This is a genomic window from Paenibacillus doosanensis (assembly GCF_025060755.1).
Lineage (GTDB): Bacteria > Bacillota > Bacilli > Paenibacillales > NBRC-103111 > Paenibacillus_S > Paenibacillus_S doosanensis.
Window position 1 is genome coordinate 1 of the sequence record NZ_JANYUY010000054.1, and the last position, 48321, is coordinate 48321.

Sequence of the window (48321 nt, forward strand, 5' to 3'; positions counted from 1 at the left end):
TGTCCTCCTTGATTTGATGTTGCGGTTGGCAGACCGGCTATCATCTTATCATAAAGGTCAAGGGATTTTTACTCATAGCTATAAGCTTTCCTGAACCCCCAGTCGAACTGGGGGTTTTCTTAGACAAATAAAAAAGCAGACCACCTTTGGTGATCTGCTTTTTTCTATCGTTATGCTGCGTTTATATTCGCAATTATTGGATGGCTTTCTTCCAGTCTGCGGCGAATTTCTCCATGCCTTGATCCGTCAAAGGATGCTTCGCCAGTTGTTCGATGACTTGGAACGGAACCGTTGCAATATGCGCTCCTGCCATGGCCACGCGGGTTACGTGATCCGGGTGACGGACGGAAGCTGCGATAATTTGCGAGCTCAGGTTATGCGTACGGAACAGCTCTGCGATTTTGGATACGAGCAGGACGCCGTCTTCGGAAATATCGTCCAAACGTCCGAGGAACGGAGACACGTAAGTCGCGCCCGCGCGCGCCGCAAGCAAAGCTTGGTTAACGGTAAAGATCAGCGTTACGTTCGTTTTGACGCCTTTTTTCGTCAAATAGCGGCAAGCTTCGAGACCGGCCAGCGTCATAGGAAGCTTGATCGTAATGTTTTTGTCGCCGCCGTTAATTTTGATCAGCTCTTCGGCTTGCGCGATCATCTCTTCCGCTGTCAATGCGTCCGGAGTGACTTCCGCGGATACGGATTCCACTTCAGGAACGGCCTGCAAAATTTCGGCGATGCGATCTTCGAATTTGACTCCTTCTTTGGCAACGAGGGAAGGGTTCGTGGTCACGCCGGAAAGAACTCCGACCTTATAAGCTTTTTTAATATCCGCGAGATTGGCAGTATCGATAAAAAATTTCATGGTTCATTCCTCCAATTTGTAGTCGTTATATTATTTTAAATAGCGCCAGCTTCTATTATCCACTTCGCGAACGGACATGGCAAGTTCGTCTTTTTCCGCAAGCTGGAAATTCAGCCGGCTTCTATTCATTATACTAACGGTTTGTCGCTGCCTGTTCAACGGTTCGTCTGAACGGCAAATGGCTTGCCCTGTTCTTCCGCTACCGGTTCATCCTTGGCGTCAAACCACCAATGATACCCGTCCTGAGCCAATAGCGCATCGGACTCGGCCGGTCCGTAGGTGCCCGCCGGATAAAGTCGCAGCGGAACCAAATTTTCTTCAAATGCTTGCAAAATAGGCTCAACCCACTGCCAGGACAATTCCACTTCATCCCAATGCGCAAAGAACGTCGGATTGCCGAGCCAAGCGTCATGCAGCAAGTTCTCATAGGCCTCAGGCAAATCTTCGCGGCTCGAATGAAAATCGAGACGAATCGGTTTGAACTCTCCTTCACGCTGCGGGTCTCTCGTATTCAATTGCAATGTAATTCCTTCGTCGGGGCTCATTTCGAATACGAGAAGATTCGGCGCCGGATTATCTTCATGGGCTGCTGCGCGCTGCTCCAGCGGCGCTTTGAATTCGACGACAATGCGCGTCGATTTCTCTTTCATCCTTTTTCCTGTCCGGATATAGAAGGGAACTCCTCTCCAGAACGGTGCGTCGATCTGCAGCTTCGCCGCGATAAACGTATCGTTCACAGACAATGCGTCGATCCCCGGCTCGGAAGTATACCCGGGTACGGAGCTTCCCAGCACGGTGCCAGCCGCGTACTGCCCGCGAATCACATGGCCGCTCACCTCATGCTTGCTCATAGGCACAAGAGCTTCCATGACTCTCTTCTTCTTCAGCCGCACCTCTTCGGAGGTGCCGTTCTTCGGCAGATGAATCGCCAGCATCATCAGCAATTGCAGCATATGGTTCTGGAACATGTCTCTTACGGCGCCCGCGCGGTCATAATACGCGGCTCTCTCTTCCACGCCGACGGTTTCATTGGCCGTAATCTGCACGTTGGCGATATAGCGGCTCGTCCACAAGGCGTCGAGCACCGGATTGTTTTGCTGCAGCACGCCCAGCTTTTGAACCATCGGCTTGCCGAGATAATGATCGATGCGGAAAATTTCATCCTCGGAGAAAGCTTCGCTCAGCTGCCGGTTCAACTCCCGTGCGGATTGCAAGTTATGCCCGAAAGGCTTCTCGATCAACAGCCGCTTCCAGCCGGCCGCCGAGCCAAGACCGCTTTCTTTAATATTGGCAGCAATCGCGGCAAAAAATTCAGGAGCCACCGATAAATAGAACATCCGGTTCGGCTGGACGGCAAGCTCTTGCTCCCGCTGTTCAATCCGCTGCAGCAGCTTCGCGTAATCTTCTTTGCGCCCTACATCCAGCACGTTGTAGCGGAATGCGCTCAAGAAGCTGTTCAGCAATTCGGGATCGTTCGCTTCCCGCCTGGAAAACCGGGCGACCGATTGCGCAACGCTATCCTGAAACGCTTCATCCGACAGGCTTCTTCTTCCCAGACCGATGATGTGAAATGCTTGCGGCAGCTTCTGCTCGACGAACAAATTATATAAAGCAGGGTAAATTTTCCTCTTGGCCAAATCCCCTGTCGCCCCAAACAAAACAATTGTTGCAGTCTCCATGTTCTTCTCTCCTTCCGGCCCGATAAGACACCCTGATCGGCAAACACTGGTTTCTTTTTCTTCATTCCACTATAATACAAATCACAGTCATACAAGTAATTAATATATTTCAGAGGAGATATAGACGGTATCTATGATCAATTACGAACTGTACAAAGTGTTCTACTGGGCGGCCAAAACGGGCAGCTTGACGCAGGCGGCCAAAGCGCTGTTTCTGACGCAGCCGAGCGTCAGCCACGCCATCAAGCAGCTGGAAGACAGCTTCGGCGTCACCTTGTTTTACCGGAATTCCAAAGGCGTCGCATTGACCCATGAAGGCGCGGTTCTGTATTCATATATCGAGCAATCGCAGATTTTAATTTCGCTGGCGGAGAAGAAGATGGCCGAACTGAAAAATCTGGATAGCGGAGAGCTGAAAATCGGCGGCAGCGATTCGCTGTTTAAGCATTACTTGCTGCCCTTCTTGGAAGATTTTCATCGGCAGCATCCCGGAATCACCCTCTCCCTCATTCACGGGACGACTCCGGAAGTCATTACTTTCTTGAAGGAAGGACGGATTGACCTTGGCGTCGTCCGTATGCCGATCGTCGATCCTCAGCTGGAAGTCAGAGAAGGCATCCAGCTGCAGGACTGCTTTGTAGCGGGGGCGCATTACGCCGAGCTGAAAAATAAGACGATGTCGTTCAATATGCTGCTGCAGTATCCCATCATTTTATTTTCCCGGAACAGCCGGGCGCGAATGGCCGTTACGGAGCTGTTTCACGATTACGGCTACGAGCTGAAGCCGGAGATTGAAGTCGGCAGCGTGGACCTGCTTATCGAGCTTGCGCGCAAAGGGCTCGGCATCTCTTATGTGACCAGGGAATTCGTCTCCAAAGAGCTGGAAGAGGGCTCTTTGTTTGAAATCCGGCTGGACGTGCAGCTGCCGCCGTCTCAAGTCGGCATTATGATTATGCGCAATATGCCGCTCTCCAGCGCGGCGAAGACGTTTATCGAACGGGTCCGTTAGAAAACGTCAGTCTTGGGAATTCGCTTCTCCTCCGGGCAGAAGACACAGCAGTCCGAACGCGGCGAACGCAAGCCCTCCGGTCAACGTTAAGGATGCGGAAAATGCCCGCACATAATCGTTTGCCGCGGCTTCGGCAAGCGGATGCCCTAACGATGCGGTGAACAAAATGCCGGTCAGCGCTACGCCTAGCGAATTGGATAAATACAGGAAGGTCGTGAACAAGCCGGAACCGGTCCCCGCCTCCTCCGGCGTAACCGTACTGAGAACGACGTTCGCAAGCGGCGTCGTTACCATGCCGAGACCGCAGCCGTATACAAGCAAAATCAACACCGCTCGCGCATTCAGCAGCTGTCCCGAATCGCAATGCAGCGACGCGATCAGCAGGAAGGTGCTGCCTCCCATGACCAGAGCGCCCGCTTTCAGCCCGGTTATTCCCCAGCGGGATACGATACGGGAAGATAGCAAAGAAGTCAGGAAGAAGCCGCAGCCCAGCGGCAAAAAGACGAAGCTCGTAAGCTGCATGCTGTAGTGGAGGCCGAATTGCAAGTAGTAGCTGAGAATAAAAAAGAACGAAAACATACTAAAATATACGGTGATTACAGTCAATATACCGATGCGAAACGTGCGCCGCAGAAAGATCGAAAGATCGATCAGCGGCACCGACGGGCCGCCGCGCTTGCGGATTTGGACGGCGATAAAAGCAAGCAGCAGCAGGACCGACGCCGCGAGGCAGCCCCCCGTCCAAAGCGGCCAGCCCCGCTTCTGTCCTTCGGACAGAGGATAGATCAGCAGAAACAACCCGACCGTCAGCAGCAGGGTGCCCGTCCAATCAATGCTTTGTCCCCTTCCCCGCCGCCGGATCATTCCGGCTTCGGGCAGGAACGGCAGCAGCAGCAGGACGGCGCCTCCGAAGGGAACGTTGAAATAAAATACCGTCCGCCAGCCGAGACCGAACGGATTCCAGTGTACAAGAATACCTCCGAGAATGAGGCCGAATGCGAAGCCGAGCCCGATGAGCGCTCCGTATATCGCGAACACCAGGCCCTTCTCCCGCGGCAAAAATCCGACCTGCATCAAAGACAGCACCTGCGGCTGGATGCAGGCGGCGGCTATGCCCTGCACAATACGCAGCGCGATTAGAAGCGCCGGATCGGAAGCCATTCCGCCCAATGCCGCCATAAGCGTAAAGCCGCTCACCCCGATGAGCAGCATTCTTTTTTTGCCGTACAAGTCTCCGAGCTTTCCGCTGACGATTAACGCCACTGCCAAGCTAAGCGAAAACCCGCTCACCATCAGCTGCGCTTCGGAGAAGCTTGCTTGCAGGCTGCTCTGAATGGAAGGAAGCGCAACCTGGATCATGTACGTATTCAAGGATATGAGCAAAACGGGGAGCAGAAAGACCGCCAGCGCATACCAGCGGCGCGGGTCCGCCTGCCGTTCCTGAATCGCTTCGTCTGCCGTTGCCGCCGCAGCAGCGGTTTGAGTCGTATGACGCGACATCCCGGTTCCTCCTTTTTCGCCAAATTAGATCTCTCCCCGCTAACCCGAAGAGCCGCTTGGATCGAATGATCTTATGATAACGATTATCATTTACATCGAAAATTTTCTCTACCTGGAGAGGGAGGTTCTTGCCCTGTTAAGGGAGCCGGGGCCGCACCAAAAAACCTCAGAGCTGCAGATGCTGCGATTCCAACCGGAACCCATCCTTCTGCTTTCTGAGGTTTCATGCGCTGCTTTGCCGCAGCGGAGCATTTCGCATACTTCCGCCGCCTTATCATAAGCTTCTACTGCCGCTGCCGATCGCTGTCCATCCTGCGCTCCGCCAGCTCCTGCCGCCGGATGCGCTGAAGATAGTCGCTCGGATTGCAGCCGTAATGCTTGCGGAAATTGGCCGTGAAATTGCTGGCGTTGCTGTATCCGACCGACACTGCCGTCTCGCCTATGTTCAGCTGCTCCACTTCCAAATACCAGAGCGCCTTTTCCATCCGTTTCTGACGGACCAGCTCGAAGATCGTCATGCCGGACCATTCGCGAAACGCCTTTTTCAGCTTGAATTCGTTCATCCCTACCTGCCTGGCCAGCTCACGGATCGTCGGAGGCTGCTCATAGTGACGCTCGACGAGCAGCTCAACCTGCTTCAGCTTCTCCAAATCCTCTTTCTTCAGCACGATCCCGCCGCTTGAAGAATCGCCGCAATCGGCCTCGCCGAACAAGGCGATCCATTCGAGCGCCTTGCTCTCCAGATAGAGCCGTTTCATCGCTCCCTTATAGGTGCAATGGATCATATCGGAGACGCATTTGCGAATGGCCGGCGTATCCGGGTACCGGTCGATGCCGCCCCGGTGACGGCTCAGCCACGACTCCATCTGCCGCCGCTCCGCAGCATCGCCGGCGTAATGCAGCAGCTCGCTCGGGGTCAGCCTTACTTCCAGCAATTGATGGGGGATGCCCGCTTTTTTCTCCTCGTAGACAAGAACATCTTCAAGAAAAAGCACGCTGCCGGTTTCATGCCCCGTATACGCCCGCTTGCCGTCCCATTCGCTGTAGATTTCACCGCTCAGGCAATAGCTGATCTCGAACAATTGACAAGCTTCTTGAATATGAAGCCGTATATTTTGCTCAAATACCGCATCGGTATACATAATTTCCATGCCCGGACGAATGAGCGTCCGCGTCACGCTCCCCGTGCCGATACGGGAAGGGATGTCGAGCCGCTGCTCCCATGCGTGGCGCTGCTGCCGTACGCTGCCATCCATCAAGCCTGCCAATTGATCAAACAGATCATGCACTTGCGTTATATGAAACGTCATCGTCCCGTCACCCGCTTCGCCTCTCGTATATACGATGCATTGTACTCCATCCCGGGGTACGCTACAACCCTCAAAGCATTGGCAAACGCATGAGACGAAGAACGGCCGGCGTTCCGCTTACAAGTCTTGAGACAGACGGACCATATCGACGACCTGAATCCCGTTCTCGAAAATTTCTTCGTCATAATGACGCAAGAAAAAATCTCTATCGATTCCCGTCATCCGGAACCCGCACTTCTGGTAAAGCGCCAGCTGCCCGATACTTGAATTGCCGGTCCCGACCTCGATCGTTTTATAGCCTTGGCTGCGGGCTTGCTCGACGGCATGCTGCACGAGCTTCTTGCCGATGCCCCGGCCTTGGCAGCTCTCGTCGACGGCGACGTTGACCAGCTCGGCCGTATCCGGCCTTGTCGCGATCAGCACATAAACGCCGATTGTCCCCGATTCGTTCTCGGCAGCGAAGACTTGCCCTCTCGTCGTATACTCCTCAACCAGCCGCGTCGAAGGATCGGCTAACAATAGTAAATCCATCGGCAATTGTTCTGCCGCTTCCAGCTTTCTAATCTGCATATCCATCACTCCTAGCATCTCGCGTTACAAAGACTCTGAAATCGAGTCTATAACCCATCATACTAAAAAAAGGAAACTGCAGCCACGACAGAAACCGGAAAACCGCCTTAAGGCCATTTTCCGGTCCATATCTTCGCTATATTCAGATCGCCGGGATTGCGAAGCGCTAGCTCCTGCCCGGGTTTGCCGTTTGCATTAAGTCAAATCGCCAAGTGAGCGAAACTGAATCTCCTTCAGATTCATCAGCGTCTCTCCGGCAATGGATTCGGCACGAACCGTCAGCGTGTACTCGCCCGGCTGCTCCAGCCGCGCGATGCCGACGATGTCCCAGGCAAATTCGTAGCCGTCGCCCTTCGGCTTCACGCTGCCGCGCCATTGCTGCCCCGCGGTTTCTACGACGAACTCGCCTCCCGCGGCGCCTTCCTGAGCGCCGTATACGATCTTCACTTCATAGCTGCCGGGCTCCGCAGCCCGGTACGTCCAGCGGATGCAATCCTCCTTGCGGCTCCAGCCTGTCACGGTATCGCGGCCCGCTTTGCCCGTGTCATAATGCAGTTTCTCGCCGTCGATGTCGCCGTCGAAAGCGCCGAACACGTTCAAATGATCGGCCCGGTGCAGCAGCTTGAGCGGATTGGCGTCGACGGCGCCCTCGATCTCGGCGACGATCACGGTGGCTGCAGGGTCCAGCGGCGCGGACGGCACGGACAGCTCCACATCGTCCGCATTTAGCCTGCGGATGGCAAGCCTGGCCTGCTCCGGATCGGCGAGCAAATAAGCCTTCGCGATCCGGTTGCGCAGTCCGCCGACAACGAGTTTCCCGCTCCGCGGCCAATCGAATACGTGCAGATACAGCTTCTGCCCCTTCATCGTGCAGCGGCCCCATTGCGGCTTGCCGATCGGGCTGCCTGTCGTTGCGTAGACGCTCTCGCCGTTGACGCTCATCCACCGGCCGACGCCTTGCAGGATATCCAGTGACTTCTCGTCAAATTCGCCTTCGGGGGTCGGCCCCACATTCAGCAAATAATTGCCGTTCAGGCTGAATACGTCGATCATATTGCGCAGAATGCTTGTGACCGATTTCCAGTTATGATCGGTCTTCTTGTAGCCCCATGAGTTGTTCATCGTATGAATCGATTCCCAGTCCTTGCGGTTAATCCGGATATGCAGCTGGTTATCGCCCGAATTGCCGTAATCGCCGAAGCCGTCCCTTCTTACGCGGCGGTTGACCAAGCAATTCGGCTGCAGGCTGCGCACATAGTCGACGAAACGCTGCCCCTGCTCGTCCGTCACTTTATGGCCGCAATCGAACCAGATGACGGCCACTTCGCCGTATTGGGTCAGCAGCTCCTTCAGCTGCGGAAACGCTTTTTCGTTCAAATAACGCTCGTAGCGCGTCCGTTTGTCCTCGTCGTCCACCCACGACTCCAGCGGGTCCCAAGCGCCGATATTGTTCGGATAATCATGCGTGTTGCCCTGCGAATCGGGATGATGCCAATCCATCGAATGCGAGTAATAGAAGCACAGCTTCACGCCATGCTTATGACAGGCGTCCGCCAGATCTTTCATCGGATCGCGCGCGTACGGCGTACGCTTCACGATATTGAAATCCGACACTTTAGAGTCGTACAAGGCGAATCCGTCATGATGCTTAGCCGTAATGACCAAATATTTCATACCGGCGGCTTTGGCCGCCTTCACCCACTCTTCCGCGTTATAGCGGACCGGATTGAATTCCCCGGCGATTTGCTCATACTCCCGGACCGGAATTTGTCCTCTGAGCATAATATGCTCGCCGTAGGCGCCGGGAACCTCCTTGCCCTTCCATACGCCTCCGAGCAGCGAGTACAGTCCCCAGTGAATAAACATCCCGAACCGCGCTTCCCGCCACCAAGCCAATCTGCGGTCTTGAACCTCTTCCGTATATTCCACTAGAGCCGCAGGCTGCTGCTCCGCTTCCGCCTCCGCATTGTCCATGTACATATCCCTTTGCGTCATCCGCTTCCCCTCCGTCGTCTTGATCTCACTTCTATTGTACGACGGGTATGATATAATCCATATGGATGCGGTTAACCGGAATTTGTACCAAACTAACCTAATGATGCCGGGCGGCAGAACGATATAAGGTGGATGAACGTATGCAATCACAGGATTATTTGGCGATCAGTCATTTTTTGGCTGAAATTAAGGTAGAACTGATCATATCCCTGCTAAGCAAATGCAATCCGGATTGGATGCAAGGGCCGTTCACTCCGACCTACAGCAAAATTTATTATATTACCGAAGGCGAAGGCCGCATGATGATCGGCGATACGGAATTGTTCCCGAAACCGGGACAATGGGTGTTTGCGCCGGCGGGCTTATCGCAATTTTATTCCGTCACCGATGCCGACCGAACCTACCGCATGTATTGGTGCCATTTCACTTCCAATATCAGCTTCATTAATTTATTTTCCCTGTTCAAGCTGCCTTATTGTTTCGACGCCCGCCGAACGGACGACGTCGTCGCCAGCTTCGAGAGGCTTATCGAAGGGTACAAAGGCAGAGGAAGCGGCCCCGCGCAGTCGCTGCGCATTCAAGCCGCGCTTCTCGACGTGATCTCCTGCTACATCGAACAGGCCGTGCAAGCCAAGCCTCAGACGCCGTCTCATCTGTCGAGCAGCAAGCTGGGCTCCGTTCTCCAATATATAGATACCAACCTGCAAAACGATTTGAGCGTCGCCGAGCTGGCCGAGCTGGTGCATCATCACCCGAATTATTTTATCCGCTTCTTCAAAAATCACATGGGCATGACGCCGATGGCTTTCATCTACGAACGCCGTCTGGAAAAAGCGAAGCAGCTGCTGCTCTCATCCGATTTGGCGATCGGCGAAATCGCTCAGGCTACCGGGTTCCACGATATTTTCCATTTTTCCAAGTCGTTCAAAAAACGGCTCGGCGTCGCTCCCTCGGAATTCCGCAGCTGGCCGCGCGCGGCGCAGAAAGAAGCCGAAGAGCCTTCATGAGGCCCTCGCTGTCACCCTGTTACCCTGTTATCCACATGCTAAAAATCTGTCCGACGGGGTTACGTGGTTCATCGGACAGGCTTTTCAGCGATAGTTTCATTCTGCGCGCTGGCTGGCTTCGTTTTCTTTTTGACGGCGCGGTGTTTCAGTATTGTTTGCCGTAATCGACCCGGTTCACCGACGGTTCCCGGCCCTGCAAATAATCCTGCAAATTGCGCATCAAAATCTCGAAGGCGCGCTCGTTGTATTGTTCCGTCGAGCCCGAGTTATGAGGCGTCATAATGACGTTCTCCATCTGCCACAGCGGACTGGACGCAGGCAGCGGCTCCTGCTCGAACACGTCGAGTCCGGCCCCGGCGATGACTCCCGTCCGCAGCGCCTCGATGAGCGCTTCCGTATCCGTCGTGCCTCCGCGGCCGATATTAATATACATCGCCGTCGGCTTCATCAGCTCGAACTGCGCTTTGCTGAACATATGGCGCGTCTCATCCGTAAGCGGAAGCGTCACGACGACGAAATCGCTCTTCCGCAGCACCGCGGCAAGCCCGTTAAGATCGTGCATGGCATCGACGAAGCCGCTGGGCTGTCCCGACCGGCGGACGCCGAGCACTTTCATCCCGAACGCCTTGGCCAGCCGCGCCGTCTCCTCGCCGATAGCTCCTACGCCGATAATGCCGATCGTTTTTCCGTGAATTTCGCCGAGCGAGCCCGTGCCTTTCCATTCGCTGTGCAGCTGATGCCGAACCGATAAGTGCAGCTTCCGCGTAAATGCAAGCATCATCGCGTAGATCGTTTCCGAAATCGGAAACGCATGAACGCCGCTGGCGTTCGTCAAGATGGCGCCGCGATCGGCGAGCCGGCCAAGCGGCAGCTTATCGACGCCCGCTCCCCAGTTCTGTACCCAGCGAAGCTTGGAATCCTTCTTCAAGCAGACTTCTTCCGCCGACTTATTCCAGCCGACGACGATCTCCGCGTCCTGCAAATGATCGAGCCACAACTCCTTGTCCTTCCCGTGGATAAGCTCCCAAGCGGGCGCGGCTTGTCTGATCCGCTCCGCCTGCTCGCCGGTCAATGTGTGCAAGCATATGATTTTGGGCATGTTCATCATCTCCTTGCCTTCCATTATATAGGCTATCGGCGTTGAAGTCTGCCTATCTGAGCGCATTATCGCCGCAAAAAAACCTCCTTGTCCGCTTGATCCGGATAAGGAGGCCAGGTTAGAGCTGCCGCCGGGCGATGTTTTTTTCGGCGGGCTTTTAAAAGGGTGGTGAACAACGCCGACTGCGCATGCGAAAGCATCTTCCGATCGCTCATGTTCCCGGATTTCTTGAATTAGGTAAGCCCGTGAAACGGGGGAAATCCGGGAACAAAGGCGAACGCTTCGCTTCTCCAGATTGCTCTCGCTTACTTCGTTGACTGTTTCACCGGGCTTTTAAAACGTGGTAAAAAAGTGGCCGGAGAGTCGATAGAAAGTTGAAACAGCGTAAGCAGTCGCCTTTGTAGACGGATTTCCCCCGCTTTAGCGGTTCAAAATGAAAAAAATCCGACTACAAGAGCGAGTGGAAACTTCTGTCGACCGCAGGCTGCTTGTTTTTCACCGCCTTTTTAACGTGTGGTGAACAAGCCCGCTGTGGCGCCCATTTGATCTTCCAATCACCGTTGAAACCAGATCTTTTGGATGGTAATTTCCATTTTTCTATGGAGAACATCCGTTTTCGAAGGCGAACGCTAACGTTTTCCCAGATTCAATGGCCCCTCCGCTCTTTTTTCACCCCCCTTTAAAAGGGCGGGTGATTTATTCGCGGCCTGCGGTTCTTAGCAGGGGTAAGCGCTCGAGCAGTCCGAAAGGAAGCTACAGTACAGCAGGTGTAGCCCCGGAACCGGGCATCGAACAGCTTTTAATTTTAACGGACGCCAGCGAGCTTAATTCGTCGCAAACAGCCGTTTTTTAAACGTAACGGTCACCCTGGCGCTTACATAGCTCCGAATGGCTTTCTAAGGCGGCTATGGCTACCAATAGCTGCATCTGTGTCCGCTAGAAATCCCAAATGACCGATAGCGTTGATATAACGGCCGCTGTGTCCGTTGCGAGCGTACTGCACCTGTAGAAGCGCTAGCTCTCGCCTTTACAGCGGATTTTCCGCGCTATAGAAGGACGGCCGGCTGCGCATGCAGCCGGAAATCAGACGTTCCCTGCCTCGCTCTGCTCCTCCCCCAGATCGACCAGATACAGATTGCCCTTGCTCCGCTCGTTATGCGTATCCGAGGTAAACAGCACCAGCCGGTCGTCATGGCTGAAAATCGGATGCGGGTGCACATCCTGGACGCTGAAGCTGCTCCCATGCCGGCAAATATAGTCCCATTCGAGCCGCCCGCTCTCCCAATCCGCACGGCAGCAGTGCAGTGATTCGGCGTCGATGATGCCGTCCGTGAGCAGCATCGTACGATCCGATCCCAAAGTGAAATGCCCGTAATCTTTCATGCCGTCGGGGAAGCTCATCTCGATCTCTTCGCCCTGTCTGCGGCCCGCATAGCCTACGAAGCTCTGTATCGAACCGTTCACCGAAGCATGGCGCATCGAAGGATCGTTCGGCACTCCGCGGGTGCCGTGATAGATGACGCCGCTGCCGTCGGAATCCCACATTTCATGACAAATCCATAGACGGTCCCCGCCGGCCGACTGGTCTCTGATCTTACTCACTACTCCATCCTTGTACAGCCATATTCGCTGCGCCACCATGCCGCCTTCGTGATTGAACAAAATTTGTTCCGAATCGTCGGGATGAAACTGTACGTGCGTAATCCATCCCGCGTGACGGAATTTGATTTCGCTGCGTCCCGTCGGCAGATGGATGACGAGCACATGCGATTCGGTCCGCCCGGCCTGCACCTTGTCCCGGATCAATGTAAACGGATTGCCTTCCCCGACGTCGAAAGCATCGGCGGATATATAAGGGACGCAGGCATACTCGCCGTCTCCCGAAATATGGGTAAAGCCGGTCATCACTCCCTCCGGCAGACGGTGCACAACCCGGTCTTCCATCGTCGGCAGATGAATCAGCCGCACTTCCTGATCCTGAATATACAGCAGCGAATCGGTCCCCGGATGATAGCTCGGGCTGGCCTTCGCCAACCCTTCATAAGGAGTGCCGTCGTAATAAACGTAGCTCTTCATAATTCCTTTGCGGTTGTCCGTCAGCTGAACGGTCTGTCCATCCTTCAACGACAGCTTGAACACATTGGGGCTGCCCCCGCCGCTGTCGCTTAGAAACAACACGTGATCGTTCCTCTGGGTAAAGCTGCTGCTCGTAAAATATAAATGATGATGGTTCCCCGCCGCGGAGGTGAGCTGCCTCACCGTCCGTCCGCTGCGTTCATCCTTGCGGTCAACGAAGGCTTGATACGTAATAGACCCTTTCATGGCTTTCGGACTCCCCCCGATACGATAATGGCTGCCAGCCTCGCGCGAGCCTGGCGCGTTCCCCCTCATCATAATCGATCGGAAGCGGCAAATCGCCCGCGATATTGCTTCATTATCGTTTCATTTATAATCTATATTGCTTATTTTATTTAGTTTTTCCCCCATTAGGAGCCACTAACTAAATGATATTGCTAGATCATCTGGTTATCTTTTACAATAATACATATCAGCGGGAAGGAGCGACCCGGATGAACGGCTACACGCCGCTTGAAATGAAGGATGAATTTCACGTTCATTATAAAGACCTTGTGATCGATCAGGAAGAACCGCTTGAACATTACCATGACGCGATCGAATTCGCGCTGTTCGCGCAAGCCGATCTGCAGCTGTTTATTAACGGCACTCCTTACGACGTGAAGGACGGCGATGTCATGCTGCTTATGGAATACGATGTGCACCGGATGCTGTACAAAAAAGGGACGAGATACCGGAGATTCGTCGTCAACTTCCGCAAGGAAACCGTTGAACCGGTGCTGAAGTCCGTTCATCTGGAATCGATAGTTGCCGTCCCGGATGAGCAGCTCTCGGACATGAATCGGTCCCCGAAGTGCGGCAAACTCCGCTCGGCGTCGCCGGAGCAGCGGGAACAGCTGGTGAGCTGCTTGACGCTTCTCATGAAGCTGGGGCAGCTGCCGCCTTCGAAGGAGAAGGAAGCTCTGCTCCGTATGCATACGGCCTCGCTGCTGCTGATGTTTGCGCTGCTTGCGCCGAAGCCCGCTGCGGGACGGCATCGGCCGTCCTCCTCCGAAGTAGGGCGGATGATTCACTACATCGACACGCATTACGGCGAACCGCTCGATTTGCAATCGGTCGCCCGGCATTTTCACTTAAGCAAATATTATGTCAGCCATCTGTTTAAGCGGGTTACGCAGCTGACGGTCGTGGAGTATATTCATCGGAGGCGCATTGCCGAAGCGAAGCTGCGGCTGCGGACGACAAATTTATCCGTTCTCGATATTAGCGAGGAATGCGGCTTTGCCCATGTTCAGCATTTTCATCGCGTCTTCAAGAAAGCGACCGGGCTTACGCCGTACCAGTACAAGAAAAACCTCCCGGCCCCGTCGCCGGACAATCCTTTTTAACGGCTCTCGTCCATTCGTGAACGCAAGGCTGCCGCGTCCGATCCCGCAAACGGCAAAAAGCACAGCGCCCCGTCGTCCGGATCGCCGTGCTCCTTTACTTCGATTATTTTTTCGCTTTGGCGGCATCGACCGCTTTGCTCGCCGTCTCCTCGATTTTGCGGAACAGCGTATTAATGTCGCTATCTCCCAGCGCCGCCTCATGGATCGCATCCTCGTAAGCTTTTTGCGCATCGCCTTCGAACATCGAACGCTGCGGCATCGGCGCGTATTTATTGTAAAATACCGCGCTGGTATTTTTATCCTTATAAGCGCTGTCCTGGGCATACTGCTTCTTAATCGCGTCATCGGCCAGCGCCGTCATGGTGCCTGCGCGAGCCTGCTTCGTCTGATATTCCTTGCCGGTCAAAAACTTAATGACTTCCATCGCTTCATCCTTGTGCTGGCTCATCGAAGTAACGCCCCAATAGAACGGGTACGCCTGCGAGCCGACGCCCGGCAGATCTTTAAATTCCGGCAGAGCGGCGATATCCCAGTTCATGCCTTCGGCTCCGGAGGCGGCCCAGTCCAGATCGTTCAAGTAAGCGATCATTGCCAGATTGCGGTCTTTAAGGAACGGGTCCTTGTAAGGCAGCTTGTTTTTTAACCCGACCATCGCCTTTTTAAAGCCGGGATCGTTGGAAGGATTAATGTAATACGCCTGGTACAGCTGCTTCCACTTCTCATTCGTATTGATCGTAGGCTTGTCGGTCTGCGGGTCCAGGAATGTCAGACCAAGCTGATTCGCTTTGATCGTATGGGCCGGGGATGAAGCGAAGCCCAAATATTGCTTGTCTCCGTCCTGCCTTGTAAGCGCCTTCGCCGTTTGCTGCAAATCGTCCCAGGTCATCCCGTTCTGAGGGTATGGAACGCCGAATTTATCGAAAATATCTTTGTTGTAAAATAAAATGACGTTTTGCGACCAAACCGGGAGACCGTAAATTCCGTTTTTGGACATCGTTTTGGCAAAATCGATCATCGTCGAATCAAACGTGCTCAAATCGATGTTATGCTTTTTGATCAGATCGGTCATATCATAAGCAAGCCCATAGTTGTTCACCGTATAAAAATAGTTGGTGCTTTCGTAATAAATATCTACGGTTTGCCCGGACGCTATGATGTCGTCGATATTCGTGCCGGTTCCTTTTTTAATATATTTGATCGTAATATTCGGGAATTTCTCTTTAATCGGATCGGAAAATTTACGCTTCACCTCATCCTCCGACGTAGCCGCCGTGGAGTACAGCACCAGCTCTACCGGATCATTGCTGACCGCAGACGGCTTGGAGGCCCCGTCGTCCGTAGCCTTCGTCTCCTGATTGCCGCTGCATGCGCTCGTCAAGGCGACCAGCATCGCCGCCGATATTAAAAAACTTTTCCTTGCCATTTTGTTATATCCCCCTTCTTGAATTCCCTTTATAAGAAAGCGCTTTAATCATTCCTATATTTAACAATATCATAAAGTTTTTTCATAATCTTCATGATTTTTGCCTGAAAATTTCATTTTTTTGTTCTCTTTCTTTCACCGGTAGCGGCCGCGCCCAATAATCTAAGCATAGAACAAATCCCCCAACAGTGACGTGATGCTCTGAAGCTTATTCCGTCCGCATCCAGCCTAAGCTGGATCGGCGTCTAACCCTTCCTCTGGGATCGTTCTATGGGTAGACTTTCCTTTCGGGGGAGAATCCGGATATCCACAGGATATGGCTACGCATCATTTCCTAAACAATAAAAAAAACCAAGCCCTCCGAGGATAGACTTGGTATTACCTAATTATGCGACGATCCGTTCAATGAGACCCTTCCATATTGCGGAACTGGTTGAAAAACATCCGATAATACGTTCCCTGTCTGTCGATGAGCCGGTCATGGCTGCCCTGTTCGACGATCTCGCCGTGATCGATGACCATAATCTCGTCGGCATCGCGGATCGTATTGAGCCTGTGAGCGATGATAAAGCTTGTTCGGCCTTTCATAATGTTGAGCAGAGCGTCCTGAATATGAAGCTCGGTGCGCGTGTCGATACTGCTTGTCGCCTCGTCCAGAATAAGGATGGACGGCTTCGCCAAGATGACCCTGGCGATAGCGAGCAGCTGCCGCTGCCCCTGGCTTAAGTTGCCCCCGTTCTCGGACAACACCGTCTCGTACTGCTTCGGCAGCCGCTTGATGAACGCGTCCGCATTGGCCATTCTGGCCGCCGCCTCCACTTCCTCGTCCGAAGCGTCCGATTTGCCGTACTTGATGTTTTCCTTGATCGTACCGGAAAACAGATACGTATCCTGCAGCACGATGCCGAAGCAGCGGCGCAGGCTGTCGCGCGTATAATCCCGAATGTCCCGGCCGTCGATGAATATCGTCCCTTCCGTTACATCGTAGAAACGGGTCACCAGATTGACGATCGTCGTTTTGCCGGCTCCGGTTGGGCCGACGAGCGCGGTGCTGCTGCCTTTCTCCGAGTGGAAATCGACATGCTTGAGGATCGGAACGTCCGGTCTGTAGCCGAAGCTGACATCGCGAAAGACGACGTCGCCTTTCGGATTACGCAGCTCGATCGCGCCCGGCTTGTCATCCGGCTCCTCCTTCTCATCAAGCACCTCGAACACTCTCTCAGCCCCGGCGACGCCGGATTGCAAAATGTTGTACGTATTGGCCATCTCGTTCAGAGGCCGGACAAACTGTCTTGAATAGCTGAGAAAGCTGGCTATGACGCCGACGGTAATATGGCCTTGGACCGCCAGTACGCCGCCTACGATCGCCACCGCCGCAAAGCCGATATTGTTGATCACCGCAAGCAGCGGCATCAAAAAGCCGGAAAAGATTTGCGCTTTCAGGCCGACTTCGTACAGTTTGCCGTTCACTTCATCGAATTCATGAATCGCCTTCTCTTCGTGGTTGAACGCCTTTACGATATGAATGCCGGAAATCGTCTCCTCGATATGCCCGTTCAGCTTACCGAGCTGAGCCTGTTGTTCTTTGAACAGGACGCTTGTTTTGCGGGTAATCGTCCGCCCCAGCAAATAAACGAGCGGAACCGTAATCAAGGTCGCCAAGGTGAGCAATGGACTCAAAACGATCATCATTGTCAGCGATCCGACCAAAGCGATCGTCCCGGACATAAGCTGGGTCGTCGATTGCGAAATCGTGTTGCTGACGTTGTCGATATCGTTGGACAGCCGGCTCATCACGTCGCCATGCGGCCTGGAATCGAAGAACGACAGCGGAAGCTTCTGCAGCTTGGCGAACAGCGTCGTCCTTAAGTTGCCGACAATTCTCTGCGAGATGCCGGCCATAAACCAGCTCTGCAGAAAGGTAAGCACTCCGTCCGTCAAGTAGGCCGCCGTCAGCGCCAAAATCGTCAGCTCCAGCAGTTGAAACTGAACTCCGCCGTGTTCCGCCGTCATGGCATCGACTGCGCGTCCGATGATGTAAGGTCCGGTCAAAGTCACTATCGCATCGATCAAAATGATGATAAACACCAGCGTCAGCCGCTTGCGCTGCGTGCCGACGAACTGCCATATCCGTTTCAGCGTGCCTTTAAAATTTTTCGGCTTAACTACCGGGCCTCTCCGGTTGTTCCCGAACCCTCCCGGCCTGCCCGGTCCGCCCGGAAGCAGCGGTACCTCCGGCTGAGGCTGGCTCGCCGCCCGCTGTTCATCCTGCTTCGACATCCTTGCGCACCTCCTTGCCCATCTGCGATTGGTAAATTTCCTGATAAACGAGGCAGGTTCTCATAAGTTCCTCGTGCCGGCCCATTCCGACGATTTCGCCTTGATCCAGCACGATAATTTTGTCGGAGTCCATCACCGAGCTGATTCGCTGAGCGATAATGAGGCAGGTCAAGTCCTTCGTATAGGTTTTGAGACCCTCCTTGATTCTCGCTTCCGTGGCCGTATCGACGGCGCTGGTACAATCGTCGAGTATGAGAATCTCCGGCTTCCTGACCAGCGCTCTGGCAATGGACACCCGCTGCTTCTGCCCGCCGGAGAAATTGACGCCGCGCTGTCCCAATACCGTATCGTAACCTTCGGGGAACGAAGAGACGAATGGGTGCGCTTCCGCGATTTCCGCCGCTCTCACGACTTCCTCCATCGTGGCGTCCTCCTTGCCCCAGCGAATATTTTCCGCTACGGTTCCGGTAAACAATACCGTCTTCTGCGGAACGATCGCGATTTTCTCCCTTAGCTTGGCGGGATCGATCTCGCTGACGTCGACGCCGCCGACTTTGACCGTACCTGCGGTAGCGTCGTAGAAACGGGGAATCAGCCCGACCAGACTGCTCTTGCCCGAGCCTGTGGAGCCGATGATCCCGACGGTTTCTCCCTGCAGACAAGTGAACGAAATCCGTTTGAGCACCGGTTCTCCCGCGGCTCCTTCGTAAGAGAAGCTGACCTGCTCGAAATCGATCCTGCCCTTGGCGTTCGGATCAAGCCTTACCTCGTCCTTCCAGCTCATTTGATTGCGGGCGTCGAACACTTCGCCGATCCGAAGAGCGGAAGCCTTGGCCCGAACGAACATGTTGAACACCATGGAAATCGTCATCAAGGCGAATAAAATTTGCGTCATGTAGTTAATAAACGCGATGATATGCCCGACCTGAATATTTCCGCTCGATACGCCGAGCCCGCCGAACCAGAGCACGGCGATAATGCCCAAGTTCACCGTCAGCATGATCGCCGGATTGAATATCGCCATGGCGCGCATCGCTTCGATCGAGCGGGACTGGTACGACTGATTGACGCCGCCGAATTTATCGACCTCGTAATCGAACCGGTTGAACGCCTTGACGACGCGCACGCCGGACAAATACTCCCTCATGACGCTGTTGACAGTGTCGAGAGCTTTCTGCACCCGGATGAATCTCGGGAACCCGACCTTCATGTTCAGCGCGATCAGCACGCCGACGATCGGCACGACGACCGCCAGCACAATGGCCAGCTGCGGGTTCAGGCGCACCGCCATAATCAGACTGCCGATGCACAAGAGAGGCGCCTTGACGAAAATGCGCATCATTCCGTTCGTAAAATTCTGCACCTGAGTCACATCGTTGGTGAGCCGGGTAACCAGAGAAGCCCTCTCGAATTTGTCAATATTTTCAAAAGAAAGCGTTTGAATTTTGCCGAACAGATCCGCTCGCAGCTCCGCGCCGAACGCCTGCGACACGCGGCTCGCAAGGATGTTGCGCCCCGATGCCGCCACGGCGCCGAGCGCCGTTATCAGCAGCATAAATCCGCCCATGTTCAGCACGTATCGCATATTCTGATTCGCTACCCCTTCATCGACGATGCGAGACATGACCGTGGGCAGCGTCAAGTCGGCCAGCGCTTCGCAGGTGAGGAACAGCACGGCGACCGTGAACATCTTCCAATACTTTTTTACGTATTTCTTGAAGAATGACAAGAGGCGTTTCTCCCCTTCCAATTTATTTAGCTTCGCTATATAAAACATACTCCTTTCTGCGTTAATTGTCATCAGGTTTGCCAAAAAATTTTGCCCGCACAGCCGAAGAAGAAAGACCGTATCGATCCAGGCGGAGCAAGGAGGACGGCCCGGCCGCCGCTGGCCGCAAATACCGTTTTGTTGAAGCCATCTCCTCATTTCCGCTATATCTTCTAGCCGCTTCCCGCTATAATGGGGTTAGATATATCGTTTACATATCGTTATCAGGTCATAGGACAATTACAGCTAATCCGCTAGGATAAAAAAGGAGGACGTAACTCGTGAATATCGTAGTATTGGACGGCTATACGCTCAATCCGGGCGATCTATCCTGGGACGGCTTGTCCGCATTAGGCGCGGTCACCGTGTACGACCGCACGCCCGCCGACCGGATCGTCGAACGGGCGCTAGACGCCGATATCGTGCTGACGAACAAGACGCCGCTCGCCGCCGACGTGCTGGACAAGCTGCCCTGCCTCCGCTACATCGGCGTGCTGGCTACAGGCTACAACATCGTGGACACGGAGGCGGCCAAACGGCGCGGCGTGCCCGTAACGAACATTCCGACCTACGGAACCCATTCCGTAGCCCAGTTCGTCTTCGCCATGCTGCTGGAGCTATGCAACCGTGTGGGCCGCCACGACGAAGCGGTAAAGGCCGGCGAATGGACGAGCAGCGCCGATTTCTGCTTCACCAAAGCGCCGCTCATCGAGTTGTCCGGCAAGACGATCGGCTTGATCGGACTCGGCAAAATCGGCTCGCAGACCGCGCGCATCGCCCGCGCGATGGACATGCGCGTCCTGGCCGTCGGAAGCGGCAGGAGCACGCCGCGTCCCGCAGACGGCGTGGAGTGGGTTGATCTGGAGACGCTGCTGAAGGAATCGGATGTCGTCAGCCTGCACTGCCCGTTAACGCCGGATACCGCTAACTTGATCAACCGGCAGCGCATCGCCCTGATGAAGCCGACTGCGCTGCTGATCAACACATCGCGCGGCGCGTTGATCGCCGAACAGGATCTGGCCGATGCGCTGAACGAACGAGCTATCGCGGGAGCGGCGCTCGACGTGCTGTCGGTCGAGCCTCCCGAGGCGAGCAATCCCCTCTTGTCCGCCCGCAACTGCATCGTAACGCCGCACATCGCCTGGGCGACCCGGGAGGCGCGCGCCCGGCTGATGGACACCGCGGTCGCCAACGTGCAGTCGTTTTTGCAGGGGCAGACGGTCAACGCGGTCAACGGCTAACCGGCGGCGCTAGAGCAAAAGGACAGGCAACCCGATAGCGGTCGTCTGTCCTTTTGTTGATTTCCCCCGGCGCCGTTTGCGGCGCACGCTTCGGCGCTGCGCGGAAGCTCGGCCGGCCCCTGTGCGGCCCATGCGTATACTGCCCCGACCGTTCGGCTTGGTTAGGTCGGGCTTCGACCCGGCTGCGCTCGGACGGGGGCAGCCCGGCCGGATTCTGCAGAATTGAGCCTGCTTGGCCCCTTTGGCTGCCTCGACCATCACGGCTGTCGCTCTCATGCCGCGCCGGTCTTCAGCATCCGTCCTCAGGACGCAGCCGCAATTCGAACTCCTCGTCGCGATCGCATGTCAGCTTGCCGTTCTCCACCCGCAGCCGCGCCGCCTGAATCGAGGAACGGCGCGTTTCGTAGGACGACGTATCGTCTCCGCCCCTTCTTCCCGGATGCGTAAAATAAAACACATAAGCTTCGTCTCCTTGAACGACGACGTCCGCATGCAGACCGATCGTCCCGTCGTCCTGCCGCGAGCCCGGCGTATCCAGAATGAGGCCGCTGCGCTCCCAATGCTCCAGATCGTCGGAACGAAAGACGCCCTGGCCTCTCCACTCGTCGACGATCATCCAGTAGCTGCCTTGAAATCGGAACACGTTAGGACCCTCGTGGCCGCGTTCGGTAATGACCGGCCCGACCGCCTGCCAATGGTACAGGTCTTCGCTGTCGGCGGCATACGTATGGGAGTGATGAGCCTCGTCCTTGTACCACATCCGGAACCGGCCGTCCGGCAGCCGGTGCACGCACGCATCGATCACCCGGTCGGAGCTGAGCGCCAATCTGGAACGAAACGTCCAGTTCAGCAAATCTTCGCTCGTATAATGCAGAATATGCCGGTCGAAGCCCGACCAGTCGTGCGGAACGCCGCGGATATAACTGACGTACATATGGTACAAACCATCATGCCAGATGATTTCCGGCGCCCAGAACGTATTGCGGCCCCATTCGATATCGAGTCCGGTCAATACGCCGCGGTAAACCCACGTCTTTCCTCCGTCGGAGGAAGAGGCTACGCCGAGATCGGTGCCGTGCACCCAGGCGAATTTGACTCCTTCCGCCGTCGCCCGGCGGTTCGTATAGACCATCCACCATTCCTTGGCCTGCCGGTTCCATATAACGACCGGATCGGCCGCTCCATCGTAGATCGGATCGCGAAATAACGGAGCTTTCAATCGGATCTGCCTCCTTCTTCAAGCGCCAAATTCCCTAATAAAGCAGCCGCTTCCTCGGCCATGCCAAGCAATTGAAGGGCCGCTTCAATCTGATTCAACAACGATTCGGATTCGTCCCTGTCTCCCTGCAAGGCTTTATCCATAAGCTTGGGGATGAGCATACCGCAGCGAATGCCGGCCGCCGTCAAAAAACCGAATCGGACTTGTCTTAATCCGCCGTTCCATCCTGCATCTTCAAGCCCCTCATAGTACCGTTGCAAAAATTTCTCCGCCAGCTCCGCCATATCGAAGGAGGCGCCCAATCCCGAGTGAAGGCACAGTCCGTAGTATCGCCCCAACTCCTCGCCTACGCCGGCGATTCCGGCAAACGCCCAATCGATAGCCGCTACGGTCCCGTCTTCCTGCAGATACAGATTCGGCCGCCATGCATCATTATGAGTAAATACCTTGGGTAATCGGGACAGCCCGTCCAGCAACCGCGAACGCATCCGGCAAAACTCGGAATACCGTCTGAACGTATCGGAAGGGAATAATTCCTTGACGGAAGGATGAGCCCATACCTCTTGCTTCCGAGCTATCCCGTTGTCGTATTTATCGCATTCTTCGACCCAGGAAGATAACCAATTGCTGCATAACCAAGGTGCGGACGGCAGCGCTTCGACGCTTCCATAAGCGCCGTTAAACCTGCCAAGACATCGCGCAACGTCCTCGTACTGTTTCCCCGACCATTGTCCCTTGTAATAATCGGATACTTCCTCCATCCATATCCAAACCGTCTTATCTTCCTTCTCCTCTACTCCGTAACAACGCGGCGCCCGGATCACGGAAGGCAGCTTCTCAAGCAGCCCGGACTGATAAGCCAAAATCTCCCGCTTCCAATAGTTGTAATGCGCCGGTCCCTGGGAACCGGCGGCAGGAACTACGATCTTCACTATCATGGACCATCGGATCGGCCGATCCTGCGCCAAGGCCGTCCCTTCTACCCGATATAAACCTCCCGTTACTATATTGGAAGCTTGCCAGCCATGACGGGAGCATGACCATTCCCCCAGCGTAATTGAGTCATGGCCGATTAGCTTTCGGACATAGCGGTAAAGACGTTCTTGTGAAATGTTAAGCGTAGCCGTCATCGATCGGACCTCCCAGAAAATTATCTATAAAAGGAGAGCGTTTTTTACGAGCAGCGGCCGATCGATACAGCGCGCCGCTACCGCTCATTTCCCTACGAGCTGCCGGTAATACGAATCGATCTCCACCGGAGCGCCGTTATTCAGCCGGGATTGTTCGGCGGCGAACGCCAGCAGATGGCTTCTCACCGAAGCTGCTGCCGAGGTCAAGCTTTCCTTGCCGTCATACTGGCGGACCTCCCGCAGAAAGCTCCGGACGATGCCGCTGTCGCCGCCTCCGTGTCCGCTTGATTGTTCGGGAATGTCAATCGTATGCTCCTCGTGGGTCAAGAAGTCCATCCAGACGAGCCGCCCGTCCTCTCCCCTCAGCTCGCCGCGGGTGCCCATAATCTGAATGCGGCGCTCCTGGTGCCGCGTAAATCCGCACATGCTGAACATCGCGGTCGCGCCGCCGGCAAATTCCAGGTTGACGACCTGATGATCCACTACGTTGTTATCGCTTTGGTACACGCATCGTCCGTAATCCGTTTCCTTCAACCCTTGGACGATCTTCTCCCGGGTAAGCTCTTGGGTAAAATGCTTCGCCCAGTCCTTGCCTTCTCCCAAATAAAACCGCGGGGCATAGTAAGGACAGGACGTTTCCGCAGGGCAGCCGTCGATACAATGGGACGGAGCGCCTGCGGGGGCGTTGCCGGAATGAAAGTGCATCAGCGAGCCGAACGAGCTGACCCGAACGCACGGCTCATCCATCAGCCACGAGAGCACATCCATGTCATGACAGGATTTGGCGAGAATCATCGGGCTCGAATCGTCCGAATTGCGCCAGTTGCCTCTGACGAAGCTATGCGCCATATGCCAATAGCCGACATTCTCGTTCAGCTGGACCGAAGCGATCTTGCCGATCCTCCCTTCCGTCAGAATGCGTTTAATTGCGGACCAGAACGGCGTGTAACGAAGGACATGGCAGATGGTAAGCAGCCGGTCGTTCTTCCGCGCGGCTTCCTCCATCCGGATACATTCGGCGGGATCGGGCGACATCGGCTTCTCCAGCAGCACATGATACTTCTTCTCCAGCGCCTGCAGCGTAGGCTCGTAATGCATTCTGTCCTGGGTGCAGATGACGGCTATATCGGCGATTCGCGGCTCTTGCAGCAGCTTTGTCCACGAATCGTAACAGTTGGCGGCTTCAATCCGGTGCTGCTTCGCAAAATTCTGCCTTCTCTCCTCGTCTTTCTCGGCAACGGCGACAAATTTCAGTTCATGAGGGTAATCCAGCGCATACGGAGCATAGCTTCTTGCTCCTCTGGCCCCTGCTCCTATTAAAATAGCGGTCAATGGTTTCATCATGTTCCCCTTCCTCCGATAGATTTGAAATGACAGCGTGCTATAATGAAAGTATAAAGCATCGGATGCGCAGCAGTGCAAGCAACCCTGCCCTATTTTTATAATATTCCTGCTCTTTCTATTGGGAGATGAACATATGCTGGAGGACCCTCACTATTTTTATAGAACAATTACGCATTCTCCGAGCGAGACGGCCAAAAAATGCATGTTTTTCGTACAGGATGTCGGCTGGTTTCTCTGCTCCCCGACGTACGCCGTAGACCGCAGCTTTTTTTATGCCTATCAGATCAAATTCGTCGTCAAAGGCTCCGGCTATCTTTACTGGCAGGGACGCAAGCATAAGCTGAAAGCGAACGACCTCTTCTGTCTGGATTTGAACCGCGAACACAGCTACGAATCCGATCCGCTCGATCCGTGGGAACTTCTCTGGGTCCGCTTCGGCGGACAGCAGGCTGCCGATTATTTCGCCATGCTCGGCTGCGCGGAGCAGCCCGTATGTCAGGTGAGAAACCCGGAATTCGTGCACTCGCTGTTTCGCGAGCTGTTCGAGATGTTCCAAAGCCGCCCGGTCGGCTTGGAGGTCGCCGCTTCCGCGCTGATTGCCCGCATCCTCTCCGAGCTGGTCATTGCCAAGATGGAACGCGACGCTCTGCTCTCGCCCTATGCGTCTTCCTCCTATCCGAAGGAAGTCCGGCAGGCGATCGACTATATCGAACGCCATTACCAGCTGCCTGTCCGTGTGGAGGAAGTCGCCGATCACGTGCATCTTAGCCAATACTATTTCGCCCGGATATTTAAGCGCTCGACCGGCTACTCAATATTGGAATATATTAACAAATACAGATTGACCCGCTCCAAACAGCTGCTCGCCTCCTCCAAGCTGCCGACCGGGGAAGTTGCCCGGCTGGCCGGATTTTGCAGCCAAAGCTATTTTACCAAAATGTTCAAAGCCCACGAAGGCATGACGCCCAAAGATTACCGCAATTACGTGCAGTAACGCGGCCGCTGATTACGGCGGCTTCCGCCGCCGGGAGCCGCGCTGGCCATGCCGGGCGTAACACAGGCCCTCGCAAGCTATGCGAATGACTCTCTTCCCAAGATCATACAATAGCCATTGAGATTCGCACTTCACAGATGTATAGTAAAGATAAGCATTCGTGAATGCGCTATCATTTTCAAATTGGAGGAATGGTTATGACTTCTTTGAGCACCGCCCTCATCCAGACGCAGAAGCTTCTCCTCACGCCGCGCTTAAGACAATCTATCGAAATGCTGCATATGTCGTCTCTGGAGCTAATGGAATTTATCCAGGAACAATCGAGAGAAAATCCTTTGCTGGACTATAAATACGATAGCGTGCCCCCCTCTCCCGGGGGCAAAAAACGAACGTCCGACCCTAATCACGAATGGTGGCTCCATATCCGAAGCGGCGGCCAGCCTTCGCTGGAAGCGGTGCTGACCGAGCAATTGCAGGAGGCAGGCGTCCGGCCGGAGCTGCACAAAATAGCCTTGTTCATTATCCGTTCGCTCGACGAGAAAGGATACTTGCCGTTAACGCCGCAATGGATCTCCCAGCATCTGCGCCAGCCTGTTCCGCTTGTCCTGAAAGCCGTTGACCTCGTGCAAAATATGGAGCCCGCAGGCGTAGCCGCATCCAGCCTCGAAGAATGCCTAATGCTCCAGTTGGATCAGCTCGGCGACAACGATGCTTTGGTAAGGAGCCTTATTCGGGGTCATTTGAAAGATATCGCCAAGCGAAGGTTCGGACCGCTGGCCAAACAATACGGCGTCGAGCCGGCCGACATCCAGCGGGCCGCAAGCAGGATCAGCCGCTTGAATCCGAAGCCGGGCGCCGCCTACAGCGGGGAGAGAACGCAGTTTATCGTCCCCGATATCGTCCTGACCCGAACCGACGAAGGGTTCGAAATCGGGCTGCACGACGCTTCGCTTCCCAACATCGTCTTCAATGCGGAATATGTCGAGCTGATGAAGTCCAATCCCCCTAAAGAAGTAAGCGCTTATTTGACGGAACAGCGGAAGCGGGTCCAAGCCATTATCGACAGCATTGAACATAGAAAAGCCACCATGTACAAAGTGGCGACCGTTATTTTTGAACATCAGCACGCCTTCTGTCTGCATGGCCCGTCCGCGATTAAACCGATGGCTATGCGTCATGTCGCCGAGCTGCTCGGCATCCACGAATCGACCGTCAGCCGGGCCGTCAACCAGAAGTTTGCGATGACGCCCTGGGGCCTCTACGAGCTGAAGCAATTTTTCACCTCGTCGGTGAAGCAAGCAGACGGCGCCGCCGTCTCCTCCGCCCAGATCAAAGAGCAGCTTCGCGAGCTGATCGACGGCGAAGACAAAACCGAACCGTGGTCGGATCAAAAGCTCGCTGAACGCCTGACGCAATCGGGGCTGCAGGTTTCCCGGCGCACGGTCGCCAAATACCGCGACCAGTTGAACATTCCGGCCGCTCTGGAGCGCAAACAATATCAGTAGCAATCCCGCCGCCCTCCCGGGCTTCTCGAAGCTTCCGGGAGGGCGGCGCTTTTATTGAGCCCCTTCTAGCAATCTAATTGCGAGATTATTCCGTTCCAATTCCCATATTTTACATATCGATAACCACTGAGTATGATGAGGGGGAACGACGCTTCACATACTCGAATCGATGGACAGGGAGAGGATAGATCATGTCTCATTTTGACCAAATCGCCGAGCAATATGAACATCTCATCAAGAAGGACGGAAACGTACGGTTCGACTATATTATGGACCAATTGGAGGAAGCGGGCGGCGTTCAAGGCCGGCGCGTTTGCGATGTCGGCTGCGGGCCCGGAGAGCTCAGCGCTATGCTTGCGGACAAAGGCGCTCATGTTGCCGCAGCGGACAGCAGTGCGAAGATGCTGGAGCTGGCCCGCCGCAAATCGGGCAAGGTGACTTGGCTTGAGGACGATGCCATGCGGCTCGGCAGCATTCCGGACGGCACAATGGACTTTGTCGTCTCCAGCCTGATGCTGATGGATGTGCCCGATTTCATGGCGGTATTCCGTCAGTCGCATCGTATTCTGGCCCCGGGCGGAATGATGATTTGGACGATCATGCATCCTTGCTTCCAATCTCCGTTCAGCCATCCGCTCGATGAGGGCGGCAGGAAAGTATCCCATTACGACGCGCAATACTGGAAATCTCACGGAAGAGGCACGATTCGTTCGATCGTCGGCTCCTATCATCGGTCCGTATCCGATTATATCAACGGCTTTCAGGAAGCCGGCTTCGAGCTTGTAAGGACCGACGAACCGCTCCCTGACATTCCTCCTCCCCGTGTGCCTCACTGGTTCTGCGCAGTCGGGAAAAGCAAGCCGGCGAGAAACAGTAACTAGGGAACACCGAAAAAACCGCTCTCCGCTTAGGTTAACTTATAACCCAGGTTTGGAGAGCGGCGCGCATTACGCGGCGAATTAAACGCCGGAATAAGACATGAACCCGCCGTCTACAGGCACGGTAATTCCCGTAACGAAGCCGGACATTTGCTCGTCGACGAGCCATAGCATCGTGCCGAGCAAGTCCTCCGGCTTGCCGAACCGGCGCATCGGCGTGTGCGTGATGATCTTGTGAGAGCGTTCCGTCAGCGATCCGTCCTCGCGCGTCAGCAGCCGTCTGTTTTGCTCCGTCAGAAAAAAGCCCGGGGCGATCGCATTGACCCGAATCCCCGCATCGGCCATATGTACGGCCATCCATTTGGTGAAGTTCTCGATGGCCGCCTTGGCCGCGCTGTACGCCGGCACTTTCGTCATCGGGCTCGGCGCGCTCATCGAGGACATGTTAATAATGACGGCTCCCGGCTTATGGATCATGCTGCGGGAAAAAATTTGCGTCGGAATCAGCGTGCCGAGAAAGTTCAGGTTAAATACATAGCTCATCCCTTCCCCGGTCAAATCGAAGAACGACGTCACCTCCGGGTTATGAACGTCTTCCGGCTTGAACGTTTCGCTCGTCGTCATTCCTTGCGGATGATTGCCCCCCGCTCCATTAATCAGAATATCGCAAGCGCCGAATGTCTCGGATACGATCTGCTCGGCCTTTTTCACACTCTCCGCGTTCAAGACGTCGCAGGCGACTGCAATCGCCTGCCCTCCCGCGGCCCTGATCGCTTCCGCCACGCTCTCTCCCTTCTCCGCGGTGCGATTCAGAATCGCCACCTTGACTCCTTGACGGCCCAGCTCTTTGGCCATGGCCGAGCAGAGCACGCCGCTGCCGCCGGTGACTTTACCCTTTAAACCATCATGAATCGTCAGCATAAAGCTTTCCCCCTCTTCGTTCTTTCCAGCGAATCCCATATTCCCCACAAATACATAATGCCTAAAGCGCGGTCGTACAATCCGTAACCCGGCCGGCATTGCTCGTTCCACAGATGTCTGCCGTGATCCGGCCGGGCATAGCCGGTAAATCCGCTCTCATGATACGCTTTCACAATGTCGCAAATATCGACCGAGCCGTCCTGGGCGCGATGGGAGGTTTCGATAAAATCGCCGTTGTCGTATACGCGGATATTGCGGATATGGGCGAACGGAATCCGGTCCGCAAATTCCCGCACCATCGCCGCCACGTCATTGTTCGGATTGGCGCTCAGCGAGCCGCTGCACAGCGTGACCCCGTTGTAAGGGCTGTCAACAAGCCGAAGCAGCCGGCGAATATTATCCCGGTTTGTCATGATGCGCGGCAGCCCGAAGACCGGCCACGGCGGATCGTCCGGATGAATCGCCATCCGAATATCGTTCTCTTCCGCAACCGGGATGATATGCTCCAGGAAATAAGCCAAATGGTTCCATAAATCTTCTTCCGTGACGTTCTTATACGCCTCGAAGACCCGGGACATATGTCTCAGCCTCTCCGGTTCCCAGCCGGGCATCGTGAAATCGGGATTTTCGTTAATCTTGCGGACGAGCTCGGCGGGGTCCATGGCGTCTACCAGCGTTTTCTCGTAAAACATCGCCGTGGACCCGTCCTCCAGCTCCTTGTGCAAATCCGTCCGCACCCAATCGAATACGGGCATGAAGTTGTAGCAGATCGTTTTGACCCCGACTTGGCCCAGCTTCCGTATCGTGCGCTTGTAATTGTCAATATACCGGTCGCGCGACGGCAGCCCCAGCTTAATATCTTCATGGATATTAACGCTCTCAACCACCTCGATATGGAAGCCGTACCGCTCCGCCTGCCGCTTCACCTCGATGATCCGGTCCAGCGGCCATTCTTCCCCTGCGGGAATGTCGTGCAGCGCCCACACGATCCCCTCCACCCCGGGAATTTGTCTGATCTGGCTCAGGGTCACGGTATCGTTGCCTTCCCCATACCAGCGAAATACCATTCTCATTCCGGCTTCTTCCCCCATTCACCCTAATCGATAAAATATTGCGGATACGCTTCCCGAAGCGCGGGAAGCTCTACGTCCAGCTTGCCTACATGCAGTTCAAGACGCCGAGCGGTCAAATCTTCATTGCCTTGCTCGATCGCTTCAAGCAATCCGTTATGCTCTTCAATCACGCGATCCATATGATGAAACTGCTTAAGCGCCAAAAAGCGCAGCCGGTTCAAATGCCCGCGCATATGATACACGACCTGAAGCAGCGTCGCGTTGCCGGTCACTTCCATAATAGAGCGGTGAAACTCCTCGTCCAGCTGCAGAAACAGTCCGATATCGCCTTCTTCTGCGGCGGCGCGCTGCCCCTCCAGCAGCTCCCCGATCCGTCCCCGGACTTCCCGGCGGTCCTGCCGGTTCCACATTTTCGCCGCGACGCGAAACGCGCCGATTTCCAAATGCTCGCGAATGAAGCGGGTTTCCGCCGCCTTGCGCTGGGAGATGTAGGCGATCCTCGTGCCTCTCTGCGGCAGCACGTCCAGCAGTTGCTCGCTGACAAGCAGGCGGATCGCTTCGCGGATCGGCGTACGGCTGACGCGAAGCGTGTCGGCCAGTTCATTTTCGTAAATCATACTCCCCGGCTCCAGCCGCAGCGATACGATGCCTTCGCGGATCGATTCATACACCTGGTCTCCGAGAGATTTGCGCTGCAGCTGCGGCGGCAAAGGTGATAAGCTCATTGAAGCGCCTCCTGTCCGTAATGACTTCATATTACTTGCATTCTTGTATACAAGTCAACTTTTTTTTGAAACCGCGTCCTCGTTCGAACCCTCCTCTCCCCCGGATCTCTCAGGAATCGGCGCAGACCGTCCGGCTTTCAGATCATGGCTCAGAATAAACGAAGCTTGCTCTTTTTTGCCCAGCGCCGATTCGAGAATCTCGAATATCGTTTTGCCGGGATACAACCGCGAAATGGCAATATACAGAACGACCATGATCATATTGATCAGCATACCGCATAACGAAGCCATCCAGGCGTCTTCCCGGGCCGAATGGGCCAACCCCGCCGGCGTTACCAGAATGGAAGTGCCTATGGTCGGGCCGAACGTCAATATGTAAAACTGCCATGCCGAAATCCCTTTTTGTATCATTCTCTCCACAAGTTAGGGTACTTCCGATGCAGCGCCTCGCCGAAACGAATAAAGGGAGCACCGTATGTGCTCCCTTCTCTATTTACAACCGGGTGATTTCGTATTCCTCGATTTTCCGGTACAGCGTCGTCCGGCCGATTTGCAGCAGCTCCGCGGCCTTGCTGACATTCCAGCCTGTGACCTGAAGCGCCCGCTTGATCGCGCCCACCTCGGCGGCCTTCAGCGTCGGAACCTGCGCGCCGAGCTGATCTCCGGATAATCGGCCGTCTCCGGCGTCCGCCTCCTCCAATAGAAGATGCTCCGGCGCGATCGGCCCTCCCTCGGCGAGAAACGCCGCCTGAATCAGCGCGCTGCTTAGCTCGCGGACATTCCCCGGCCAGCTGTACAGAAGCAGCTTGCGTCCTGCGCTCTCCGTCAGGCGGCAGCACGGATAGCCGTGCTTGTGCAGCAGATGCGCGGCCAGCATCACGATGTCCGTCCTCTCGCGCAGTGCCGGGAGCGTCAGCTGAATCCCCTTCAGACGATAATACAGGTCGGCTCTGAAGCGGCCTTCCTTCACTTCCTGCGTCAAATTTTTGTGCGTGGCGGCGATAATCCGCGTGTCGATACGTCTAGATTTCGTGCTGCCGACGGGCGTCACGATCCGCTCCTGCAGCACGCGGAGCAGCGCGGCTTGCGCACGCAGCGACATGTCGCCGATCTCGTCGAGAAAGATCGTTCCTTTATTGGCCGCCTCGAATTTGCCGATGCTGCCCTCGCGGTTTGCGCCGGTGAAGGCACCCCGCTCATAACCGAACAGCTCGCTTTCGACGAGCGTGTCCGGAATGGCGCCGCAATTCACCGCAATGAAGGGCCCTTCCGAGCGCAAGCTGGCCGTATGGATCGATTGCGCGAACAGCTCCTTTCCCGTGCCGCTCTCTCCGAGCAGCAGAACGGGAAAGTCCGTCAACGCCGCTTTGCCGGCCAGTTCCTTCTTCTGCAGCAAGCTCGGGCAGTCTCCCGCAATGTCGTCGAACGTGTAGAGCCGGCCGACGTTCACCGTCTTCTTCTGCACGGCTACGGAACGCTTGATCGTATGGCGGCCGTCATGGAGCGCTTCGACGGCAAAGCCTTCGATGCCGGTAAATTCCTTGCCGACGACGTCCTGTCCCAAAGCGCGCAGAGCCGCCTGATTCGCCCGGATGATCCGGTTGTCGGCGTCAAGCGATAAAAGCGGCAGCGGATGGCTTCTCGCCGAATATTCCAATTCCTTCAAAGTGATCAATTGCTCCTGCTTCACTTCCTCGATAAGCAGCCGGTTTTGCAGCGCATCGGCGATCATCGTGGCGAGCGTCAGCGTATACGGGTTATAGCTTTCCTGCCTACCGCTAAAATTGATGACGCCGAGCAGCTCCCCGCTCGGGCTAAAGATCGGCGAAGACGCGCAGGTCAGAAAGCTGTGCTGCCTGCTGTAATGCTCTGCGGCATGGACGCGGACCGGCACCCGTTCCAGCAAGGCCGCACCAATGGCGTTAGTCCCCTTCCGCCTCTCCTCCCAGTTGGCTCCGACCTGCAGTTGAACCTGCTCCGCCTGTTTGGAGAAGAGCGGCTCGCCCACGGAGTAAATAATATTTCCTCCCGCATCGATGAGCAGCGCAGCCTGCCCGGACTGGTGGATAAAACGCTCCATGCTGCCTAGCAATTGCGAAGCGTGACGGATAAGCAGTTGATGTTCTCCAATAATTTCTCGAATACGCTGCTCCGTCATCAGCTGGTCGTCAAAATGATCGTGAGGCTTCAACCCGTACTGCTGGCAGCGCTTCCACGAATTGGCCACAATTTCCGTCTGTTCGTTCAAACCCAAAGATGTCAAAAGGAACACCTCCAAAAAGCGGTTTGTCGCAGGAATCTATCCACTATAAGGTAACATATTTGGACGCTGCTGTGTAATTTGCCGCCAAGAATGTTCCGAAATGGCACACTGCTCCGAAACTGTATGTTTCAATTCGGCGCATTCGAAAGGAAGCGTTTGCAGCGCGTTCCTTCCCGGAGCGCTCTTCAGCGCTTGGCACGATTCTTGCTTCAAAAATCGATGAGTACGATTCACAATATTATTTTGGGAGGTAATCCGCATGATCTACGCTCAGCCAGGCCAAGAAGGCTCCAAAGTCGCTTTTAAAAAACGTTACGACAACTTCATCGGCGGTCAGTGGGTCCCGCCCGTTAACGGCCAATATTTCGAGAACGTAACCCCGGTGACCGGCCAATCGTTCTGCGAGGTGGCCCGTTCAACCGCCGAAGACATCGAGCTGGCGCTGGATGCCGCGCACGCGGCCAAAGCCGCCTGGGGCAGCACTTCAGCCGCTGCCCGCGCCAACGTTCTGAACCGCATCGCCGATCGGATCGAGGCGAATCTGGAGCTGCTCGCCGTAGCCGAGACATGGGACAACGGCAAGCCGGTGAGGGAGACGATGGCCGCCGATCTGCCGCTCGCCATCGATCATTTCCGTTATTTCGCCGGCTGCATCCGAGCGCAGGAAGGCGCTCTCAGCGAAGTCGACGGCGATACGATCGCCTATCACTTCCATGAGCCGCTCGGCGTCGTCGGACAAATCATTCCGTGGAACTTCCCGCTGCTCATGGCGACATGGAAGCTGGCCCCCGCGCTTGCCGCCGGCAACTGCGTCGTGCTGAAGCCGGCCGAGCAGACGCCGGCGTCGATTCTCGTCCTGATGGGGCTGATCGAAGACCTGCTGCCTCCGGGCGTCGTAAACATCGTGAACGGCTTCGGGCTGGAAGCCGGCAAGCCGCTGGCTTCCAGCAGCCGCATCGCCAAGATCGCCTTCACCGGCGAGACGACGACCGGGCGCCTGATCATGCAGTACGCTTCGCAAAATATTATTCCCGTCACGCTGGAGCTGGGCGGCAAATCGCCGAATTTGTTCTTCGAGGACGTGCTTGCCCATGACGACGCTTATTTGAATAAAGCGATCGAAGGCTTCGTGCTGTTCGCCTTGAACCAAGGCGAAGTGTGCACCTGCCCTTCCCGCGCGCTCATTCAGGAATCGATCTACGACGAATTCATCGAACGCGCCTTGAAGCGTGTAGCCGCCATCCGACAAGGCAACCCGCTGGATATGGAGACGATGATCGGCGCTCAGGCTTCCTCGGAGCAGGTGGAGAAAATTTTGTCGTACATGCAAATCGGCCGGGAGGAAGGCGCCGAGCTGCTCGCCGGCGGAGGCAGAGCGCAGCTCGCAGACGGCCTGGAAGCCGGCTATTATATTCAGCCGACCGTCTTTAAAGGAAGCAACAAGATGCGCATCTTCCAGGAAGAAATATTCGGCCCGGTCGTCTCCGTAACGACGTTCAAGGATCAGGAGGAAGCTCTGGCGATCGCCAACGATACGCTGTACGGGCTCGGAGCCGGCGTCTGGACCCGCGACATGAACAAGGCATACCGGATGGGACGGGGCATCGAGGCCGGCCGCGTCTGGACGAACTGCTATCATGCTTATCCGGCCCACGCTGCCTTCGGCGGATATAAAATGTCCGGAATCGGCCGGGAAAATCATAAGATGATGCTGTCCCATTACCAGCAAACGAAAAACCTGCTCGTCAGCTACAGCCCCGACGCCTTGGGTTTCTTCTAAGCGGAGCCGCCCATGACGAACGAACAAGTGCCCCGAGTGACGGTGACGGACGCCGCCCTGGAGCTGATCGCGCGGCTCCGCGGCAAGCATGGCCCGCTCATGTTTCATCAATCCGGGGGCTGCTGCGACGGCAGCTCTCCGATGTGCTATCCCGACGGGGAATTTCTCGTCGGAGATTCGGATGTGCGGCTCGGCGAGATCGGCGGCGCCCCGTTCTATATAAGCAAGGCCCAATATGAATACTGGAAATTTACCCAGCTGATCATCGACGTCGTGCCGGGACGCGGCGGCATGTTTTCGCTGGAAGGCCCCGAAGGGCTGCGCTTTCTGACCCGCTCCCGTGTCTTCACCCCGGAGGAGCAGCGGGCTCTCGGGCTGCTGGAATAAGAGATGCCTGCAGAACAAATCCCCCAAAAGCCATCCATGCCGCTACGCGGCACCACAGACAATGGAAATGGGGTACCAAGAGTAATTTCCAGGGTAGTGACGTGATGCTCTGAAGCTTATTCCGTCCGCATCCAGCCTAAGCTGGATCGGCGTCTACCATTCCTCTGGGATCGTTCTATGGGTAGACATTCCTTTCGGGGAGAACCCGGATATCCACAGGATATGGCTGCGCATCATTTCCATAACAACAAAAAACCGTTAGCTGAGCCGCCATGCTCTGCTAACGGTTTTCTTCATGTTAATAACTTGACTGCCGCTTAAAGGCTTACAGCTTCGGCAGACTTCCGCTGCATCCGCCGCTGCCTACGGGCCGAACTGCGCCTTATGCAGCTTGCTGTAGATGCCGCCCGCCGTAACCAGCTCGCGGTGCGGCCCCTCTTCCGCGACGCCGTCCTCGGTGACGACGACGATGCGGTCCGCGTTCTTGATCGTCGCCAGACGGTGGGCGATGACCAGCGTCGTGCGCCCTTCCGACAGCTCGGCGAGCGATTGCTGAATCGCCACCTCGGTTGCGGTATCGAGAGCGGAGGTCGCCTCGTCGAGAATAAGAATCGGCGGATTTTTGAGGAACATCCGCGCGATGGCGAGCCGCTGCTTCTGACCGCCGGACAGCTTGACGCCGCGCTCCCCGATCATCGTGTCCATCCCGTCCGGCTGATTGCGGATGAACTCCTCAAGCTGCGCCCGCCGGGCCGCCTCCCATATTTCGTCCATCGAAGCGCCAAGCCTGCCGTATGCGATATTTTGCCGGATGGTCCCTTCGAACAAGTAAACCTCCTGCTGCACGATGCCGATCTGGCTGCGCAGCGATTCGAGCGTCATCTTGCGGATATCGAGCCCGTCGATCGTAATATGCCCGCCCGTGCAATCGTAAAACCGCGGCAGCAGACTGCAAATCGTCGTCTTCCCCGCACCGGAAGGACCGACGAAAGCAACAGTTTCCCCTGCGCGAATCGAGAGGCTGAAGTCGTTTAGAATGTTCTTCTCCTCGTTGTAAGCAAACGATACGTTGCTGAATTGAATGTCTCCGTTCAGCTTGCGCACTTTGACGGCGTTCGGAACGTCCGCGATATCCGGCTCGGTATCCATAATGGAGCAGTACCGCTTGAAGCCGGCGATTCCTTTCGGGTAGCTCTCGATCACCGCGTTAATTTTCTCGATCGGACGGAAAAAGACGTTGGACAGCAGCAGGAAGCCGACGAATTGCCCGTACGTCAATTCCTGGCGAATGACGAACCACGTTCCGCACACCATGACGAACAGCGATACGAAGCGCATCATCATGTACGTGATCGACATGCTCTTGGCCATCAGTTTGTAAGCGAGCAGCTTCGTCTGGCGGTATTGACGGTTCGTATCCTTGAACAATTCCTTCTCGTACTCTTCGTTGGTGAACGCCTGAACGACGCGAATGCCGCCGATATTGTTCTCGACACGGGAGTTGAACTCGGCCACATTGCCGAATAGCCGCTCGTACGTACGGGTCATTTTTTTGCTGAAAAAATAGGCGAACCAAGCCATTACCGGAATGACGATAAACGTCAGCACGGCAAGCTTCGCATGGATCGACAGCATAAGCAGAAACGCGCCGATCAGCGTCATGATGGCGATAAACACATCCTCGGGCCCGTGATGGGCGATCTCGCCGATTTCGTTCAAATCGTTCGTAATCCGGGTCATCAAATGACCGGTCTTGTTGTTGTCAAAAAAACGGAACGATAATTTCTGAATATGATCGAACAGCTTCTTGCGCATATCGGTCTCGATGTTAATGCCCAGCATATGCCCCCAATACGTAACGACATACTGCAGCACCGTATTCAGCGCATAAATGCCGAGCAGCGCAGCGCACGCCCAGCCGATTAAGGTCCAGTCCTTGCTGGGCAGCAGCTTGTCGACAAACTGGTTGACCGCCAGTGGAAAGCCCAGCTCCAGCAGCCCCGCCACGATGGCGCAGCAAAAATCAAGCAGGAACAGCCCGCGATAAGGCCGATAATAGGAAAAAAATCGTTTTAACACTGCAATGACTCCTTTCTTACTCTATGTACTTACATAATGTACGCGCGATCGCTTTCCTCGTCGGAAGCGTACAAAGCCTGTGTCCCGCTTGACGGAGTCAGCCTCCGCCCGCGGGGACTGCCGGGAAAGTATCCTCCCGCCATAAGATACGCCCCATACGTTCCCGCCGTCCCGTTCCGTCAGGCAGCCGTCCTGCGGACGCGCGTCCATGTGCAATCAGTAACATCATACTGCGGTTCACATATTTTGGCAATCGATTCGGCGCTTCATTGGCGAAATGCGATTTAAAGCTTTGTATCGAAAAAAGCCCCCCGATGCAGCGGGAGGCGACGTACAATTTTCACAATATACTGGCATTTTGAAACGCTTGCCGGTATTGCAAGGGGCTCATTCCCTCCGCCTGGCGAAACGCTCTGCTTAGTTGGCTCTGCTCTCCGAAGCCAACCTGGTCGGCGATTTCTTTAATGGTACAGCCGGAATCGATCAACAGCGTCTTGGCCTTCTGAAGCCGCGTCTGCCGGACATATTCCATCGGAGGCATTCCGAGGTTTTGAAGAAACAAATGGCTCAGATGGCTCGGACTTAAGTGTACGCTGTCGGCCAGCTCCCGCAAGCTTAACGCTCCGCCCAATCGGTGCTGGACATAGCCGCAAGCTTGCATCACCCGTTCCTCCAGACGAAGCGGGTCGGCAGGCAGCCGGTCGGACACGATGGTCAGAAACTGCTGCAGCCATTGGTAGAGCAGCCCCTGCAGCCCGAGAAACCGGATCGAAATATCCGTTCTGACCAGATGGGTATGGCGGGGAACGGCTGCGCCGTCCTCCGCAGGCTCCGTGCCGGTCATTAGCTCCCCAAGCCGATCGAAGGCTTCCAGGCACGCGCTCCACATGGAGACGAACCGTTCCAGATCGCCGGCAAATGCGACAAAGGTCACAACCGGCAGACGGTATAACGTTACCAAGTCCAAATTGCCGATTTTCAAATCGGCGCAAAGCGACAAATACCTAAGCGATGGTTGGCAATCCGCTTGGGGCGGCAATCCGAACAGCGTATTCGGGCGGAATACGATCAGATCGCCGGCGGCCGCCTGCCGCCGTTCACCCTCGATCATTACGTCCATCGTCCCGCTCATCACGAGCCAGAACAGCGTATAAGGCATTCTCATGGGCTTGACTTCGTAACCGGCGGTTTTGGGCATGCTGCGAATCCAACGAATTCTGAAGCGTAAATAATCGATGTAGAAGGATTCGTCCTTCAACGTAAACATCCGCTCACCCTCCACATGCTGCATCAGGATAACATTCGCTTTCATTATATCCTAAATGCATTCCCTCCGGATACGAGCGCGGAGACGGGCCCGCCCGCAGCGCGTATCTCTCGCCGCTTCGCTACATCCACTCCAGCGTCCGCTCCCACTGCGCGCCTCCGGCGTTCCCTTGTACCGGCCCCGGCGTGCTTCTGCCTTGCTGCACGTAAGCACGAAGCAGGCTCGTCAGCTCTTCGACAATCTCCGGATATTCATGCTGGACGTTGACTCTCTCGCCGATATCCCGGGACAGATCGTACAGCTGCACCGCAGGCGAGCCCTCCGGCTCCTGTCCCGGCCGCGGATCGCTCCAGCCGCCCGAGCCCGGGCACAGCTCCAGCTTCCAATCGCCCTTGCGGATCGAGAACGATCCGTTAATCGAATGATGAACGATCGCCTCTCTCAGCGGTCCGTCCCCTTCCCGTCCCAGCCATACCGGCAAATTGCTGACACTGTCCTCGGCGGCGTCCTCCGGCAGGCGAACGCCGACAATTTCAGCGACCGTCGCCATCAGGTCGGTCAGGCAGACGGGCTCCTGCGAGACCGACCCGGCTGCGATTCGCTCCGGCCACTGCACCAGCAGCGGCACCCGGTGGCCGCCTTCGTAGATGTCCGCTTTCTGGCCGCGGAATATATAGCTCGGGTTATGCCCGAACTCAGCCAACGCGCCGTAATCCGCCTTGGGCGAGCAGCCGTTGTCGCTGGTGAAGAGGACGATCGTATTGCGCGTTAGCCCGCAAGCCTCCAGCTTTTGCAAAATCTGTCCTACAACATCGTCGCACATCAGCACGAAATCGCCGTACCGGTTCGTCCCCGATTTGCCGAGAAATTCCTTCGTCGGCATAATCGGCGTATGCGGCGCCGGGAGCGGGTAGTAGATAAAGAAAGGCTCGTCCCGCAACCGGTCGATCGTCTCCAGCACCTTCTCCGTACAGCGGGGGAGCACCTCTTCATGGCAAAAATCCGCTCCCGTCGGGCCTTCGCGCCACCAGGCCGTATCGTCGACCGCCCGGGTGATCCTGTCGGGCGCCGCCGTCACGCGGTCGTTCTCGATATATACGTAAGGCGGCATATCCAGCGAGGCGCTGATGCCGTAATAATAATCGAATCCATAGGCATTCGGCCCGTTTCGAACCGGCTGCTCGTAATCTACGTCGGAAGGCTGCCCGCCGCTCGGCGCCCAATCGAGTCCGAGATGCCACTTGCCGATGCAAGCGGTCCGGTAGCCAGCCTCCTTAAGCAGTGAAGCGACCGTCATGCGCCCCTCTTCGATCAGCGGCTTGGAGTAACCGTTCATCACTCCCTGTTTCAAGGAGGAGCGCCAGTTGTATCTTCCCGTCAAAATGCTGTAACGCGAAGGCGTGCATACGGCCGAGCTCGAATGACCGTCGGTAAACCGCATTCCGGCGGCGGCCATCCCGTCCAGATGCGCCGTGTGCAGCTTGGAATGCTCATTCAAGCAGCTTACATCCCCGTAGCCCATGTCATCGGCCAAAATATAAACGATATTCGGTTTGTCCTTCCCGGCAGCGCGAGAGTTCGTCATCTTCCATTCTCCTTCGATAATTAGGATCGTCTGCTTGCATCATATCACTTCGTCTGCCGGGAGCCCATGACATGGGCTTCTGATTTTTTGACAAATCTTACGATGCCTTCATTTCCCGTCCCGTTTATGGAAACCGTCCGGGCGACCACCAGTTCCACCGTCCGAGCAGTTTCATTAAGGAAGGTACCAGCATAAGACGCACCACGGTAGCGTCAAGAGCGACCGCTGCGGCGATGCCGATGCCAAGCTGCTTGACCCCGACGACGTCGCCCAGCGCAAAAGGCACGGTAACGACGATGAGAATGGCGGCCGCCGAGGTGATCATCCTGCCCGAAGAAGCCAGCCCCTCCCGCACGGCGGCATCGTTATCGCCTGCCGTCCCATAGCTCTCATACATGCGCGAGAGCAGAAAGACGCCGTAATCCATGCTGATCCCGAACACGAGCCCGAATAAAAAGACGGGGATCATGACCGCGATGCTGCTCGGCTCCATTCCAAAATGCCCCCCTTGAAAAATCCAGACGAGAATGCCGCAAGCGCCGGCAAGACTGGCGATATTCATCAAGATCGCTTTCACCGGCAGCAGCAGCGAGCGAAAGGCGAGATACAGCACGATATAATTCGTAGCGAGAATATATAGGAGCACCCGCGGAAGCCGGCTGCGGACCGTATCGAAAATCTCCTGCTCGTATTTTGCCTCGCCGCCTAACCGAAACGGAAATTCCGCCGAGGGATCGGCTCCCAAACGCTGCCACGTCCTGATCCATGCCATCGTAGCTTCGGAGCCGGGGCGCCCCTCCAGCTCCGCTCGAATCAGCATCCTGTTGTCCGTCACATAGCTGCGAAGCGCGGACGCATAGCCCGATTCCGGATCGAGCGCGGCCTTCCTCGACGCCTGGTATAAGGCTTCCGGCTTCAAGCCGAGGGCGGAAAATACGGAATCGACGCCGCGAACCAGCGGATCGCTCTCCAGCCGCCGCACCAGCGCATACGCCCGCCGCCAATCATTCAAGCTCCAATCGGCGCTTGTCCGCTCCGTCAGGAGGTAGACGCCGGACCGCTCCGGCGGGGCGAAGTGCGCCGCGTACGCTTCCGCGGCCTTGCGGGATTCGTAGCCGTGAGGAAGCGAGGACGCATCCGGTATGGCGAGCTTCATCTGTCTCAGCGGCAGCAGGCAGATGAACAGCAGCAGCGCCGACAGCAGCAGCAGGCGGACCGGTCTGTTCATCACATAATGCGACCATCCCGCCCAGGCGCGCCCAGACGCCGACCGCTTCTTCTCTGCGGCAACCGTCCGACCGGCCAGCGACAGCATGGCCGGGAGCAAGGTTACAGCCGCGAGGGCGGACACCGCCACCACGGTCATCGCGCCTACGGCCACGGTAGAAAACATCGGCAGAGGCACGAGCAGCACTCCCGCCAGCCCAAGCACGACGCATGCCGCCGAGAACATAACCGCTCTCCCTGCCGTATCCGCCGCCGCCTGCCAAGCCTGCTCCGGCGCCCGCCGGGCAAGCTCTTCGCGGTAGCGGCTTACCAGCATCAGCGCGAAATCGATGCTTAAAGCGAGCCCCACCATCGGAACGACGTTCAGCACAAAATGGGACAGCTCCATACGGGCTCCGATCCAATACATGACGCCCATCGTCACTGTAACTCCGGCTGCGCCCGTCAGGACGGGAAGCAATGCGGAAACGAGGCCGCCGAAAGCGGCCCATAGGACGATCAGAGCTGCGGGTATACCGATCAGCTCCGCCCGGTTCAGATCCTGTGCGCTGGCGCGGTTTACATCGTTTTGCACGACCGTTTTCCCGGTCAGCCGAACCGCGATGCCGCCGTGCTGCGGCAGCTTGCTCTGCAGCTCCTCGATGACGCCGGACATAGCGTATGACGGCTGCGCAAAACCGAGCAGAGCGTAGGCGACGTCGCCGTCGATCAGCCCTGCCCGATTCAGCGGTGATACGGTTTGCGTCAAGCCGCGTACGCTCTGTACCCGATCTAAGGTCAAGCGTATATATTCCAGCCATTCGCTCTGCGCGACGGCGCCGTCGTTCTCGAACACGAGAACGACCGGAGCCTGGGGCAGCCGGAAGCTATCTTCCAATATATTCTGAACCTTGACGAAGTCGTCTTGCGCCAGCAAACCGTGATCCTTCAATACGTCGGGGAGCCTCGCCGCATAGCTTCCGAGCGAGGCGAGCAGGCACAGCCAAACGCACAGAACGAACAGAGGACGGCGAAAAGAAAACGCGGAAAGCCGGCGATAGCCCATCCCTGATTCAGCCTCCTTCGGACAGGTCTTAAGAACCCCTCCCTTTGAGCCTTGTCGCCTTGACCAGACTGGCCGCTAAATTCGGCATCAACTGCGCCAGCGCCAACAGCAGCCTCGGCAGCACCGGCAGCCCGCTCAGCGAATGAAGCCAGGTGCCCCAGCGCAGCGGGCCGGCGAACTCTCGCTGAACGGCGAGCGCATACTCGGCCTGCCACTGCGCCAGGCTAACCGTGCCGTCCAGGTAGCGATCGGCCAGCCTGGCGCACAGGCGGGCCGACCGCAGCGCCATCGACATGCCGTCGCCGCATAGAGGCGGCACCAGCAGGGAGGCGTCGCCGACATGGGCGAACCGGCCCCATGTGAGCGGCTGCCGGTCCAGCCGGACCGGCGCGACCGCCGCCTCTGTGCCGGGGACGGGCGATGCGTCCAGCAGCCTGCGCCGCAGCAGCGGATGACGCCGGCAAGCCGCGTCCAGCAGCCCGGACACCGTAGGTTCGGCTTCCGGGAACGCCTGCCGCTTCAACAGCGCGCATACGTTGACGCGGTCTCCTTCGATCGGCGATAAGCCAAGATAGCCGCCAGGGAAAAAATATAGCTCCACGACCGGCTCCATCGGTATCCCCGTGAAATGCGATTTCACGCCGATGCAACCGCCGGTTCGGCTTACGGCGCGGTCTCGCGGCCGCTGAAGCCGCATGAGGCGAGGATTCGCGCCCCATGCGCCGATGACCGAGCGGACCAAGAGCTCCTGCGGCAGACCGCCTTCCGCAGGCTTCAGCACAAGACGGAAGCCGCCGCCGGCCGGATGAACCTCCGCGACCGGAGTGCCGGTCACTAGCTCGACGCCGGACCGGTAAGCCGCCTGATGCAGCGCCGAATCGAGCGCATAGCGGCTGACGCCGAGTCCTGTTCCGGGCAGCGGAACGTCCAGCGCGCCTCCGCTGCTTACGATCAGGCGCGCGCGTTCAATACGGCGGGGCTGAAGCCGCTCCACCGTCTTTCGCAAGCCGAGCTCATCCAGTGTGCCGAGCGATTCGGGGGACAGAAATTCGCCGCATACTTTATGCCTCGGGAACGACTTGCCGTCGATCAGCACGGTATCCCATCCTCTGGCCGCCATATCTTTCGCCAGGCTGCTGCCCGCTACGCCCGCCCCGATAATGGCGACATCATGCATGAAATCCATTGCGTCAGCTCCGATCCTCCGTCCGAAGTGATTCTTTGGAAATAACGACCGCATAGCGAAACAGCGGCCTCCAGGCGCAGTACCATGGCCGGCCGCTTGGACATTCCGCTTGCAGCCGCCGCCAGTCGTCCGCACGAAAGCCTTTGGCCACCGACAGCGGCCCGTCGTGAAGAATATACCGGTTGCGCGACAGTACCCGGGCTGCCAGCCAAACGGCAGTCCAAGCCAGCCAATGCCGGTGAATATCGTTAATGACGACGCCCCTGCGCGAAGCCCGGAGCATGCCGGCCACGGCGGCGGGGAGCTCCGTGCAATGAAAATGATGGAGAAACTGCGTGCCCGTAACGACGTCCGCCATCGCTTCGCCGAGCTGGAACAAATCCGCGCGAACGACGCGGACCCGTTCCTCGCTGCGAAAATACCGCCTCGCCTCCTCGCATGCTTCCTCCGTCCAATCGACGAGCGTAATGTCCATCCGGATTCCGCAGGCATCCGCCCAGGCGAGAAGGCGGCGGTTCACATCGCCGGACCCCGCTCCGACGTCGAGAATGCTGAAAGCCGGCGGCCTTCCCGCTTGCTCCCAGAGACGGCGGACGCCGTGCAGCGTCGGCGCCGCCGCCGCGAATAAGCGGTTCAGCCTGCGCAGATGCCGCAATGCTTCGCGAAGCTCCTCTCCGCCGGCCGACAAATCGTCCATCAGCTCGGCCCGTTCCGAGCGCCGTTCGAGGAAATCAGGCATAAGCATTGTTTAACGGCCGCTTCCGCGCGCTAAGCGCGGGCTTGTAACGAATGCGGATCATTTCCGCCGTCAGTCCAGGGCCGAAGGCAATCGCGATGCCGTCTGCGGCTTCCGCTTCCTGTTCCCGCAATCTTTGTCTAAGCTCCTGCAGCACGAACAAGATCGTCGCCGAGGACAGATTGCCGTAATCGCGGAGAACCGCCCGGCTTGCCGCCGTCTGCTCCTCCGTCAGGCCAAGGCTGCTTTGAAGCGCATCCACGATTCCTTTGCCGCCGGGATGAATCGCCCATAGCCGGGGTGACTCCTCGCCTTGCAGCCAATCCTGGATATTCCGGGGCATCCATTCCCCGATAATCCGCGGTATGCCCGGCGACAAATACAGATCAAACCCGCGATCGCCGACCTCCCATACCATCTCGCCGGCATAATCGCTGACGAGCGCGGAGCGATCCTCGCCCAGCTCGAATTCCCCTTCGCTGCCCTCGCCGCCGCTATGCCCGATCACGCAGGCAGCCGCGCCGTCGCCGAAGAAGGAGGCCGCGTACAGATCCTCCCGCCGGACGGATGACTGCAAGTGCAGCGTGCACAATTCCACGCATACGACAAGCACCGCCGCGCGAGGAGACGAGGCCGCAATGCGCCGGGACAACCCTATCGCTTTGAGCCCGGCCGCGCAGCCGAGAAAATTGAGCGGAATCCGCAATACGCCGGGGGATAAGCCAAGCGCTCCGACAAGCAGGCTATCCAGCCCGGGAAGAAACTGTCCCGTACAACTGACGGTAATGACATGCGTTATATGCGAAGGAGACACTCCCGCATCCGAAATGGCCTGCCGGGCCGCAGCTATGCCTAACGGGACCGATTCGCGCTTATAGACAGCCATTCTCTCGGCTGTCGTCGGCACGTCTTCTTCGGGCGTACCCGGCGAATATCTGCACTGCGCCGCCGGCTTTAGCAGCTCCGGCTCGCAGGTATAGCGCGTTTCCACCGCACATTGCTTGAAGATTCGCTTAGCCCAGCGCATAGAATCCGGATGATCCTTAAGCGCGTCGGTCAATCTTTGCGCCGCCTCGATCTGCTCAATCCGGTAAGCAGGCACCGAGGTCCCTATACCCAGCAGGGCAACCTTCGAAGCTGTTTGTTCCATGGTGCGCTCGTCCTCTCCATATTTTTCTAATTCAGATGCTAAGACAAGTCTATTCGCCGTACGCCCCCGTTATGACAGACAGCGGTCCTCCTTCCTGAATAAGAATCGCGCGCCGGTTTCATACTAGCGGGTAATGGTTATTTATGGGGAGGAGATATTTCGCTTATGATCTCTATCGACGAGCTGTTCCAGCCCGCATGCAAACCATCGGATCTGCAGGAGCAGCCTTTGTATTTCAAGGACGGTGCCGCACCGGCCGGGCTGCTGGTCTTTCTGTCTACCATCACGAATAAAGCCAAAATCGAGGAGCTGCTCCTCACTCCGTTCCAATCTCTCGCAAACGGCGGGAACGGAGCGTTCGGCACACCGCTTCCGCCGGCGGCGTTCCAATACTTCTCCTCCATTGGAGAATGGGTTCCGGGCAGGCAGCGGCAGCTGCTGCTGACCAAGCTGTATGCCGGCCATTGCCTGTTTCTGTTAAACGGAAAACCGGAAGCGCTGGTCGTCGACGTGTCCGAATGGCAGAGCCGGTCCATTTCTCCCCCGGAAACGGAAAGCTCGCTGGTCGGTCCGCGGGACGCTTTTATTGAAAATCTAGAGACGAATATCGCTCTCATTCGCGCGCGCATTCGTCATGAGAGTCTAACGGCGCAATCGTTTGTCATAGGCAACTTGACGGGGACGAACGTTACCGTGATGCATCTTGACGGCATTGCGAACCGGCAGATGGTCGATCAAATCGTGGAGCGCATTCAAACGATCCGGATTGACGGCGTCGTGGACACGACTCAAGTCGCCAATCTCATCCTGGAAAAAAATAAATGGTGGTCTCCCTTTCCGCTGTCCCAGTCGACGGAACGGCCGGACAAAGCCGTCTCGGCGCTGCTGGAGGGCCGGATCATCATTCTGATGAACTCGTCGCCTACCGCCGTTATACTGCCCGTGACTCTCACTTCGCTCTACCAGACCGCCGATGACTATTACTTTCCTTTTTTATCGGGCTCCTTTCTAAGATTCGTCAGGCTGGTCGGCTTGTTCCTGACGGTATTTCTTCCGGCCTTTTACATCTCGATTACGACGATCAATCAGGATGTGCTGCGAATCCAGTTCATGCTGGCTATCGCCGCCAGCCGCGAAGGGGTTCCATACCCCGCTTACATTGAAGTGTGCATCATGGTCTTCCTGCTCGAATTAATCAACGAAGCGAGCGTGCGGCTGCCCAGGGTCATCGGGGGTACGGCGACGATCGTCGGCGGACTTATTATCGGCACGGCCGCCGCGCAAGCCCACCTGATCAGCAATATTATGATCGTCATTACGGCCGCTACCGCCATCGGAAGCTTTACGACACCGAACTATATGGTCGGCGTAGCCCTAAGAATGTGCAGCTATATATTGATTGCGCTGGCGATTCCTCTCGGCTTGTACGGGATGACGCTGGGGACCGCATTTATTTTTCTCTATCTGTGTCATCTGAAATCGCTCGGCGTCCCTTACCTGGCCCCTTTCGATACGTTTCTATATAAAGATTTATTCCGGGACGGATTGACCCGGGCTCCTCTTCTTCTGTCCCGGTTCCGGCCCAGCACCTACCGTGCCGACTCTAAGTCCAAAATGAGCCGCAAGGAAGGAGAGAAATTGCTTTGAAGTGGAAACTACAGGAAAAAGAAGTCCATTATCCGATCTTGCTGTTTGTCGTTACGCTCGGAATTTCCATCACAAGGGGCGTCCAAACGACGGTGCTCGCCGCCGTCGGCCGGAACGGCGTCTGGATTTTTTTTCCATGCATGCTGGCGGTCGTATTCGGCACCTGGATCAGCTTGAAAATCGTTACGCGAATGAAATCGACCTCCATCATGCTGGCCGGGGGAGAGATCGGGCCGAAGCTTCTTGCCCCCGCGTCTTATTTTTTGCACGGTCTCTTATTTTTGGGAGGTGCGGGCTACACGCTAATGCTGATCGGAGATTTTTTCTCGCGTACGCTGCTGTACGGCGACCAACGGCTTCTGATGTCGATAGGACCGATTATTGCAGGCTTAATGGCCCTATTCCCCATGGAGACGATCGGGCGGTATGCGCATCTGCTTATGCTGTTCATCGTGCCGCCGTTTCTGCTGCTTTCCCTGCTGCCGCTCAGCAATGCGAAATGGTCCTATATGCTGCCGATCGTTGACAAGAGCGATTGGACCGATCCGCTGACCGCCGTCGCCGTCATTATGCTGATGTTCATTCCTGCGGCTGCCAGTACGATGCTGATAACAAGGTCTGCCCAAAAGCCTTCCTTCGTCTCCCTAGCGGTGTTGATGACCGGGGCGTCCTTCATTGCCGGTCTGATGCTGGCCATGGGGATCACCACGCTCGGCTTGCCCGCAGGCAAAACAGTATCCTTTCTCGCCAACGGAACGTACAGCACCGTGCGGCTGGAGAACTTTTTTCTGGAGCGGGTCGTCTTTCTCATCGTGCTGCTGTGGGAGTATTTAACCTGAATTTCGAAAGTACGATCGTCTAAAAATATAAAAAGGGCTCCAAATCTTTGGTAGAATGGTGTTTGCGAAGACAACATCACCCAAAGAGAGGAGCACCCTTTAGATGAAGTCTACCACAGACGTCAGCAAAATCAAGA

The 48321-nt window shown here is 56.3% G+C and carries 37 protein-coding genes; 11 read left to right on the forward strand and 26 right to left on the reverse strand.

The features are described from left to right. Nucleotides 1–193: 193 nt before the first annotated feature. Both fsa and zwf read right to left on the reverse strand, forming a co-directional pair. The gene (fsa, locus tag N0M98_RS27620; RefSeq protein ID WP_259619766.1) at nt 194–859 is read right to left on the reverse strand and encodes a fructose-6-phosphate aldolase; all 666 of its coding nucleotides are present in this window, start codon (nt 857–859) and stop codon (nt 194–196) included. 155 nt (nt 860–1014) lie between these two features. Beyond that, complete coding sequence (gene zwf / locus N0M98_RS27625) at nt 1015–2538, reverse strand: glucose-6-phosphate dehydrogenase (protein ID WP_259619767.1); 1524 nt, start codon at nt 2536–2538, stop codon at nt 1015–1017. A gap of 133 nt (nt 2539–2671) precedes the next feature. Here zwf and N0M98_RS27630 point away from each other — a divergent pair, with 133 nt between their 5' ends. Then, the gene (locus N0M98_RS27630; protein WP_259619768.1) at nt 2672–3547 is read left to right on the forward strand and encodes a LysR family transcriptional regulator; all 876 of its coding nucleotides are present in this window, start codon (nt 2672–2674) and stop codon (nt 3545–3547) included. A 6-nt stretch (nt 3548–3553) separates the two neighbouring features. Here N0M98_RS27630 and N0M98_RS27635 read toward each other — a convergent pair whose 3' ends face one another. The 4 genes from N0M98_RS27635 to N0M98_RS27650 all read right to left on the reverse strand — a co-directional run bounded on the left by N0M98_RS27635 (nt 3554) and on the right by N0M98_RS27650 (nt 8922). Further along, entirely contained in the window at nt 3554–5047 is a 1494-nt protein-coding gene (locus N0M98_RS27635; RefSeq protein WP_259619769.1) for an MFS transporter, read from the reverse strand. Between the two features lie 284 nt (nt 5048–5331). After that, the gene (locus N0M98_RS27640) at nt 5332–6357 is read right to left on the reverse strand and encodes a helix-turn-helix transcriptional regulator (RefSeq protein WP_259619770.1); all 1026 of its coding nucleotides are present in this window, start codon (nt 6355–6357) and stop codon (nt 5332–5334) included. A 117-nt stretch (nt 6358–6474) separates the two neighbouring features. After that, complete coding sequence (locus N0M98_RS27645; protein WP_259619771.1) at nt 6475–6927, reverse strand: GNAT family N-acetyltransferase; 453 nt, start codon at nt 6925–6927, stop codon at nt 6475–6477. Between the two features lie 195 nt (nt 6928–7122). Beyond that, a complete protein-coding gene (locus tag N0M98_RS27650) occupies nt 7123–8922 on the reverse strand; it encodes an alpha-L-fucosidase (RefSeq protein WP_259619772.1) in 1800 nt (599 codons plus the stop codon). A 140-nt stretch (nt 8923–9062) separates the two neighbouring features. Between N0M98_RS27650 and N0M98_RS27655 the strand changes: the two genes are divergently transcribed. Further along, nucleotides 9063–9929, forward strand: a complete 867-nt coding sequence (locus N0M98_RS27655; RefSeq protein WP_249864406.1) for an AraC family transcriptional regulator — start codon at nt 9063–9065, stop codon at nt 9927–9929. A 145-nt stretch (nt 9930–10074) separates the two neighbouring features. Here the strand turns inward: N0M98_RS27655 and N0M98_RS27660 are convergent, their stop codons facing one another. Next, the gene (locus N0M98_RS27660) at nt 10075–11028 is read right to left on the reverse strand and encodes a D-2-hydroxyacid dehydrogenase (protein ID WP_259619773.1); all 954 of its coding nucleotides are present in this window, start codon (nt 11026–11028) and stop codon (nt 10075–10077) included. Between the two features lie 1083 nt (nt 11029–12111). Then, entirely contained in the window at nt 12112–13350 is a 1239-nt protein-coding gene (locus tag N0M98_RS27665; RefSeq protein ID WP_259619774.1) for an oligogalacturonate lyase family protein, read from the reverse strand. A 182-nt stretch (nt 13351–13532) separates the two neighbouring features. Between N0M98_RS27665 and N0M98_RS27670 the strand changes: the two genes are divergently transcribed. Next, nucleotides 13533–14492, forward strand: a complete 960-nt coding sequence (locus N0M98_RS27670) for a helix-turn-helix transcriptional regulator (RefSeq protein WP_259619775.1) — start codon at nt 13533–13535, stop codon at nt 14490–14492. Nucleotides 14493–14595: 103 nt separating this feature from the next. Here N0M98_RS27670 and N0M98_RS27675 read toward each other — a convergent pair whose 3' ends face one another. The 3 genes from N0M98_RS27675 to N0M98_RS27685 form a co-directional block, all read right to left on the reverse strand. Continuing rightward, nucleotides 14596–15915: an ABC transporter substrate-binding protein gene (locus N0M98_RS27675; RefSeq protein WP_249864410.1), complete on the reverse strand. Its 1320-nt coding sequence runs from the start codon at nt 15913–15915 to the stop codon at nt 14596–14598. A 402-nt stretch (nt 15916–16317) separates the two neighbouring features. Further along, a complete protein-coding gene (locus N0M98_RS27680; protein ID WP_249864411.1) occupies nt 16318–18195 on the reverse strand; it encodes an ABC transporter ATP-binding protein in 1878 nt (625 codons plus the stop codon). After that, nucleotides 18179–19924, reverse strand: a complete 1746-nt coding sequence (locus N0M98_RS27685; RefSeq protein WP_259619776.1) for an ABC transporter ATP-binding protein — start codon at nt 19922–19924, stop codon at nt 18179–18181. Before N0M98_RS27685 ends, N0M98_RS27680 begins: the two co-directional genes overlap by 17 nt. Nucleotides 19925–20244: 320 nt before the next feature. Here N0M98_RS27685 and N0M98_RS27690 point away from each other — a divergent pair, with 320 nt between their 5' ends. Further along, nucleotides 20245–21204 (forward strand): D-2-hydroxyacid dehydrogenase, encoded by a 960-nt coding sequence (locus tag N0M98_RS27690; RefSeq protein ID WP_259619777.1) that lies wholly within the window; start codon nt 20245–20247, stop codon nt 21202–21204. 289 nt (nt 21205–21493) lie between these two features. Here the strand turns inward: N0M98_RS27690 and N0M98_RS27695 are convergent, their stop codons facing one another. The 3 genes from N0M98_RS27695 to N0M98_RS27705 form a co-directional block, all read right to left on the reverse strand. Then, entirely contained in the window at nt 21494–22423 is a 930-nt protein-coding gene (locus N0M98_RS27695; RefSeq protein ID WP_259619778.1) for a glycoside hydrolase family protein, read from the reverse strand. Further along, on the reverse strand, nt 22420–23553 hold the full coding sequence (locus N0M98_RS27700) for a phosphotransferase family protein (protein WP_249864414.1): 1134 nt from the start codon (nt 23551–23553) through the stop codon (nt 22420–22422). Before N0M98_RS27700 ends, N0M98_RS27695 begins: the two co-directional genes overlap by 4 nt. An 84-nt stretch (nt 23554–23637) precedes the next feature. Continuing rightward, on the reverse strand, nt 23638–24894 hold the full coding sequence (locus N0M98_RS27705) for a Gfo/Idh/MocA family protein (RefSeq protein ID WP_249866210.1): 1257 nt from the start codon (nt 24892–24894) through the stop codon (nt 23638–23640). 136 nt (nt 24895–25030) lie between these two features. Between N0M98_RS27705 and N0M98_RS27710 the strand changes: the two genes are divergently transcribed. From N0M98_RS27710 to N0M98_RS27720, 3 genes are all read left to right on the forward strand, one after another. Further along, nucleotides 25031–25891, forward strand: coding sequence for an AraC family transcriptional regulator (locus N0M98_RS27710; RefSeq protein ID WP_259619779.1), 861 nt, complete (start codon nt 25031–25033; stop codon nt 25889–25891). Between the two features lie 197 nt (nt 25892–26088). Further along, nucleotides 26089–27396: an RNA polymerase factor sigma-54 gene (gene rpoN / locus N0M98_RS27715; protein WP_249864416.1), complete on the forward strand. Its 1308-nt coding sequence runs from the start codon at nt 26089–26091 to the stop codon at nt 27394–27396. A 191-nt stretch (nt 27397–27587) separates the two neighbouring features. Beyond that, complete coding sequence (locus N0M98_RS27720; RefSeq protein ID WP_249864417.1) at nt 27588–28277, forward strand: class I SAM-dependent methyltransferase; 690 nt, start codon at nt 27588–27590, stop codon at nt 28275–28277. A 78-nt stretch (nt 28278–28355) separates the two neighbouring features. Here the strand turns inward: N0M98_RS27720 and N0M98_RS27725 are convergent, their stop codons facing one another. The 5 genes from N0M98_RS27725 to N0M98_RS27745 all read right to left on the reverse strand — a co-directional run bounded on the left by N0M98_RS27725 (nt 28356) and on the right by N0M98_RS27745 (nt 33256). Beyond that, nucleotides 28356–29195, reverse strand: coding sequence for an SDR family oxidoreductase (locus tag N0M98_RS27725; RefSeq protein ID WP_259619780.1), 840 nt, complete (start codon nt 29193–29195; stop codon nt 28356–28358). Next, nucleotides 29189–30268: a mannonate dehydratase gene (gene uxuA, locus N0M98_RS27730; RefSeq protein WP_249864419.1), complete on the reverse strand. Its 1080-nt coding sequence runs from the start codon at nt 30266–30268 to the stop codon at nt 29189–29191. The genes N0M98_RS27725 and uxuA overlap by 7 nt, the downstream gene beginning before the upstream one ends. A gap of 23 nt (nt 30269–30291) precedes the next feature. Further along, on the reverse strand, nt 30292–30993 hold the full coding sequence (locus N0M98_RS27735) for a GntR family transcriptional regulator (protein WP_249864420.1): 702 nt from the start codon (nt 30991–30993) through the stop codon (nt 30292–30294). A 54-nt stretch (nt 30994–31047) separates the two neighbouring features. Then, nucleotides 31048–31404: a GerAB/ArcD/ProY family transporter gene (locus N0M98_RS27740; RefSeq protein ID WP_249866211.1), complete on the reverse strand. Its 357-nt coding sequence runs from the start codon at nt 31402–31404 to the stop codon at nt 31048–31050. Nucleotides 31405–31486: 82 nt separating this feature from the next. Further along, entirely contained in the window at nt 31487–33256 is a 1770-nt protein-coding gene (locus N0M98_RS27745) for a sigma-54-dependent Fis family transcriptional regulator (protein ID WP_249864421.1), read from the reverse strand. Between the two features lie 259 nt (nt 33257–33515). Here N0M98_RS27745 and adh point away from each other — a divergent pair, with 259 nt between their 5' ends. Both adh and N0M98_RS27755 read left to right on the forward strand, forming a co-directional pair. Beyond that, nucleotides 33516–35036 (forward strand): aldehyde dehydrogenase, encoded by a 1521-nt coding sequence (gene adh / locus N0M98_RS27750; protein WP_249864422.1) that lies wholly within the window; start codon nt 33516–33518, stop codon nt 35034–35036. Nucleotides 35037–35048: 12 nt separating this feature from the next. Continuing rightward, entirely contained in the window at nt 35049–35423 is a 375-nt protein-coding gene (locus N0M98_RS27755; protein WP_249864423.1) for a DUF779 domain-containing protein, read from the forward strand. A 363-nt stretch (nt 35424–35786) separates the two neighbouring features. Here the strand turns inward: N0M98_RS27755 and N0M98_RS27760 are convergent, their stop codons facing one another. The 7 genes from N0M98_RS27760 to N0M98_RS27790 form a co-directional block, all read right to left on the reverse strand. Beyond that, the gene (locus tag N0M98_RS27760) at nt 35787–37502 is read right to left on the reverse strand and encodes an ABC transporter ATP-binding protein (protein ID WP_259619781.1); all 1716 of its coding nucleotides are present in this window, start codon (nt 37500–37502) and stop codon (nt 35787–35789) included. 340 nt (nt 37503–37842) lie between these two features. Further along, the gene (locus tag N0M98_RS27765; RefSeq protein WP_259619782.1) at nt 37843–38769 is read right to left on the reverse strand and encodes an AraC family transcriptional regulator; all 927 of its coding nucleotides are present in this window, start codon (nt 38767–38769) and stop codon (nt 37843–37845) included. A 121-nt stretch (nt 38770–38890) separates the two neighbouring features. Further along, nucleotides 38891–40354 (reverse strand): sulfatase family protein, encoded by a 1464-nt coding sequence (locus N0M98_RS27770; RefSeq protein WP_259619783.1) that lies wholly within the window; start codon nt 40352–40354, stop codon nt 38891–38893. A gap of 124 nt (nt 40355–40478) precedes the next feature. Next, entirely contained in the window at nt 40479–42626 is a 2148-nt protein-coding gene (locus tag N0M98_RS27775; RefSeq protein ID WP_259619784.1) for an MMPL family transporter, read from the reverse strand. A gap of 28 nt (nt 42627–42654) precedes the next feature. Then, the gene (locus N0M98_RS27780; protein ID WP_259619785.1) at nt 42655–43812 is read right to left on the reverse strand and encodes an NAD(P)/FAD-dependent oxidoreductase; all 1158 of its coding nucleotides are present in this window, start codon (nt 43810–43812) and stop codon (nt 42655–42657) included. 4 nt (nt 43813–43816) lie between these two features. Next, nucleotides 43817–44551 (reverse strand): methyltransferase domain-containing protein, encoded by a 735-nt coding sequence (locus tag N0M98_RS27785; RefSeq protein WP_259619789.1) that lies wholly within the window; start codon nt 44549–44551, stop codon nt 43817–43819. Then, nucleotides 44544–45698, reverse strand: coding sequence for a type III polyketide synthase (locus N0M98_RS27790; protein WP_259619786.1), 1155 nt, complete (start codon nt 45696–45698; stop codon nt 44544–44546). Before N0M98_RS27790 ends, N0M98_RS27785 begins: the two co-directional genes overlap by 8 nt. 165 nt (nt 45699–45863) lie before the next feature. Here N0M98_RS27790 and N0M98_RS27795 point away from each other — a divergent pair, with 165 nt between their 5' ends. Next, nucleotides 45864–47345, forward strand: coding sequence for a spore germination protein (locus N0M98_RS27795; protein ID WP_259619787.1), 1482 nt, complete (start codon nt 45864–45866; stop codon nt 47343–47345). Beyond that, complete coding sequence (locus N0M98_RS27800; RefSeq protein WP_259619788.1) at nt 47342–48184, forward strand: hypothetical protein; 843 nt, start codon at nt 47342–47344, stop codon at nt 48182–48184. The genes N0M98_RS27795 and N0M98_RS27800 overlap by 4 nt, the downstream gene beginning before the upstream one ends. The last annotated feature ends 137 nt before the right edge of the window (nt 48185–48321 follow it).

Bases quoted from the DNA above. Each gene is read 5' to 3' on its own strand.
- N0M98_RS27645 (WP_259619771.1), bottom strand. From the start codon at position 6,927: ATGCAGATTAGAAAGCTGGAAGCGGCAGAACAATTGCCGATGGATTTA.
- N0M98_RS27785 (WP_259619789.1), bottom strand. From the start codon at position 44,551: ATGCCTGATTTCCTCGAACGGCGCTCGGAACGGGCCGAGCTGATGGAC.
- N0M98_RS27640 (WP_259619770.1), bottom strand. From the start codon at position 6,357: ATGACGTTTCATATAACGCAAGTGCATGATCTGTTTGATCAATTGGCA.
- N0M98_RS27710 (WP_259619779.1), top strand. From the start codon at position 25,031: ATGCTGGAGGACCCTCACTATTTTTATAGAACAATTACGCATTCTCCG.
- N0M98_RS27635 (WP_259619769.1), bottom strand. From the start codon at position 5,047: ATGTCGCGTCATACGACTCAAACCGCTGCTGCGGCGGCAACGGCAGAC.
- N0M98_RS27655 (WP_249864406.1), top strand. From the start codon at position 9,063: ATGCAATCACAGGATTATTTGGCGATCAGTCATTTTTTGGCTGAAATT.
- N0M98_RS27795 (WP_259619787.1), top strand. From the start codon at position 45,864: ATGATCTCTATCGACGAGCTGTTCCAGCCCGCATGCAAACCATCGGAT.
- N0M98_RS27630 (WP_259619768.1), top strand. From the start codon at position 2,672: ATGATCAATTACGAACTGTACAAAGTGTTCTACTGGGCGGCCAAAACG.
- N0M98_RS27650 (WP_259619772.1), bottom strand. From the start codon at position 8,922: ATGACGCAAAGGGATATGTACATGGACAATGCGGAGGCGGAAGCGGAG.
- N0M98_RS27740 (WP_249866211.1), bottom strand. From the start codon at position 31,404: ATGATACAAAAAGGGATTTCGGCATGGCAGTTTTACATATTGACGTTC.
- N0M98_RS27770 (WP_259619783.1), bottom strand. From the start codon at position 40,354: ATGACGAACTCTCGCGCTGCCGGGAAGGACAAACCGAATATCGTTTAT.
- adh (WP_249864422.1), top strand. From the start codon at position 33,516: ATGATCTACGCTCAGCCAGGCCAAGAAGGCTCCAAAGTCGCTTTTAAA.
- N0M98_RS27680 (WP_249864411.1), bottom strand. From the start codon at position 18,195: ATGTCGAAGCAGGATGAACAGCGGGCGGCGAGCCAGCCTCAGCCGGAG.
- N0M98_RS27765 (WP_259619782.1), bottom strand. From the start codon at position 38,769: ATGTTTACGTTGAAGGACGAATCCTTCTACATCGATTATTTACGCTTC.
- N0M98_RS27660 (WP_259619773.1), bottom strand. From the start codon at position 11,028: ATGCCCAAAATCATATGCTTGCACACATTGACCGGCGAGCAGGCGGAG.
- uxuA (WP_249864419.1), bottom strand. From the start codon at position 30,268: ATGAGAATGGTATTTCGCTGGTATGGGGAAGGCAACGATACCGTGACC.
- fsa (WP_259619766.1), bottom strand. From the start codon at position 859: ATGAAATTTTTTATCGATACTGCCAATCTCGCGGATATTAAAAAAGCT.
- zwf (WP_259619767.1), bottom strand. From the start codon at position 2,538: ATGGAGACTGCAACAATTGTTTTGTTTGGGGCGACAGGGGATTTGGCC.
- N0M98_RS27775 (WP_259619784.1), bottom strand. From the start codon at position 42,626: ATGGGCTATCGCCGGCTTTCCGCGTTTTCTTTTCGCCGTCCTCTGTTC.
- N0M98_RS27735 (WP_249864420.1), bottom strand. From the start codon at position 30,993: ATGAGCTTATCACCTTTGCCGCCGCAGCTGCAGCGCAAATCTCTCGGA.
- N0M98_RS27790 (WP_259619786.1), bottom strand. From the start codon at position 45,698: ATGGAACAAACAGCTTCGAAGGTTGCCCTGCTGGGTATAGGGACCTCG.
- N0M98_RS27720 (WP_249864417.1), top strand. From the start codon at position 27,588: ATGTCTCATTTTGACCAAATCGCCGAGCAATATGAACATCTCATCAAG.
- N0M98_RS27725 (WP_259619780.1), bottom strand. From the start codon at position 29,195: ATGCTGACGATTCATGATGGTTTAAAGGGTAAAGTCACCGGCGGCAGC.
- N0M98_RS27700 (WP_249864414.1), bottom strand. From the start codon at position 23,553: ATGACGGCTACGCTTAACATTTCACAAGAACGTCTTTACCGCTATGTC.
- N0M98_RS27755 (WP_249864423.1), top strand. From the start codon at position 35,049: ATGACGAACGAACAAGTGCCCCGAGTGACGGTGACGGACGCCGCCCTG.
- N0M98_RS27675 (WP_249864410.1), bottom strand. From the start codon at position 15,915: ATGGCAAGGAAAAGTTTTTTAATATCGGCGGCGATGCTGGTCGCCTTG.
- N0M98_RS27780 (WP_259619785.1), bottom strand. From the start codon at position 43,812: ATGGATTTCATGCATGATGTCGCCATTATCGGGGCGGGCGTAGCGGGC.
- N0M98_RS27665 (WP_259619774.1), bottom strand. From the start codon at position 13,350: ATGAAAGGGTCTATTACGTATCAAGCCTTCGTTGACCGCAAGGATGAA.
- rpoN (WP_249864416.1), top strand. From the start codon at position 26,089: ATGACTTCTTTGAGCACCGCCCTCATCCAGACGCAGAAGCTTCTCCTC.
- N0M98_RS27705 (WP_249866210.1), bottom strand. From the start codon at position 24,894: ATGAAACCATTGACCGCTATTTTAATAGGAGCAGGGGCCAGAGGAGCA.
- N0M98_RS27670 (WP_259619775.1), top strand. From the start codon at position 13,533: ATGATATTGCTAGATCATCTGGTTATCTTTTACAATAATACATATCAG.